General features: G+C 54.2%; 52 protein-coding genes, 1 pseudogene and 1 riboswitch (2 of these 54 only partly in view). Of the genes and pseudogenes, 11 read left to right on the top strand and 42 right to left on the bottom strand.

The genetic code is table 11. The annotated features are described in order from the left end of the window. On the top strand, nt 1–751 hold the 3' portion of the coding sequence (locus tag PJDR2_RS02020; RefSeq protein ID WP_012772374.1) for an alpha/beta fold hydrolase. It extends 83 nt beyond the left edge of the window; only the last 751 of its 834 coding nucleotides appear in the window; its start codon lies beyond the left edge, outside the window; its stop codon occupies nt 749–751. Nucleotides 752–991: 240 nt separating this feature from the next. Next, entirely contained in the window at nt 992–1,231 is a 240-nt protein-coding gene (locus tag PJDR2_RS02015; RefSeq protein ID WP_012772373.1) for a hypothetical protein, read from the top strand. A gap of 46 nt (nt 1,232–1,277) precedes the next feature. Here the strand turns inward: PJDR2_RS02015 and PJDR2_RS02010 are convergent, their stop codons facing one another. From PJDR2_RS02010 to PJDR2_RS01890, 25 genes and pseudogenes are all read right to left on the bottom strand, one after another. Further along, nucleotides 1,278–2,633: a DUF4179 domain-containing protein gene (locus PJDR2_RS02010; RefSeq protein WP_012772372.1), complete on the bottom strand. Its 1,356-nt coding sequence runs from the start codon at nt 2,631–2,633 to the stop codon at nt 1,278–1,280. Then, nucleotides 2,626–3,165 carry a sigma-70 family RNA polymerase sigma factor gene (locus PJDR2_RS02005; protein WP_012772371.1) on the bottom strand — a complete coding sequence of 180 codons (540 nt, stop codon included), beginning with the start codon at nt 3,163–3,165 and terminating at the stop codon, nt 2,626–2,628. The genes PJDR2_RS02010 and PJDR2_RS02005 overlap by 8 nt, the downstream gene beginning before the upstream one ends. Before the next feature lie 102 nt (nt 3,166–3,267). Beyond that, nucleotides 3,268–3,747: a hypothetical protein gene (locus tag PJDR2_RS02000; protein ID WP_012772370.1), complete on the bottom strand. Its 480-nt coding sequence runs from the start codon at nt 3,745–3,747 to the stop codon at nt 3,268–3,270. Between the two features lie 498 nt (nt 3,748–4,245). Beyond that, nucleotides 4,246–4,719: a GNAT family N-acetyltransferase gene (locus PJDR2_RS01995; RefSeq protein ID WP_012772369.1), complete on the bottom strand. Its 474-nt coding sequence runs from the start codon at nt 4,717–4,719 to the stop codon at nt 4,246–4,248. Between the two features lie 106 nt (nt 4,720–4,825). Further along, complete coding sequence (locus PJDR2_RS33035) at nt 4,826–5,779, bottom strand: hypothetical protein (RefSeq protein ID WP_012772368.1); 954 nt, start codon at nt 5,777–5,779, stop codon at nt 4,826–4,828. A gap of 175 nt (nt 5,780–5,954) precedes the next feature. Then, nucleotides 5,955–7,298 carry a UDP-glucose 6-dehydrogenase TuaD gene (gene tuaD / locus PJDR2_RS01985; protein ID WP_012772367.1) on the bottom strand — a complete coding sequence of 448 codons (1,344 nt, stop codon included), beginning with the start codon at nt 7,296–7,298 and terminating at the stop codon, nt 5,955–5,957. A gap of 1 nt (nt 7,299) precedes the next feature. Then, a complete protein-coding gene (galU, locus tag PJDR2_RS01980) occupies nt 7,300–8,196 on the bottom strand; it encodes a UTP--glucose-1-phosphate uridylyltransferase GalU (RefSeq protein WP_012772366.1) in 897 nt (298 codons plus the stop codon). Next, nucleotides 8,183–9,358 carry a DegT/DnrJ/EryC1/StrS family aminotransferase gene (locus PJDR2_RS01975; protein WP_012772365.1) on the bottom strand — a complete coding sequence of 392 codons (1,176 nt, stop codon included), beginning with the start codon at nt 9,356–9,358 and terminating at the stop codon, nt 8,183–8,185. Before PJDR2_RS01975 ends, galU begins: the two co-directional genes overlap by 14 nt. A 310-nt stretch (nt 9,359–9,668) precedes the next feature. Further along, the gene (locus PJDR2_RS01970; protein ID WP_012772364.1) at nt 9,669–10,337 is read right to left on the bottom strand and encodes an acetyltransferase; all 669 of its coding nucleotides are present in this window, start codon (nt 10,335–10,337) and stop codon (nt 9,669–9,671) included. A 29-nt stretch (nt 10,338–10,366) separates the two neighbouring features. Further along, entirely contained in the window at nt 10,367–10,987 is a 621-nt protein-coding gene (locus PJDR2_RS33375) for a sugar transferase (RefSeq protein ID WP_265525148.1), read from the bottom strand. 69 nt (nt 10,988–11,056) lie between these two features. Next, a pseudogene (locus PJDR2_RS33370) lies at nt 11,057–12,115 on the bottom strand (glycosyltransferase family 4 protein); the annotation flags it as partial. A 47-nt stretch (nt 12,116–12,162) separates the two neighbouring features. Beyond that, on the bottom strand, nt 12,163–13,209 hold the full coding sequence (locus tag PJDR2_RS01960) for an NAD-dependent epimerase (protein WP_012772362.1): 1,047 nt from the start codon (nt 13,207–13,209) through the stop codon (nt 12,163–12,165). Then, nucleotides 13,206–14,531 (bottom strand): glycosyltransferase family 4 protein, encoded by a 1,326-nt coding sequence (locus PJDR2_RS01955; RefSeq protein WP_012772361.1) that lies wholly within the window; start codon nt 14,529–14,531, stop codon nt 13,206–13,208. Before PJDR2_RS01955 ends, PJDR2_RS01960 begins: the two co-directional genes overlap by 4 nt. A 385-nt stretch (nt 14,532–14,916) precedes the next feature. After that, nucleotides 14,917–15,597, bottom strand: a complete 681-nt coding sequence (locus PJDR2_RS01950) for an acyltransferase (RefSeq protein ID WP_012772360.1) — start codon at nt 15,595–15,597, stop codon at nt 14,917–14,919. Further along, the gene (locus PJDR2_RS01945) at nt 15,590–16,936 is read right to left on the bottom strand and encodes a hypothetical protein (protein WP_012772359.1); all 1,347 of its coding nucleotides are present in this window, start codon (nt 16,934–16,936) and stop codon (nt 15,590–15,592) included. The genes PJDR2_RS01950 and PJDR2_RS01945 overlap by 8 nt, the downstream gene beginning before the upstream one ends. Further along, nucleotides 16,926–18,065, bottom strand: coding sequence for a glycosyltransferase family 1 protein (locus PJDR2_RS01940; RefSeq protein ID WP_012772358.1), 1,140 nt, complete (start codon nt 18,063–18,065; stop codon nt 16,926–16,928). The genes PJDR2_RS01945 and PJDR2_RS01940 overlap by 11 nt, the downstream gene beginning before the upstream one ends. Further along, nucleotides 18,062–19,303, bottom strand: a complete 1,242-nt coding sequence (locus tag PJDR2_RS01935; RefSeq protein WP_012772357.1) for a polysaccharide pyruvyl transferase family protein — start codon at nt 19,301–19,303, stop codon at nt 18,062–18,064. Before PJDR2_RS01935 ends, PJDR2_RS01940 begins: the two co-directional genes overlap by 4 nt. Then, a complete protein-coding gene (locus tag PJDR2_RS01930) occupies nt 19,300–20,706 on the bottom strand; it encodes an oligosaccharide flippase family protein (protein WP_012772356.1) in 1,407 nt (468 codons plus the stop codon). Before PJDR2_RS01930 ends, PJDR2_RS01935 begins: the two co-directional genes overlap by 4 nt. Nucleotides 20,707–20,740: 34 nt before the next feature. Continuing rightward, nucleotides 20,741–22,570, bottom strand: coding sequence for a polysaccharide biosynthesis protein (locus PJDR2_RS01925; protein ID WP_012772355.1), 1,830 nt, complete (start codon nt 22,568–22,570; stop codon nt 20,741–20,743). Between the two features lie 134 nt (nt 22,571–22,704). Then, complete coding sequence (locus PJDR2_RS01920) at nt 22,705–23,391, bottom strand: CpsD/CapB family tyrosine-protein kinase (RefSeq protein WP_012772354.1); 687 nt, start codon at nt 23,389–23,391, stop codon at nt 22,705–22,707. Further along, nucleotides 23,378–24,142, bottom strand: coding sequence for a YveK family protein (locus PJDR2_RS01915; protein WP_012772353.1), 765 nt, complete (start codon nt 24,140–24,142; stop codon nt 23,378–23,380). The genes PJDR2_RS01920 and PJDR2_RS01915 overlap by 14 nt, the downstream gene beginning before the upstream one ends. 924 nt (nt 24,143–25,066) lie before the next feature. Continuing rightward, a complete protein-coding gene (locus PJDR2_RS01905; RefSeq protein WP_012772352.1) occupies nt 25,067–26,503 on the bottom strand; it encodes an MFS transporter in 1,437 nt (478 codons plus the stop codon). Between the two features lie 211 nt (nt 26,504–26,714). Beyond that, nucleotides 26,715–27,260: a TetR/AcrR family transcriptional regulator gene (locus PJDR2_RS01900; RefSeq protein WP_012772351.1), complete on the bottom strand. Its 546-nt coding sequence runs from the start codon at nt 27,258–27,260 to the stop codon at nt 26,715–26,717. 1,043 nt (nt 27,261–28,303) lie between these two features. Beyond that, on the bottom strand, nt 28,304–29,239 hold the full coding sequence (locus PJDR2_RS01895; RefSeq protein WP_012772350.1) for an aminoglycoside phosphotransferase family protein: 936 nt from the start codon (nt 29,237–29,239) through the stop codon (nt 28,304–28,306). A 55-nt stretch (nt 29,240–29,294) separates the two neighbouring features. After that, entirely contained in the window at nt 29,295–30,365 is a 1,071-nt protein-coding gene (locus PJDR2_RS01890; protein WP_012772349.1) for a lactonase family protein, read from the bottom strand. A gap of 154 nt (nt 30,366–30,519) precedes the next feature. Here PJDR2_RS01890 and PJDR2_RS01885 point away from each other — a divergent pair, with 154 nt between their 5' ends. The 3 genes from PJDR2_RS01885 (at nt 30,520) to PJDR2_RS01875 (ending at nt 32,397) form a co-directional block, all read left to right on the top strand. Further along, complete coding sequence (locus PJDR2_RS01885; protein ID WP_012772348.1) at nt 30,520–30,735, top strand: hypothetical protein; 216 nt, start codon at nt 30,520–30,522, stop codon at nt 30,733–30,735. A gap of 160 nt (nt 30,736–30,895) precedes the next feature. Further along, nucleotides 30,896–31,558, top strand: coding sequence for a futalosine hydrolase (locus tag PJDR2_RS01880; RefSeq protein WP_012772347.1), 663 nt, complete (start codon nt 30,896–30,898; stop codon nt 31,556–31,558). Next, the gene (locus PJDR2_RS01875) at nt 31,555–32,397 is read left to right on the top strand and encodes a 1,4-dihydroxy-6-naphthoate synthase (protein ID WP_012772346.1); all 843 of its coding nucleotides are present in this window, start codon (nt 31,555–31,557) and stop codon (nt 32,395–32,397) included. Before PJDR2_RS01880 ends, PJDR2_RS01875 begins: the two co-directional genes overlap by 4 nt. A 337-nt stretch (nt 32,398–32,734) precedes the next feature. Here the strand turns inward: PJDR2_RS01875 and PJDR2_RS01870 are convergent, their stop codons facing one another. Further along, complete coding sequence (locus tag PJDR2_RS01870; protein WP_012772344.1) at nt 32,735–33,631, bottom strand: sugar phosphate isomerase/epimerase family protein; 897 nt, start codon at nt 33,629–33,631, stop codon at nt 32,735–32,737. A gap of 3 nt (nt 33,632–33,634) precedes the next feature. Continuing rightward, the gene (locus PJDR2_RS01865; RefSeq protein WP_012772343.1) at nt 33,635–34,741 is read right to left on the bottom strand and encodes a Gfo/Idh/MocA family protein; all 1,107 of its coding nucleotides are present in this window, start codon (nt 34,739–34,741) and stop codon (nt 33,635–33,637) included. Nucleotides 34,742–34,831: 90 nt separating this feature from the next. Here PJDR2_RS01865 and PJDR2_RS01860 point away from each other — a divergent pair, with 90 nt between their 5' ends. Beyond that, nucleotides 34,832–35,698: a helix-turn-helix domain-containing protein gene (locus tag PJDR2_RS01860; RefSeq protein WP_012772342.1), complete on the top strand. Its 867-nt coding sequence runs from the start codon at nt 34,832–34,834 to the stop codon at nt 35,696–35,698. A gap of 65 nt (nt 35,699–35,763) precedes the next feature. Here the strand turns inward: PJDR2_RS01860 and PJDR2_RS01855 are convergent, their stop codons facing one another. Continuing rightward, entirely contained in the window at nt 35,764–36,528 is a 765-nt protein-coding gene (locus tag PJDR2_RS01855) for a protein-glutamine gamma-glutamyltransferase (RefSeq protein WP_012772341.1), read from the bottom strand. A gap of 101 nt (nt 36,529–36,629) precedes the next feature. Next, nucleotides 36,630–37,928, bottom strand: a complete 1,299-nt coding sequence (locus PJDR2_RS01850; protein WP_012772340.1) for an NCS2 family permease — start codon at nt 37,926–37,928, stop codon at nt 36,630–36,632. Between the two features lie 122 nt (nt 37,929–38,050). Then, a riboswitch (purine riboswitch) is annotated at nt 38,051–38,149 on the bottom strand. 294 nt (nt 38,150–38,443) lie between these two features. Here PJDR2_RS01850 and PJDR2_RS32810 point away from each other — a divergent pair. After that, on the top strand, nt 38,444–39,436 hold the full coding sequence (locus PJDR2_RS32810; protein ID WP_012772339.1) for a MerR family transcriptional regulator: 993 nt from the start codon (nt 38,444–38,446) through the stop codon (nt 39,434–39,436). 92 nt (nt 39,437–39,528) lie between these two features. Here the strand turns inward: PJDR2_RS32810 and PJDR2_RS01840 are convergent, their stop codons facing one another. The 12 genes from PJDR2_RS01840 to PJDR2_RS01785 all read right to left on the bottom strand — a co-directional run bounded on the left by PJDR2_RS01840 (nt 39,529) and on the right by PJDR2_RS01785 (nt 50,210). After that, on the bottom strand, nt 39,529–39,948 hold the full coding sequence (locus PJDR2_RS01840; protein WP_012772338.1) for a hypothetical protein: 420 nt from the start codon (nt 39,946–39,948) through the stop codon (nt 39,529–39,531). A gap of 76 nt (nt 39,949–40,024) precedes the next feature. After that, a complete protein-coding gene (locus PJDR2_RS01835; RefSeq protein WP_012772337.1) occupies nt 40,025–40,954 on the bottom strand; it encodes an aldo/keto reductase in 930 nt (309 codons plus the stop codon). Between the two features lie 109 nt (nt 40,955–41,063). Beyond that, complete coding sequence (locus PJDR2_RS01830; RefSeq protein WP_012772336.1) at nt 41,064–41,912, bottom strand: SDR family oxidoreductase; 849 nt, start codon at nt 41,910–41,912, stop codon at nt 41,064–41,066. A 1-nt stretch (nt 41,913) separates the two neighbouring features. Further along, complete coding sequence (gene uxuA, locus PJDR2_RS01825; RefSeq protein WP_012772335.1) at nt 41,914–42,987, bottom strand: mannonate dehydratase; 1,074 nt, start codon at nt 42,985–42,987, stop codon at nt 41,914–41,916. 31 nt (nt 42,988–43,018) lie between these two features. Continuing rightward, entirely contained in the window at nt 43,019–43,720 is a 702-nt protein-coding gene (locus PJDR2_RS01820; RefSeq protein ID WP_012772334.1) for a GntR family transcriptional regulator, read from the bottom strand. A 282-nt stretch (nt 43,721–44,002) separates the two neighbouring features. Next, entirely contained in the window at nt 44,003–44,263 is a 261-nt protein-coding gene (locus tag PJDR2_RS01815) for a hypothetical protein (protein WP_012772333.1), read from the bottom strand. Nucleotides 44,264–44,489: 226 nt separating this feature from the next. Then, the gene (locus tag PJDR2_RS01810) at nt 44,490–44,981 is read right to left on the bottom strand and encodes a hypothetical protein (RefSeq protein ID WP_012772332.1); all 492 of its coding nucleotides are present in this window, start codon (nt 44,979–44,981) and stop codon (nt 44,490–44,492) included. A gap of 220 nt (nt 44,982–45,201) precedes the next feature. Continuing rightward, nucleotides 45,202–45,930, bottom strand: a complete 729-nt coding sequence (locus PJDR2_RS01805; RefSeq protein ID WP_012772331.1) for a polysaccharide deacetylase family protein — start codon at nt 45,928–45,930, stop codon at nt 45,202–45,204. Between the two features lie 66 nt (nt 45,931–45,996). Further along, entirely contained in the window at nt 45,997–46,944 is a 948-nt protein-coding gene (rbsK, locus tag PJDR2_RS01800; RefSeq protein WP_012772330.1) for a ribokinase, read from the bottom strand. Nucleotides 46,945–47,007: 63 nt separating this feature from the next. Beyond that, nucleotides 47,008–47,739 carry an HAD family hydrolase gene (locus PJDR2_RS01795; RefSeq protein WP_012772329.1) on the bottom strand — a complete coding sequence of 244 codons (732 nt, stop codon included), beginning with the start codon at nt 47,737–47,739 and terminating at the stop codon, nt 47,008–47,010. A 91-nt stretch (nt 47,740–47,830) separates the two neighbouring features. Then, nucleotides 47,831–49,615, bottom strand: coding sequence for an AAA family ATPase (locus PJDR2_RS01790; RefSeq protein ID WP_012772328.1), 1,785 nt, complete (start codon nt 49,613–49,615; stop codon nt 47,831–47,833). A gap of 112 nt (nt 49,616–49,727) precedes the next feature. Next, on the bottom strand, nt 49,728–50,210 hold the full coding sequence (locus PJDR2_RS01785; RefSeq protein ID WP_012772327.1) for a DUF6530 family protein: 483 nt from the start codon (nt 50,208–50,210) through the stop codon (nt 49,728–49,730). A gap of 277 nt (nt 50,211–50,487) precedes the next feature. On the opposite strand from PJDR2_RS01785, the gene PJDR2_RS01780 reads away from it, so the two are divergent. Then, nucleotides 50,488–54,243, top strand: coding sequence for a DUF11 domain-containing protein (locus PJDR2_RS01780; protein WP_012772326.1), 3,756 nt, complete (start codon nt 50,488–50,490; stop codon nt 54,241–54,243). A 47-nt stretch (nt 54,244–54,290) separates the two neighbouring features. Here PJDR2_RS01780 and PJDR2_RS01775 read toward each other — a convergent pair whose 3' ends face one another. Next, a complete protein-coding gene (locus tag PJDR2_RS01775) occupies nt 54,291–54,662 on the bottom strand; it encodes a winged helix-turn-helix transcriptional regulator (protein ID WP_085982402.1) in 372 nt (123 codons plus the stop codon). A 173-nt stretch (nt 54,663–54,835) separates the two neighbouring features. Here PJDR2_RS01775 and PJDR2_RS01770 point away from each other — a divergent pair, with 173 nt between their 5' ends. The 3 genes from PJDR2_RS01770 to PJDR2_RS01760 form a co-directional block, all read left to right on the top strand. Beyond that, a complete protein-coding gene (locus PJDR2_RS01770; protein WP_012772324.1) occupies nt 54,836–56,044 on the top strand; it encodes an MFS transporter in 1,209 nt (402 codons plus the stop codon). Nucleotides 56,045–56,161: 117 nt separating this feature from the next. Continuing rightward, on the top strand, nt 56,162–57,010 hold the full coding sequence (locus tag PJDR2_RS01765) for an aldo/keto reductase (protein ID WP_012772323.1): 849 nt from the start codon (nt 56,162–56,164) through the stop codon (nt 57,008–57,010). 224 nt (nt 57,011–57,234) lie between these two features. Beyond that, nucleotides 57,235–57,671, top strand: the 5' portion of a protein-coding gene (locus PJDR2_RS01760; RefSeq protein WP_012772322.1) for a TetR/AcrR family transcriptional regulator. The gene runs 223 nt beyond the window's last position; the window shows 437 of its 660 coding nt (coding positions 1–437); it begins with the start codon at nt 57,235–57,237; the stop codon falls past the right edge of the window.

Here is a 57,671-nt window from a genome sequence, read left to right as displayed (position 1 = left end):
TTTTCGAATCGATGGGGCAGCCGGCAAGCCGATACTGATGCTCGCTAACTCTATTGCTACTTCCATGAATATGTGGGACGGACAGATCGCTCGGTTTACCGAGCATTTCCGCGTGCTGCGCTACGACTATCGCGGACACGGCGACTCGGATACTCCAGCCGGACCTTATTCCATGGACCGAATGGGCAGAGATGTCATCGAGCTGCTCGACTCGCTTCAGATCGGCCGCGTCCATTTTCTCGGGCTGTCACTCGGCGGTGCCGTCGGACAATGGCTTGGGATTCATGCTCCCGAACGGATCAGCCGGCTGGTCTTGAGCAATACCTCGTCCTATCTGGGACCATCTGAGCAGTGGAATGGCTTAATTGACTCGGTTCTGCAGGCGGAGAACCTGAACGGATTCGCAGATATGTTTATCAACAATTGGTTTCCTTCGCCTATGATCGAGTCGGAGAGCGAGATTGTCGCAGCCTTTCGCCAAATGGTCCTCGCCACCCGCGCAGAAGGAATCGGAGGCAGCTGGGCCGCAATCCGCGACATGGACCTGCGCCGGACCGCTGCTCTTATCAGCAGCCCCACATTAGTCATTGCCGGTCAGCATGATACGGTAACGCTCCCCAGCCATGGCGAATTAATTGCCGAGACGGTGCCGCACGCAAAGCTTCTTATACTGCCTGCCGTCCATCTCCCCAATGTAGAGTTTCCTGATGCGTTCGAGAAAGCTGTAATCGATTTTCTGTTGTCGGAGTAAAGAAGTAAGCCTGCCGTTTGGATAACAGGCAAGGTATCATAAACCCCAAATCCCGTCCCGTCAAGAGATAATGTGCGAGTAAGCGACGTAGCCAGGGCTTCCCCCTTTCGCTTGGGAAATAAGAAGAAATTTGCGAGTCAGAAGCACGCTATCGCTTTTTCGTATTCGCCTTGTATCATGTAACCTATTCGTAGGCCAATTGTAAGATACGGTCATTACTTATATAAAAGGAGAAGTTACATGAACAGCGTGGATAAAATCAGATTTACGCTTCTTTACGGCGAATCACCGGAGGAACAATGCTTCGGATATATGGAACGAAACCGGAATGGCACCATGATTGCGCTCTATAACGGGTACGGCGAAGAAATCGATATGTACGGCGGACATGAATTTGTTATTCTTCGGACACTTGGCAAATTCGATGACGAAGACCGCGATCATTTTTATGACCTGTTAGAAAGTGATGGCGTAGGATGAACAAGGGCCGCCGAGATTCTTAGCGGCAGCCCTTGCGGTAGCATTTTTATTTGATTTTGATATCAATGTCCCCATGAATCCGGGTCGGGTAATCCTGAATGAAGAGCGTGAGCGGGCTTTGGTAGTTTTCTTTCGGGATGTAATACTCGTATTCAGCATCTGAACCGTTGCCGGAGGAACCTGTCATATGGGACTCGAAGGATTTACCGGAAGCGTCCTTGTACGTACTTTCGAATAAGCTGTACATCCGGTTCTGATCAAGCGTATCTTCATTTTTCATCTCAAAGATTAGAATGCTTTGGCCATCCTCGGCACTGGTACCGATATCTTTCAGAGTAAGCCGATCATCCGGGCTGGCAAGCAGTTTCTTATGGCTAAGATCAACCTCTACTTCCCGCTTATCCTTATCCAAGGCTCGGATACTGCTCGCCCGCAGATAGAGATGTTTGGGCTTACGGAAGTAATTGCTTTCGAGGTACAGGACTTGACTGTTCTCACTTAAGGTCGAACCGGATACGCCATTTGTGATGGAACCGAATTCTTCTCCCTTCTCATCCTCAAGCCTAAGGTCATCAAAGTAGAACAGCTTCTTCGTATTAGCCGGGTCATAACTCACTTCAATTCCTATCCTGGTCGGGTAAACGGTCATTTTCCCGAAGATGATCTTCTGACCTTCAACCAAGACGGTCTGATTGATATCGTAGGTTTCCTTCAACCCTTCAAACTTAGCCTTGTCGATTGGAATGGCAAAATGCCATGCCGTGCCGCTTGTTGCGGCTTCGCCAGTCTTCTTCAGCTCGAGGTCGACATTTAAGGTATCCGGAATCTGAACGCCTTCCACAAAATTAAAGTCAATGGTACCTTGCTTGGTATCCCAGTCCTCCCTGAAATCAGAAGATCCATGCGAGATGGAAGCTTCCAAATGCTCAGTAAGTTTCACGCCTTGAAGATTAACCACACTCTTCTGCCCATTCATATTCTCTAGCGAATAGAACGCTATGATTCTCGATTCATCGGCGATGATGCCGTCAATCGTCATTTTCATTCCGTCCCGCTCTTCCGAAAGGCCCACTGGCTGCATGAAATCATTGTCCATCGCCAGCTCAAGGCCTTTATCATAATGAATGAGCTCGACTAGCGGCTTAAGGCCCGGTATCTCCCCCACATAAGCGGCTACTTCAGGTGAGAAGCGGACGGAAACAACCGATACGAGAAGCAAGAGACAAGCGGTATAAGCTGCTACTCTGGAAAATACTTTGCGTCTTCTGCGCCGCCTGCCGGCCCTTATTCCGCTCCAAATTTTCGCGTCAATCTCGGACGGAATAGGCATGTCCTCCATATACTCCTTCATCGCTTCCAGCTCCGGAAGCTCGCGCGCCTGCTCATCCCGATATTCATCCATTCGGCTCCCCCTCCTTCCCCAGCCGCTGCCGTAACCCGCCTAGAGCTTTATGCAGCCATGTTTTTATCGTGCCTTCCGGCTTCTGCAGCGTTCTTGCAATCTCCGTAATGGTCAGATCATGATAATACTTCAGTTGAATCACTTTCTGATAGTTTGCATCCAGCTGCTCCACCGCCGACTCGAGCATAACCCGCTCCAGCAAGGCCGACTCGCCGCTTGTTGCATGCAGATCAAGCGCAGCGGCAGCTGCTTGCTGTCCGTCCGTTCTTCGCGCCTTCCGCTTCGCTTCATCCGCGCAATAATTCATCAGAATCCGGATCAGCCAGCTGCCGAAAAACTCCGGCTCCTTCAGCTTGTGAATCTGCATATATGCGCGGCAGGTCGCTTCCTGCACGGCTTCAAGAGCATCGGTTTCATTCTTCAAATAGGAATAGGCAATCCGGTACATCTTCTCTTTCTGCTGCGTAATGAGACTATAAAAGGCAGCATCATCGCCACGTTTCGCTGCGGCCACCAGTAATTCGTTCCCCACACGCTTCCTCCCCTGCCATTTTGCATCTAATTATTAGACTCCCGGGAGGATCAAACGGTTTTGGCAACAAGACAAATAAAATAAGCAGACGAATTCGCCTGCTTAATCAACCAGCTTCATAAAGGACTGTACATGTTTCTTTAGCTGCTCGAGTTCGTCACTGGACAATTGGTCCCCCCGGAAGTTCTCGGCGTCTTCGTCGGGTATCAGAATCGTTGACGGCTCATGAAGTTCCTCCGTGCGATCAAATCCATCCTTGCTATCCAATACATTCGACTTATAGCCCTGGCTGTGCGTGATTACCGTCTTAATGTATTTGCCTCCCGTATCGTAAAAGTCCTCTACCGTCTTCAGATCCACCCTCGTATAATTTTTGTCTGCTTTAGTCGTGGTGATGGCATTCACCTTCTTATAGCCGGTTGGTTCATATAGGCCTTCCGCATTCTGATCCAGGACCTCAATCCCGAAAGCTTCAACATGCTGAACCTCTTCAGCTTGGCTACCGCAAGCGTTTATCAGGAACAGGCTGCATAAGAACAGAAATAGTTTAATGAGCTTAGCTGCATGGTTTGCATTCCTCATTTCTCCACCTCCCCCATGTAAAGACGAAACTGGTTCCCAAAAGTTTCTATATTTATTGATGCTAACCGCGCTATTTACTTCTTGCTGCCTCCCTTCCCATGCGATAGTAGGGCTAGACTCACTATTTGTGAGGCTCAGCGCCGCCTCTAGGCGGACCTCCTCACTCCTGCACGGCAAACAGCCGGTTTGCACACCTCTACGGCGAATAGCCTCATTATTTAATGAGGCTAACCGCGCTATTTTACTCTTGCTACCTCTCTTCCCATGCGATAGTGAGGCTAGACTCACTATTTGTGAGGCTCTACGTCGCCTCTAGGCGGACCTCCTCACTCCTGCACGGCAAATAGCCCGTTTGCACACCTCTACGGCGAATAACCTCATTATTTAATGAGGCTGGTTCATTATTGGTATGGAGCTAGTTCAAGATAAAAGCTTGGCAACGTAGAAAGCAGTAGGCAGAAGGAAGTCCGTTCCTACTCTCGTAGCAATCAGCCTCAATTATTCCAAACCTTTAATATACCAGGCGTCGCACGCAAAATGCTCCGATCCGGCCAGCGGCGCAGCCAGCGACTCGAAGCCATGCTTGGCGTAGAAGCGGTTGGCAGCATGCATATTTTGCAGTGTTTCAAGATAGCACTGTTTATAATAAAGCCGGGCAAAGGCTAACGCCGTATCGAGCAGCTTTACCGCCATGCCTGTACCGCGTACTGCCGGGAAAAGATACATTTTCTGCAGCTCGCATACTTCCTCCGAGTCGGCAAACGGCGCAATCCCGCAGCCGCCAACAACTTCGCCATCCTGCTCGATGACCCAATAGGCCCGGCCTGCGCGATTATAATAGTCAGACAGATGGCTCAAGCTTTCGTCTGCCCATGCCAGTCCTTCCCGATTGCCTCCAAATTCGATCAGGCATTCTCTGATTACGCGTTCAATTGCTGCGTTGTCTTTCTCCTGAAGCTCTCTGATAATCATGATGACAACCTCCGTTTCCGTACCTATTATAATCCGAAAACAGGACAGAAAAAACCGCGCAACAGAGATTATCTCCATTGCGCGGTTCTTCTTTTTCAGCAAAAAATTATTTACCTACGATTGCGTTAAGCTGTGCACGGCCTGCGATGATCTCTTGTTGATAACGATCTTGCATCGGTTCAAGGATCGAAGGCTCGCCGCCAAGAGCAACGATTTGCGCGCTTGCATCGTTCATGACTGTTTTGTACTGAGCTGTGCAGCTGCTGAATGCGGCTGTACCGGTTTTGTACAATTCCGTCTTCTCATGCGTAGACGTTAACGTCGTGAACTCCACGGCAATGTCCGTCAGGCCGGCTTGGCACTGGTTGCGCAGCTGGAACAGCTTCGCGGAAGTGTCATTGTACACCTGTTGGATTTGTTTCTCGTTGTTGCCGTTGTTGCCATTGTTGCCGTTGTTGCCGTTGTTGCCGTTGTTGCCGTTGTTGCCGTTGTTGCCGTTGTTGCCGTTGTTGCCGTTGTTGCCGTTGTTGCCGTTGTTGCCGTTGTTGCCGTTGTTGCCGTTGTTGCCGTTGTTGCCGTTGTTGCCGTTGTTGCCGTTGTTGCCGTTATTGCCATTGCCATTACCGTTGTTACCGTTATTGCCATTGCCGTTGCCATTGTTGCCGTTGTTGCCATGGCCATTACCGTTGTTGCCGTTGTTGCCATTGTTGCCGTTGCCATTACCGTTATTGCCATTGTTGCCATGGCCATTGCCGTTGTTGCCGTTATTGCCATTGCCGTTACCATTGTTGCCTTTGCCGTTGTTACCTTTACCGTTCTGAACGCTCTCAACAGCCTTTTGCACTTCTTGTGCAAAGTTCTGAATCACCTTCTGAATGAACGTATTAGCAAGCGGTTGGAACGACGATTGCGAGAAAAAGCTCGACAATGACGATCCTGTTGTAACGGCAGCTGTTGCTGTTTTGGATGCGGCTGCTGTGCTGGACGCGTTAACGATAAGCGCCGGCACAAGCAAAGCCGTAGCAGCCAACGTTACCAGTGCCCGGAATTTCTTTTTCATACCTTCCTCCTCCTGCATTTCCTGCAATTTCGTTTTATAAGGTAAATCCGCACTTCACATCCGCCCGGCCGAAGCGGACCTTCTTTCAAGTGCTCACCCCCTTTCGAGATCAGGATTTGCAGTAACTTACTGAATCACCTTTGAGCTATTCTTATAAATTCGCCTTGGGCTCATCCTACAAATTCACGGATTTGCGCTCTGCCTCCGGACGATTCACCGGACGGCGTCCTACCGAGTAGTAGACAAAACCGTGCTGCTCCATCACCTTCGGATCAAAGCTGTTGCGTCCGTCAATCATGATCGGCTGCTTCATCCGGTCGCGGACTTTTGCCAGATCCATCGTCAATACTTCATTCCATTCGGTCAAAATCACGCAAGCATCGCAGCCAGCAGCCGCAAGCTCCGCCGACTCCAGATAAGCGACCTCCGCAGGCAGCTGTTTCTTAGCCGCTTCGGCTGCAATCGGATCAAACGCGCGAACAACCGCGCCTTGCTTCAGCAGCTCCGGAATAATGCTTAAGGACGGCGCCTCGCGCATATCGTCCGTGTTAGGCTTGAATGCCAGGCCCAGCACGGCAATCTGCTTGCCCGCAAGTCCGCCAAGCGTCTCGCGAAGCTTGTCCATGACGACGAAGCGCTGGCGATGGTTTGTTTTGATAACCGACTTCAGCAGTTCGAAATCATACCCCGACTTATCCGCGATATGCGCTAACGCGTAAGTATCTTTCGGGAAGCAAGAGCCGCCGTAGCCGATGCCGGCCTGGAGGAATTTTTCGCCGATCCGGCTGTCCATGCCCATGCCTTTGGCTACGTCTTCCACGTCGGCGCCGACTTTTTCGCAGATGTTGGCGATGGCGTTGATGAACGAGATCTTGGTCGCGAGGAACGTGTTCGCCGCGTATTTGATCATCTCCGCGCTTTCCAGATCCGTCTTGAAGATCCGCGTCTTAAAAGGCGCATGCAGCTGCGCGATCTGCTCCGCCGCCTCCGCGTTGTCCGAGCCGATAATGGCGCGATCCATGTTCATGCAGTCCGACAGCGCCGTACCTTCACGGAGGAATTCCGGATTGGACACGACGTCAAAGCTTGTCCAAGGGTACTTCTTATTCGCCTGAACAACCTCGCGCACAAGCTCGCCGGTGCCGACCGGCACGGTGCTCTTGTTCACGATGATTTTGTGACCGTTCAGATGCTCGCCGATCTTTTTCGCCGCCGACATGACGTAGCGCATATCCGCTTCGCCCGTTTCCGACATCGGCGTGCCAACCGCGATATAGACGATGTCCGAAGCTTCGATCGCTTCGCCTACTTCGGTCGTGAAGAGCAGGCGGCCTTCGCTCTTGTTGCGAAGTGCCATTTCTTCGAGACCCGGCTCATAGATCGGGATGACGCCGCTATTGAGCAGGTCGATTTTGCGCTGATCCACGTCGCAGCAGATAACCCGGTTGCCTACCTCGGCAAAGCAAGTACCCGAAACAAGACCGACATAACCCGTACCGATTACTGTAATTTTCCGCATGTTAGTTCGCCGCCTTCGTAATAAAATGCTTTTCGTATACTTGCTGCAGGTAGCCCAGTACATCCTTCTGCAGATCGTCGCGCTGCAGCGCGAAGTCGAGTTGTGCTTTGATAAAACCAAACTTATCGCCTACGTCGTAACGGACGCCTTCAAAGTTGTAAGCAAGCACGTTGCGCTGGTCGTTCAGCTTCTTGATCGCATCGGTCAGCTGAATTTCGTCTCCCGCGCCCGGGGATTGATGCTCGAGAATATCGAAAATCTCCGGCGACAGCACGTAACGGCCCATAATCGCGTAATTGGAAGGAGCGGCTTTTTTCGAAGGCTTCTCCACCAGGCCATCCAGGAAAAAGACCGACGGCTCGATCGACGATCCGCGAGGAGCGATTATCCCGTATTTGGATACATCCTCATCGGCTACGCGCTGCACGCCAACAACCGAAGACTGATAGCGGTCATAGACGCGGATCAGTTGGCTGAGGCATGGATCCTCGGACTGTACAATATCATCGCCAAGCAGTACGGCAAACGGCTCGTTACCCACAAAGCTGCGTGCGCACCAGATGGCGTGGCCAAGGCCTTTAGGCTCTTTTTGACGGGTGTAGTGAATGTTCGCCATCTCGGAGATGCCGCGGATTTGCTCAAGCTCCTTCGTCTTGCCTTTCTTGGCAAGCATGTCCTCAAGCTCGTACGACTTGTCAAAATGGTCCTCAATCGCCCGCTTGCCGCGGCCGCTGATGATCAGAATGTCCTCAATGCCGGAAGCAATCGCTTCTTCAATGATGTATTGGATAGTCGGCTTGTCCACGATCGGCAGCATTTCCTTCGGCTGAGCTTTTGTTGCAGGCAGGAATCGGGTGCCGAGACCGGCAGCTGGAATTATCGCTTTACGCACTTTCATGGGACATCCTCCTCGATTTCATTTGAATGGTTTGCTTGATGCAGGTGATCACGCGGTCTTGCTCTTCCCACGTGAGACTGGAACCCGACGGCAGGCAGATGCCTTGCTCGAACAGCGTGTCGGACACGCTGCTGCCCGGCTCATGCGGGAAGTACGGATAATATTGCAAAAGCGGCTGGCGGTGCATCGGCTTCCATACCGGGCGCGCTTCGATATTGGCTTCGGTGAGCCGCTCCAGCAGATCGGCCGGTGTGCAGCCGGTAATAATCGGATCGATCGTCATCGTTGTCAACCAGCGGGTAGCGTAGCCATATTCCGCTTCCGGCATCATGTTGATGCCTTCGATGTCGGCAAAAGCCCGCTTGTACCGGTCGAATACCGCACGTCTAGCGGCTACCCGGTCGTCCAGCAGTTCCAGTTGTCCGCGGCCGATTCCCGCGAGCACGTTGCTCAAGCGGTAGTTGTAGCCAAGCTCCGCATGCTCGTAATGAGGCTGCGGCTCGCGAGCTTGCGTCGCCCAGAAGCGCGCCTTCGACAGCGCCGCGGTATCGTCGGAGACCAGCATGCCGCCGCCGGAGGTGGTAATGATTTTGTTGCCGTTAAAGGAGTAGATCCCGAATTTGCCATGGGTTCCGCTGGATTGGCCTTTGTACATGGTGCCCAGGGATTCGGCGGCATCTTCAATGACCGGCACGCGGTATTTGGCACAGATCTCGTTAATAGCGTCCATGTCGGCGTTTTGCCCGTACAGGTGGACAACGATAACCGCTCTAGGCAGCTGCCTGTTGCGATGCGCCTCCTCGAATGCGCGCTCAAGCGCCTGCGGCGACATCGTCCAAGTCTCGGCGTCGCAGTCGATGAAGACCGGCACGCCGCCTTCGTACAGCACCGGATTCACGCTTGCGATAAAAGTAAGCGAGGAGACGAAAACGCGGTCGCCGCGTCCAACTCCCAGCAGCCTAAGCGCCATATGGATGGCCGCGGTGCCGGAGGACAGCGCAACTGCCCCCTTCGCTCCTACCTTCTCGGCCAGCTCGCGCTCGAACTGGTCGACATTGGGACCAAGCGGCGCGATCCAGTTCGTGCGGAAGGCTAACTCTACGTATTCGCGCTCCCGCGTTCCCAAATGCGGCGGGGATAAATAGATTCGACTGTTGTTCACGTCGCGATCAGCTCCTCTTGTGCTGCCCGCCTCTGTCAGGGCGGGCTATGTGGTACGCGCGGCTCGCGTTGGCAACGCCGCGCGCTTGGGTTTGGTTTACTGCGCCGCCAGCAGCGAAGGCTGCGGCGCGGGTTTTGACTTGCTGTAAGCGGCTTTTGGCGCTTACAGGGGCTGGTTTGCCGCGGCAGCGAGGGCCGTAAGCTCCTTTTGGAGCTTACGTAGCCCGGCGCTGCGCGCTTAATGGTGCTGAAAGGCGGGCTCCAGCAGTGTAAGGCGGGCTTCCGCCCTACACTGCCTCACTCGTACTGCCTTACAGCGCCTTCTCCACGCTAAGGCGTGGCGGCACGACCCGTGCCGGAACGCCCACGGCGGTCTTGCCGCCGGGGATGTCCCGGACGGCGACGCCGCCCGCGCCAAGCACGGACCAGCTGCCGACGCGGATGCGCGGGATGAGCACCGCGCCGCTGCCGATATGCGCGCCTTCCTCGGCGGAGGCGGCGCCGGCCATGGTCGCGTTCGGCGATACATGCGCGTACGGACCGACCAGCGCGTCATGCTCGACGACCGCGCCGGAATTGATAATGGCGTGCGCGCCAACTACGGCGCCCGGGCCAATGACCGCGCCGGGCATCACCACGGCGCCAAGCCCGATTCGCGCATCCTCCGCGACAACGGCCGCGGGGTGCACCAGTACTGCGTAAGAAGACTCGGGCAGAGAGAGCAATTCTACGATTGCCCGTCTCGTCCGGTTGTCGCCGATGCCGATTACCACATGCATGCCCGGCTCATCCGCGAGAAAATGCTTCAGCGTCGCGATTGGACCATACGGCAGGCCGCCCCGCAGCTCGACGCCGGAGAAGCGGTCGTCAAGAACTGCCGCCAATCGGTAAGTCTTCGATACGCGGGCGATGTCCATCAGCACCCGGCCATGTCCGCCCATACCCACTACGATTAGAGGGCGTCTTGCAGGCTCCTCCATTACCCGGTATTGCTCCGTATGACCGCTAATCATGATGCATTCCCCATTTCTCTGCTTCCCGTAAATTTTTGAACGGTGGCCTGACCCGCGCTCGAGATTCCGTCACGCTTCAGCACCTTTCCCACAGTCCGTACCAGTATGCGAAAATCAAACCAGATACTCCGCCGCTCCACATACAAGAGATCAAGCTTGAACTTGTCTTCCCAGGAAACGGCATTGCGTCCATTAACCTGCGCCCAGCCCGTAATGCCCGGACGGACATCGTGACGATGCGCCTGCTCTTCGGTATAAAGCGGGAGATATTCCATCAATAGAGGCCGTGGCCCCACCAAACTCATATCCCCGCGAATCACATTAAATAATTGCGGAAGCTCGTCCAGACTCAGCTTGCGCAGCAGCTTGCCGAAGGACGTCAGCCGCGCTTCGTCCGGCAGCGGTTGACCGAACCGGTCGTACGCGTCCCGCATCGTGCGGAACTTCAGCACATAGAACGGATTGCCGTACCTGCCCGGACGCTGCTGCTTGAACAAGACCGGCGAACCCAGCTTCAGCTTCACCAGCAGCGCAACGATCAACATCACCGGCGACAGCAGCAGCGCAGCAGGTACGCTGGCTACCAGATCGAACAGCCGCTTGCCAAAGGCATTCAGCCTGGCTCCTAGTCCGCGGCTCCGATTCACTTGAGCCTTCGTACTGCGATACAGCCGCATTAGACGCTCCACAACCCGGGCTTCCGTAAACGTTGCCTCAATCCGGCGGCGTCCCGCATCACCCATCCGCTTCCTGGCTTCCGGCGTATTCATCATCGCCGCAAGAGCTTCGCCCAGCTGCATGGAATCCCGGTAAGGGACGAGCAATCCGGTCTCGGCATGCGCCACCAGCTCTCTAGTGCCCAGCACTCTCGTGGCAACAACCGGCTTGCTGAGCGCCATCGCTTCCATCAGGGAGCGCGGGATGCCTTCTTTTTCCGAGGTCAGCGTTACGGCATCGGCCATAACCAGCCAAGGAATAATCGAGGACTGCTGTCCGACGAACAGTACATCGTCCTCGAGGCCGCTCATTTCCGCCTGAAGCTTAATTTCCGCCTCCAGCGGGCCTTGTCCGGCTAGTACCGTTACCCAATTCAAGGCACCAACCCGCTTGAGCTCCGATAAAGCATCGAGCAGCAGGCTATGATCCTTCACCGGTTCAAAGCGCGCCGCCATAAACAGCACCTTTTCCTCCTGATCGATCCCATGCTTCCTGCGAAGCGCCGCTGTCTGCTCCGGCGTTACCCTACCTGCCAGTTCGTCCAAATGCTTAAGGTCTACTCCGTTGCCTTCCACAAACACCGGCCGCCAAGGCGCCAGCTTGCGAAGCACGCCGGCATCCTCCTCGTTCTGCGAAGCTAGCGCATCGCAGCATACCGCGCCAAACTTCTCTAGCATTTTGTATAACCAATACGTCTTCTTCGACTGCCCTTCATAGAACGGCAACCCGTGGCTCGTATGAATAACCACCGGAACCCTCGCCAGCTTCGCCGCAATCCGTCCGATCAGACCGGCCTTGGCCGTGTGGGTATGCACGATGTCATACCGCTCGCGGCGGAACAGCTTGTACATCGCAAGGATCGAACGCAGGTCGGCAACCGGCTGAATGGACCGCGCCATCGGGAGCAGCTTCCATTCGAACGGGTAGGCTTTTTCCTTCATCAGCTCCGCATCTACACCCTCTGGAGAGGAGATGAAGGTTACCTGTACGCCTTCCTGCTGCTGAAGCAGCCGAAGCTTGTCGCCCATAATTTTGTGGCTGATGCCGGAGGTGCAGATATGGGCTATTTTTCGATTCATTGTCCCGCCGCCTTTACCGCCGTTTCCAGGTCGGAATGGGCGCCATAATAGGACTTATACCACTCGGCAAAACGTCCGATGCCTTCCTCAATCGTTGTCTCCGGACGGAAATCAACATCCGCCATCAATCCGTCGATGTCCGCGTAGGTCGCTGTTACATCGCCAGGCTGCATCGGTTTAAACTCCATAACCGCTTTGCGTCCCAGCTTGTCCTCAATCGTGTTGATGAACGCCATAAGCTCAACCGGCTTGTTGTTGCCGATGTTGTACACCTTGTAAGGCGCATAGCTTGTGCCCGGATCCGGATCGACGCGATCCCATTCCGCGTTCGGCTGCGGCGCCTGGTCAAGCAGACGGTAAATGCCTTCCACAATGTCATCGATATACGTAAAATCGCGCTGCATCTTGCCTTCGTTGAACACCTGAATCGGCTCTCCGGCCATAATTTTCTGCGTAAAGCTGAAGTACGCCATATCCGGGCGGCCCCATGGGCCGTATACGGTGAAGAACCGAAGTCCCGTCGTAGGCAGGTTATATAAATGGCTGTAGGCATGCGCCATCAGCTCGTTGGATTTCTTCGTTGCCGCGTACAAGCTTACCGGATGGTCGACATTGTCGCTGACCGAGAACGGCATGCTGACGTTGGCGCCATACACGGAGCTGGAGGAAGCGTAGACCAGATGCTTGATGCCTGCCTGACGCGAAGCTTCCAGCACATGGCCGAAGCCCTGCAGATTCGTCTCCAGATAAGCAAAAGGATTCGTGAGGCTGTAACGCACGCCCGCCTGAGCCGCCAAATGCACGATTGTCGTAACGCCTTCCTCCCGGATCAACGCCAGCAGACCTTCGTAATCCGCCAGATCCTGCTCGGCTCCCTTGAAGGACGGTGAAGCGACCAGCTGCGACCAGCGGTCCCGCTTCAGCTGCACATCGTAATAGTCGTTGAAGTTGTCCAGGCCAACGACACGCTTGCCTTCCTTCAGCAATCTCGCGCTCAAATGGAAGCCGATAAATCCGGCTGCACCCGTCACCAAAATCGTCATATAGCCCCCACCCTTTCTCTGCTCTCGCTTGTGCTTGTTGTTTCGCTGCCTGTATAGGCCTCGTCTTGACCTGTTTTGTCTGAAAGAATTTGTTCCCCTGCGGCTGCGGCTTCTGCTACCGAATCCTTCAGAGCCCCTTGTCTCACCATATCGCCAAAAGACTGCCAGAAAGCCTGACGCTTCGCATCCAGCCGCTGCTTCGTGAATTGCTTGGACTTGCCGAAATTCTGTTCCGCCTGCTCCTTCAGCCATTTGCGGTCAAACGTCGCTCGTTTGATCTGCTCGGCCAGTTGGCCGACTTGGCCCGGACGATGAAGGCAGCTCTCGTGGATCAGCTCCGGAATTCCGCCTGCCATAGAACCAAGCACTGGGCATCCCCGGCTCATCGCTTCAATCGTTGCCCGCGGCAGCCCTTCCTGATAGCTAGGCTGCAGATACAGATCAATACCGTCCAGCCATTCGAAGACGGCCCCGCCGCTAGGCAGCACGCCTTCGAAAGAGACCATGCTTCCGATGCCCAGCTTTTCGGCCATTGCCTGCCAGCGTGCCGGATCCCCGTCGCCAAGAACTCGGAACTTGGCAGATGGCAGCTGCTGCTTCGCCTTGGCAATTGCGCGAAGGGCAATGTCGATCCCTTTCGTGCGGCCGTTCAGCGACCCGATCAGCCCAATCGTCATCGGCGCATCCGGGCTCATCGCCTGCAGGCGCTCCAACCGGCGTGTCAACACTTCATCGCCCGGCTCCGGAATTTCCACATTGGAGCAGGATTCCGTCTTGCCGCCGATATTCGGATAACGCTGCTGCAGGAAACGCTCCGTTACATACAGCGCGTAGGGCGCATCCTTCACGATCGTCCGTGTCTGGTTGAGCGAGAACGGCGCGTACAGCTTGCCCTGCAGATTGCCGTAATTCCATAGTCCGTCCCAAGCGCAGGCCACGACTTCAACCGCATAAGGCTTGCCCATTTGGCGCGCAACCCGGATCGCTTCGGCACCGATTTCGCTTGGCACACGCGCGATAACGGCGTCAGCCTTGCCGATCGCCTCTTGCAGCAACTGCTCGATATAGCCCCGCTTCGTCATTTTATTGACCGGATTACTCAGTGACGGAAGCACAAGGAAATCCACATTTGGTCCACTCGACAACGTCTTGCCCGCCATATCTTCATCCGAGGATGCCTTCTTGCCCCGGGCTGCAACCGTAATCTGATCGAATACGCCTAGATACCGTTCCCACACTGCATAAGGCAGCTTGCCTCCGGAGAAAAATTTCCCCGATTCGTTAAAATAAAACGTATGGTCATGTGCCCACAGCACGTTCATGTCTTTCCCTCCTTCTGTTTCTATTGCCCGTAAGGCGGTTATTGCCGTCTCGGGCGTGTCCAACATTACCCTAAGGTCCCGTAAGGACCTTAAATACTCCATGACTGCCGCTTTCCGCCGACTTTTGCGCCTTCTCCCACGCCTAAGGTCCCTCAGGGACCTTAACGACCCTAACCAGCTGCTATTTCCGCAGCTTAAGATCCCTTAAGGACCTTAAATACTCCATGACTGCCGCTTTTCGCCGACTTTTGCGCCTTCTCTCACGCCCTAAGGTCCCTCAGGGACCTTAACGACCCTAACCAGCTGCTTTTTCCGCAGCTTAAGGTCCCTTAAGGACCTTAAATACTCCATGGCTGCCGTTTTCCGCCGACTTTTGCACATCTCCCTATGCGCCTTCCGGCGCGGGAGACGTTCCTGTCCCGATGCTCTTCACGGCGCGTGCCGGAACGCCGGCAGCCAGCGTGCCGGCGGCGACCGGCTTATTCACAACGGCGCCGGCAGCGATTACCGAACGGGCGCCAATCTCGACGCCGGCCAGGATACGAACGCCGCAGCCAACCCACACATCGCGGCCGATCCGGATAGCCGAACCCATGACCGGGTTATCTCGGATCGGAAGCGACGGATCGTTCCACGTATGCTGGAACGAGACAACCGAAGACTGATGCGCGATCGATACTTCGTCCTCAATGATCAGTCCGCCATAAGCATCGATGTAGCATTGCTTATGGATGCTTACATTCGAGCCAATGACCAGCCGTTCCGGATAACGGAGCTCTACCGAGCGTCCGATCAACACGTTATCGCCGCAGCGCTTGGCCATTCTTCTCAGCAGGACGTACCGCATTGCGACGCCCGGCAAATCCGGCAGCCAGTCGCTCAGCACCCACATCCACTGCAGCAGCGGTCTTGGCACCGGCTTCAGCGCGGCTTCCGCTACACGCAGCAAGCCGCGGAACCGGCCGAACTGGTCGCGGCCTCTTTTTTTCGTCTTATGGACCGCACTCCGTTCCAATCGATCTCCCGTCCATTCACCTGCCCTGCGTCGTTGTTCTTGTTCACCCATGTCCTTGCGCCCCCTTTCCGCCGGCAAGCCTTTCATGCCAAGCAGGTGCTGCCGCACCTCCAGCCGGCACGCGAGCAGCTTCAAGCTGCTTCGACTCGCGGTCTTGTTCAGCCTTCAAAGACTGAATTTTCCGATGTTTCAGAATAAAGATTCTGCGGCACCACATAATGGCGTAGGCAGCAATCGTATAGAGAACCGGCAGTACCGGCAGCTTTTTGCGAACCATGTTGTCCCCTATCGTCCCGACGCCATAGTCCAGTTCCCGGCCTGTAATCGTGACATAACCGACTAGTACCAGCGTGCAGGCGTAGGTGAAGATAAGCGCCGCTGCCATCAGATAAAACTTTCTTGTCTCCTTGTAGACGATCGCCTGATAGACCGAGATCATGAGGATAATGCCCATAAACACCGCTTCCAGTGTCCGAAGCAGCAGCTCCGGCTCCCAGTTGCTGAAGTTGATCGGATTCGGACTGATGAACAGGAAGATCGACAGCATCGTAGCGTTAATGATGCCAAGCGGCCCGATTTGCAGGAACAAGAGACCAGCCGCACCCGCCATGACGCACAGAGAAGTGCGGACCTTCTGGGTGTACAAGAAGTAAAAACTCAGCGTATAGATAATCGCGTAATCTCTCAGCCCCGTCGCGTAGAGGATGACAAGGATGAACAGCAGCCATCTCTTGCGAACGAGCAGCTGTGCCCCAAGCAGTCCCAGCCATACGCAGGTAATGTCTTTTGCGAACAAGGAGGACATGTACATCAGCGACGGACTAAGCATTAATCCAACCACCGAGACGATAATAAAAGGCTGCCTCGCGTTCTCCGGATCCGGAAGCTCGTACCCGAAGCGGCTTGCGTTCAGCTTATACGTGCTGTTGACGATCAGAATGAGCAGCACCGTATTGAACAAAATAATCGCCAGCGGATCGTCCAGCTCCAGCCATTTGAAGAATGGCATATACAGCAGGCCAAACACCGGGTACGCGGAGATGTTCATCCAGCTGGTCTGAATCTGCTCCATGGCATACGGCATAAATTGCGACAGCTTCTCGAAGGTTGTCACCTGCTCGTAATAGTGGATCTCGTCCGGCCCAGCCAGCGGATTAACGGTTGCCGCATAAATCGCTTTGCCCGCCAGCGTAGCCGTAAAGCTCACCATTAGCAGCACCGGCGCATTCGGCCAGCGCATGAGCACGAAGAACGGCAGCAGCAGCCCGCTGTAAAGTATAAGCGAGAGCCTTTCATCCGCGGCAAAAGCCCACTTCGCCGTCAGTATCAGCAGAACGGAATAACCGACCAGCATGATTTTCCGCGTATCGACTAAACGGTCAGCCTGCATACAGACGCTCCAGCTTTTCCGCGCTTACGCGGATATCGTAGCCGCGCTCGCCCAGCGCTGCCGCTCTTTCCTGCCATTCCCCGCCGCCCCGGGCTCTTCGCTCGCCGATGCTGGCCATTGCTTCCGCCCAGCGCTCCGGCGGGTCATTTAGCGCAAGTCGCTCGATTAAGCCGATTCGCAGATCCGCTTCTCTCGGTACCGTCTCGGAGATCAGGCACGGCACGCCAGCAGCCTGCGCTTCAATGAGCACGATGCCAAGTCCCTCATAGAGCGACGGCAAGACAAAGGCATCAAGCGCCCCTAGCAGCTCCGGTACATCCTTGCGGAGCCCAAGAAAGTTGACTTTGTCCGCTATCCCAAGCCCGCGCGCCTTCTCTTCCATCTCCGGCCGCAGCGGTCCGTCTCCGCAGAGCAGAAGACGGGACTTCGGATGCTGCTTCACCAGGCTTGCGAAGCTGTCCAGCAGCAGTGCGTGATTCTTCTGCTTGCTGAACCGGCCGATATGGCCAATCAGCAGTTCATCCTCTGCCGCGCCAAAGCGGCGGCGAAGCTCCTCGCGGTTCTCCTGTACAAGCGACTCGTAAGGAGCCAGCGTAATGGCATTCGGGAACACGTCCACGCGTCCGTCCTTCCAGCAGCCGTTTCCGAAGAGAGACTCGCATGCCGCCCGAGAGCAGCCCAGCATATTGGTCGAGTGGCGGCTGATCAGGCTGCGCATATAAGAGCGGTACAGATTGCGAACCAGCGATGTTGACTTGCTGTCGCTCGTGTTGTGACTGTGACTGATCCGCACCGGCACGCCAAGCTTGTCCGCCAGCTTAAGCACATAACCGCTGAAGCCGAATACATGACTGTGTACCGCGGCGTAAGGACCGTATTTGTTCATGTTAGCCGTCAGCTGCTTGCGGAAGGAACGGATTCCGTCCTTTGGCGGCGGCTGAACGAAGATGGTTCCCCCCAGCGCCCGAATCTCGTCATCGTAGAAGGAAGGCTCCGGCGACTGTACGGCAAAATGAAATTCATATTTGTCCCGGTCTATGTTCCGGTATACATTCATCAGCAGCGTTTCAATGCCGCCGGGATGCATGCGTCCAACGACATGCAGCACTTTGATTTTGGTATGGCTCATGGCAGTATTCTCCCGATATGTTCATAGAGCTGCAGCTTCTTAGCGTCAATGGCCGGTCCCGAGTCCGCCATCCGGCCGTCCACCGCCGCGGCAAGCTGCTGCCTGCTCTCGCGGAAGTCGATCAGTTGGCTCTTCATGCCCAGATCGGCGAAAATATTCTCAAGCTTCCGGTCCCAGATCAGACCGTACGTCGGCTTGCCCATTGCAAGCGAAGGAATGCAAGCATGAAGCCGCTGCGCAATAACGGTATCGCAGGCAGCAATCGTGCCGACCAGCTGTTCTACCGTTGTCGGATACGGAGTGAACTCGACGCCCTTCAGCCCAGCCAGACGCGGCTTCACAAACTCCTCGACAAACGCGTTATCCGATGCCGCGCCGTTGGTGAAGAAGCTAACGTTATGGCCCGCTCCAATTGCGACCTTTGCCGCCTGCAGCCACCAATCGGCGCAAGCCTCGCGCTCCCAGCGGAGCTCGCAGTGACGGTTCATCTCATGCGGATCCATTACGCCAAGGCCAACCTTTCGCCTCCCTGGCTTCTCCTGCCCCGCCGCTGCCTCCGTCAAGCCAAAGGCCTCCGGCGTGAACAGTGCGGGGTCGGCTAAAGTAACCGTCTTGACCGCAAGCTTCGGATCAAGATCAATCAGGAACCGCCGTGAATCTTCATCCCGCACCGCAATCGACGTGGCATAGCGGCAAGCCCCAAGCAGCCAGCGTTTGGCCTGGGTGCTCCAAGGCCCGCGCGCGCCAACAAGCAAAATATGAAGCGGCTTGCCTTGGCGCTTCGCCTCATCCGCTACGCGGCGGACAGCCAATGGGAACGTCCAGTACGTATCGATGAGCAGATGCCCGCCCCCGATAAATACTGCTTCCGACTCCTCAACAGCCTGCTGAAGCTCGCGGTTCAGCTTCTCGTTCTTGCTGCGATGAATCCAATACGCCTTCAGGCGCCGGAGCAAATCCGGCGTCATCTTCTTGCTTGAGCCGGCGCTGTTCAGCTTCACGGCCGGTGCCGAAGCATATTGCGCGGCCGCCGATGCCGGAGGGCCGGCTAACGCATAATGCAGCCCTCCCCGGGCCGAGTAGATCGGCATCGATTGATCGCAGCGGCCGTCGAGCAGATCGAAATGAATAACCTGATGTTTGCCGCGCATGGAGATAATCCGGTTTAACGTATAAGCGATGAGGCCATCGCCCAAATTCGGCGATTTCGGAACCCCCGCCAGCAATACTTTCTTCACGAGTAATTCCCCCTCTTTCTTGCGAATGACAGGCTTGGCGCCCAAGCCAGCGTCTGAACGCCCGGTTTGCGTCTGACCAGCAGCACGGCCGCCGAGTTCCAGACGATAATCGACAGCGTAGAGGCGAGAGCCCCGCCAAGCATACCCATTGTTGGAATCAGCAAAGCATTAAGCGCCGCATTCAAGATCGCAGCGGCTATTAACACTTTGGTGAGCGCGTTCTGGCGTCCGGTCATCGTAGCGACGGTGCCGTTCTGCCCGCAATAAGCGCTAAACAGCTGGCCGAAGGCCAGAATCAGCAGGGACGGATAAGCCTTCGTGAACTCCGGACCAAACAGTCCAAGCGTCCAATGGCCACGTACGACGAAATAGGCAAACACAACCGCTGCGAAAGCAAATCCGATCCGTCCCGTCCGGATGCATACCCGCTGGAGACCGGCCATGTCGCCTTTTGCATACTTTTCGGATACAAGCGGCGATGCCGTCATATTCACGGCGGTCAGCATAAACGACACCAGGACGGCCAGCCGGACCGCTGCCGAGAACAAGCCCGACTCGGTCTCTCCCCGCATAAAGCCCATCATTAACACGTTTAATTGTCCAAGAATCAAATACATGCCGGCATTAATCATTAACGACGATGATAATCGCAGCCAGCCTCGTGTCTCGTAGTTCGGCTTGATCGCAGCCGTCTGCGTGCCAATCCGCTTCTTCAGCACAATCGCGCCAATCACGTAGGTGACTGCCGTTGCTATCGCGAAGCATAGCAGCGCCATCGCGGCGCCAAGCTTCACGCCGGCAGCGCCAAGTGCCGCGACAAAACCAATCGTTAGCACCGGGCGGATAATCTTCTCCGGCATTTGAGCGAATAACGCATCCTTCATCGCCTGCAGCGCGCTTTGGCGCAAGGTAGCGAGAGTAAGTAGCGGAATCGCGGCAAAGCCGGCGATATAAGCAATCGACTTGGCGTGGGCTTCGCTTCCGCTTTGTCCGCCCCTGCCCCAGTCCATCAAGGCAACAACGGCAATGCCGATAAGCGCGGCAAGAACGGAGAGCGTGAAGCCAATCTGATTGCTCCGGCGAAGCAGCCCTTTGATCAGCGGCCAGTCCCCTTTCACCCGATAGGCGGAGACAAGCTTTACCGTTGCGGTATCAAAGCCAAGCTTCGCCGGGAAAACCATAAACGTTACGACCGTCGTTACAAAAGCATATATTCCGTAATCTTGAACGCCGAGCAGCCGGGCAAGCGCAATCTGAAGCAGCATTGCCAGCCCCATCCCAACGGAGTTGATCAGGAAGCTGGCGCCTCCTCCCCGGCTGAGCCGCGAAGTAATTAGCGTTCGAATGGAGCCCGCGCCCGTGCTTGCGCTTGAGGCGCTGCCCTCCTTACCGCCGAGTTTCATGCTGCACACTCCTCAAAAACATTAGTTAACTGGGTTAGCCGGCAGCCGTTGCGCTGCCATTGCGGTAGGTTGGTACCAGATGCTGCAGAACCGCGCGGATATCATCCGGATGCTGGCCGAGTACCTTTTCCATCTTGCGAATCTCGAAATCAAGCTCTTTACGGTTGAGCTGTACAGGTCTGCCGATAAAGATCCGGTTATGCTTCGTGGAAGAAAGACCTTCTTCATTCGTCAGCAGCTCTTCATACAGCTTCTCGCCCTCGCGCATGCCGGAGAACGTAATGTCGATATCGACATGCGGTTCGTAGCCCGACAAACGGATCAGGTCGACGGCCAGATCGTAAATCTTGACCGGCTTGCCCATATCGAGGATAAATACCTCGCCGCCCTTGGCGAACGAGCCCGCTTGAATAACGAGCTGAACGGCTTCCGGTATCGTCATGAAATACCGCACCATCTCCGGATGGGTAACCGTCACCGGACCGCCTTTGACAATCTGGTCCTTGAAGCGCGGAATAACGCTGCCGCGGCTGCCAAGCACGTTGCCGAAACGTACGGCTACAAACTTCGTATTGCTGTGCATGTCGAGGGATTGAATAAACATCTCGGCGATCCGCTTGGTTGTACCCATTACGCTTGTCGGGTTAACGGCTTTATCCGTCGAGATCAGCACGAAGCGTTCCGCTCCGTACGCGTCTGCGCATTCGGCGACGTTTTTTGTTCCGAATACGTTGTTCTTAATGGCTTCCGCCGGGTTGCGTTCCATCAGCGGCACATGCTTATGCGCTGCGGCATGGAAGACAACCTGCGGCTTGAATTTGGCAAACACTGCGTCAATCCGCGTGCGGTCCTGTACATCGGCGATAACCGTCTCGATAGCCAGTTGCGGGAATGCGCTGCGCATTTCCATTTCAATCGTGTAGATACTGTTCTCGCCATGGCCAAGAAGCAGCAGCTTGCTTGGTTTGAAAGGCGCGATCTGGCGGCAAAGCTCGGAGCCGATCGAACCGCCCGCTCCCGTTACTAGAACGACTTTTTCCTGTACGTATCCGGCAATGTGCTCGAGATCGGTACGAATCGGGTCCCGGCCAAGCAGGTCCTCTACGCTGACATCGCGCATGCGGCCTGCCGCGCCGCGGTTATCAATCATATCCTGAAGATCCGGAACGATCTTCAGCTTCGCTTTTGTTGTTTTGCAAAGGTTAACCAGCTCGGAGATTTGCGTCTTCGATACCGAAGGCATCGCGATAATAATCTCGTCGATATGATGCGATTCCACAACACAAGCAATCTCCTTGCGGTTGCCAAGAACCTGCAGCCCCAGGATATCCATCCGGTGCTTGTACGGGTCGTCATCAATAAATCCTACCGGCGTTACGCTAACGCCGTCGTTCTGCATCATTTCCTTCGCGATCAAGGTCCCGCAGCTTCCTGCTCCGATAATTAGCGCGCGGCGGCCGCCGGCCGGTTTTCTCACGCTGTATTTATCGCAAAAGATACGCCATGCAAGGCGCGGAGCGGTAAGCAGCAGGAAAGTGCCTGCCGCGTGATGCAGCATAAGCAGCGGATGAGCTTCTCCCTGCATCACCCACCAGGCAGCAAACGGAACAACAGCCGAGATCAGGGCAACCTGCAGCAGGCAAAGCATGTCCGAAATACCGGTATACTGCCAGATCCGGCGGTGAAGACGGAGCCGGTGGAGCCGCCAGAAGCCAACGACTGCCGCTAACGCTGCATAGGACAACCATGCAACGGCCCCGCCTTGAGGCACCGAAGGTTCAAGCGCGTACGCGATGGCGAAGCTGGCAAGCACGGCTGCCAGATCCCCCGCCACAATAACTTTTGTCCGATAATGAGCCCGCATTATTAATTCCTCCTAAAATGAATTACTGTACCAAAGGTAACAAAGCTACGTTTGTGGTAATTCATACTTCGTAAGCATCAGCTTTTCCCTTTGTGTTTATCTATATATGGTTCTGCTTTAGAGTCTGATTCGTCTCACGTCCGATCGACATATTCGTAATAAGGTCCCGCTTCGCGATGAGCGGTCTGGTTAAGCGCGATGCCAACGATTCTGGCCTGTACGAACTTCAGGGCATTTTTCGCTTTGATGGCATGCTGCTTTTTGCCGGTGCGCGCATTGACGACCAGCAGTACGCCGTCGCATTTGTTTGCGACAACCTGCGCATCCGCTACGGCCAGAACCGGCGGAGTATCGATCAGCACCATATCGTACTGCTCGCGAAGCTTTCCAAGCAGTTCTTCCATCCGGGAAGATCCCAGAAGCTCCGAAGGATTTGGCGGTACCGGCCCGGAAGGCAGCACATCCAGTCCCTTAATGCGGGTTTCCTTGATGACTTCACTGAGGTCGGCCTGCCCGGATAACACATGCGACAGTCCCGTCCGGTTGCTGAGTCCAAAGTTGTAATGAGACGTTGGCTTCCGAAGATCGGCATCCACCAGTATGGTGCGCCGCTCCATCTGCGCATAAGTAACGGCCAGATTCAAAATGGTTGTCGACTTGCCCTCTTCCGGACCCGCCGAGGTGACCATCAGAAGCTGCAGCGGACGGTCCGTCTCAGCGTATTGCAGGTTCGTACGCAAGGTACGGTAAGCCTCCGAGATCGGGGAGGTCGGGTTGGCATCGGCAACGACCGGGCGAAGCTTAAGATCACTGCGAGACATTGTTTTTCTCCCCCTCCTTTCCTATCGTGGTTTTGCCTATGGCCAGCGCCTTCGGCTTCAGATCGCCTTGCTTAATATTCGGTATGGCTGCCAGCGTAGGAAGGCCAAGATACCGTTCCACGTCGCTTTCCGTCCGTAATGTATCGTCAAAGTAATTAAGAGCCAGTACCAGCGTGATCGACAGCAGGAAGGCGGCGACAAATCCGATAGCAATGTTTAGCTTGGTCTCCGGCTTCACCTTCACCGGCTGATCGTTGGAGTCGGCGGTATGAAGGATATACACGTTGTCGACCTTCATGATGAGCGGAATCTGCTGCTGGAACACATAAGAAACGGTATTAACGACTTGCGCCGCTCTTTTGTAATCCGTGTCCAGATAAGAGATGGTAACCACCTGCGTACCATTCACCGAGCTGAACCGGATATTATGCATCAGCTGCTGCGTTGTCAGCCCAAGCTCAGGATGCTTCTTTACCACCAGGTCCATAATGGCCGGGGTCTTGATAATTTCCTTGTACGTATTAATTAAACTTAAATTCGTGTTGATCATATTCAGATCGAGTTTGAATGATCCCGCCTGACCCGCTGTCGAATTGACGATCAGCTTCGTATAGGCTTCATAGACGGGCTTCATCACCCAGGCGCTGTAGGCTCCCGCCGCAGACGCACCAAGTACAGTCACGAGAACGACCAGCCAAAGCTTCTTCCGAATGAGCCACACTATTTCCTTTAAATCCAGTTGGCTGCTCAAAACGACAATAACCTCCATCCCTTTCCATCAACATTCGACTTTGATTATGTCACAAGGGTTATGGGGACATAGAGGGAAGAAGGTAATATTTTCAAATAGGAGGCATTAATCATTTTTTGTCTATGCATTACATGCTGATTTTCCTAACGTTTCATATTTCTAATCAAGAATTAATCGTTAAACATAAAAATTTCCAGTAATTTTTATGTTTATCACATGCAAAAACGATGTTTATCCAGGTATTCCATGCACAACCTAAGGCACAGAAACAGGACGGCCGGGAAAATGGCGTTGCGCCGCATAGTAACAGGCTTTCGCGGGGATGGAAGGATAGGGGAATTGCTACAGACAGTCGCATTCAAAACCTTAGGCAAGGGACTTTCGCCATAAAGCTATCTAATAATCGGGATATTGCCCGGGAGGGTAAAAAGGATAAGAGGATTCTCATATTCCCTAACCCTCCCGATTTCCTGCCCGTTGACCTAGGTTTGCCGCTAATTCAGAGTCCATTGGCCCCTGAAAAGGCAAGTTCGGGCTTTATTTGAGTTGTCGGAAGAAGGCCTTTCCCCTATGAAACAGATAACCGACCGATAATTCCGACCGTTTTCATAGAAAATAACCTCTTTTCCGCTTCATTCCCGCCTTTGTCTATAAACCAATTGTAAAATAAGCTAGTCCAGCGGTAGGACGATGGGTAATGGACTCGACGGCCGAAGCGTTCCGAACTACGGTCCCGTAGTCCGCCAGGACTGATGTTCGCGACAAAATGTAACCGTTTCCAACAGGTGCTTAACATTCCGACATCACTCTGCGGTGTACTATCTTCCCCCTATCGATTGCGGTTTTACATATAAAATAAGCCCAGCCGGATCGTTGAACGACCCAACTGGACTTGTTTCTTCTATATAATAGATGAAGGAATTGTTAATTGCTTGTTTCGATTCGCGGTGTTGGACCAGATGCTTCGCTTGCGGCAGTCGTCGCAGGTTTGCCCCGGCGAACCAGGAACGTAACCGACAGGAAGCCGATCGCAAGCATAGCGGCAAGGACAAAGAGGGCTGGAACGATATGATCGCCAAAACCTTTAGGCGAAGTGATGGCACCGCCGCTTTCGAAGATCAGCCCGCTGATCGCTACGCCAAACACGCCGCCCAGTTCACGGGATGCATTGCTTAAACCGCTGGCTTCACCGGCCGCATGCTCGGGAACAGACGTCAGAATACCGTGGGACAGCGGCGTAAAGCTAAAGCCCATACCCGCGCCGGCAGCAACCATCGCCGGAGCGATATAGCCAAACGGGAAGATAGCGCCCTTGCCGATAATCATAAGGGCAAAATAGATCATAGCCGCTGTCTGGAGGAATAGACCAAAGAGCAGAATCTTTTTGGAGCCGTATTTGCCAACGAGCAGGCCCGCAAGCGGTGCGCAGATCATCGTGCAGACGGTCCAGACCATTTCTCTTACTCCTGCTCCTAGAGCCGAATAGCCTTGTGCTTGCTGCAGAAACAATGTAAGCAGGAAGATCGCTCCAAAGATACCCGCATTCATCCAAAAGCCCGCCGATAGGTAGGCGCTGTAAGTCCGGCTTTTGAAATATTCGAATTGAATAAACGGCTGCTTCCGGCTGCGCTCCCAGAAGTAGAAGCCAAGCAGCAGGACCACGCCGCCTGCAATAGCACCCCATACGTTAAAGGCATCCCAGCCTTCCGAGTTGCCGCGCATTAATCCAAACACGATGCCGAACAAAGATACTCCGAGAAGCACAATCCCCGGCAGGTCCAGAGGCTTGCGTTCTCCCTTCGACTCCGTCAGCCACAACGCGCCAAGGATAACGGCAATAATACCAACCGGTACGTTAATCCAGAAGACCATTTCCCAAGGCGCGCCATTAATAATAATTCCGCCGACCAACGGTCCAATCGATAGCCCTAGTCCGGAAATGCCGGACCATAGGCCGATAGCCGCGGCGCGTTTTTCGGGAGGGAAGGCCGCATTAACAAGCGTTAAGCTGAGCGGAATGATAGCCGCGCTGCCTATCCCCTGCAGCGCCCTCGAGAGCGACAGCTCGATCGAGCTGGTACTGAGGGCGGAAGCAAGCGAGCCAAGCGTGAACAACACGATACCGAGCAGGAATATTTTTTTTCGTCCAAAACGGTCGCCAATCGCGCTGAACGGAATAAGCAGCACCGCAAAAGCTAAGGTATACGCATTGAGGAACCATTGCAGATCGGACATGCTGGCGTGAAATTCCTCCTGGATCGATGGCAGCGCCACCCCGATAACCAGATTGTCGAGCATGGCCATAAACAAGGCGATACAGGTAACAACAAGCAGCCGAACACGAGAAGCGGTAGAAACCATGTTTAAATCTCTCCTTTTTTTGGTTTTTTATTTATTGATTAATAAATACAAGCATAAAAAAATATAGATTTAGATGGGATGGCGGATCAGATGCATGCTTGCTCCTCCTTCTGTTAATTATTTATTAATCAATAAATGAATAGCCTTTAAAAAAATCCGCTGTGAAGTAAACGGATTTTTTCACGCAGCCGGAATGGCTTGGGTTCGGATGTTACTCGGTGTGGCCCAGTTGTCCCAAATCGCCAAGTATGGGAAGCTCGAGAATCTCGGACATGGTAATGACCATCCCGCAGGCGATAAAGGTTGATGCTTGCTGGCTGGGATTCGAAATCCCTGCCCGCTCGAACCGTTCTGTGATCAGTTGATGCACCTCGGCGAATCTCTGTTTCACGATCACGCGGACGTTCGGCTCCGGTGTCGTATAAGACTGCATGCAGAGCAGCGTCTCATCGCGATGAGTGGCCATCAGCTCGTTGAAAGCTTCCCCCATATGATGGTGGAGCATTTCCGCTGGGGCTTCTACCTGGGAGAAAGCATGCAGCAATCGCTTCTGCGCTCTCTCGAGGACAGCGAGATATAATACTTCCTTCGATTTGAAGAAGTGAAACACGTAGGGCTGAGTGACCCCAACCTCTGCAGCAACCATAGCGGTTGTTGTCTTGTAGTACCCGTTATTCGCAAATAGCGAGGCAGCTGCATCTAATATCTGTTCTTTCCGATTCGTTACAGCGTGGAAGTCTTTTTCTCTTGGCGTCATAGGCAACCTCGTTTATTTATTTATCAATAAATTACTGTATAGGATTGGAAATGTCAATAGGCTCCATCGAGGAAAATTTCTTTGACATGTAAAAAGCCGACGTCCGTCGGCTTTTTTTGATGGTCGAACGGTAAGCTGGCCTCGGCGTGCAGGCGCTATAGCAGGGAATTTGCCTGCTATTTGGCTTGTTTGCCCAGCGTTCGGGCGTACAGACTGCTGCAAGACGGTTTTTCCGTCTTATTGGGCTACTTCTGTCCCATAATCGAGCGTCCGCTCGACCGTAACACGGTTTTTTCCTCTTATTCAGCCACTTCATTCTCGTGTTCGCGCGCACTCCCTGCTGCAAGACGGTTTTTCCGTCTTATTGAGCTGCTTCTGCTCCACATTCGTGCGTCCGCTCCACAGTAACACGGTTTTTTCCTCTTATTCAGCCACTTCATTCTCGTGTTCGCGCGTTCGTCCCGCTGTAAGACGGTTTTTCCGTCTTATTGGACTACTTCTGCCCCACACTCGAGCGTCTGCTCCACTGTAGCACGGTTTTTTCCTCTTATTCAGCCACTTCATTCTCGTGTTCGCGCGTTCGTCCCGCTGTAAGACGGTTTTTCCGTCTTATTGAGCTGCTTCTGCCCCACACTCGAGCGTCTGCTCCACTGTAGCACGGTTTTTTCCTCTTATTCAGCCACTTCGTTCTCGTGTTCGCGCGCACTCCCTGCTGCAAGACGGTTTTTCCGTCTTATTGAGCTGCTTCTGCTCCACATTCGTGCGTCCGCTCCACCGTAACATGGTTTTTTCCTCTTATTCAGCCACTTCATTCTCGTGTTCGCGCGCACTCCCTGCTGCAAGACGGTTTTTCCGACTTATTGAGCTGCTTCTGCTCCACATTCGTGCGTCCGCTCCACCGTAACATGGTTTTTTCCTCTTATTCAGCCACTTCATTCTCGTGTTCGCGTGTTCATCCCGCTGCAAGACGGTTTTTCCGTCTTATTGAGCTGCTTCTGCTCCACACTCGTGCGTCTGCTCCACCGTAACACGGTTTTTTCCTCTTATTGTCCTTGATGCAGTTCGTCGAGCAGCTCCTCGAACCAAGCTGCTCGCTCCAGCCCGGCGGGGATATCGCCGACGCCGTCTTCGTCGCACCATGCGGTGGACAGCACCGCATGAGCGAAACCCCACGCCAGTAACCTGGCGTGGTCCAAACCAAGGGCGCCGCATAACAGCTCCACGCGGCGCCGGATCACTTCCCGCTGCCCCTTCGGCGGCAGCTGGTTCAAGAGCAGCGGAATCGTTCCGTATTCCGCTTCCCCAACCACACCCTTCGGGTCAATGGCCAGCCATCCCGGCCCGCCATGACCCGAAGACAAAATATTCCCATGGTGCAAGTCACCATGGAGCAGCAATAACCCGCCGCCGCCCTCTCCGAGCAGGCGGCGAAAAACTTCCTCCGCGCGGCCGACCACGCGCTCCGGCAGCGGCCCCGTGCCGCCGCCATGCCGCTCGCGCAGCCGGGCGAGGCCTGCGGCCCAATCCGCTACGGACGGGAATTCTCCCCCGTCCGGCGCGGGAACCGCCAGCCGCCGCATCACCTCGGCGGCCGCCAGCACGGCATCGTCGTCGCCCAATCCCGACGACGACAGCATCACTCCCGGCTGGACGCGCTCAATCAATAGCGCGCCCCGCTCCTCATCCGCGGCAAGCACGCGCACCGCGCCGCGTCCGTCATATAGCCGCAAAGCCGCCAGCTCCGTGCGGAACTCCCGGCTTGGCACGCCAAGCTTCAGCACGGCAGGCGTTCCGTCCCGAAGCACGGCCGGGGCTACAAAGTTAAACGACAAAACAAAAGGAGACGGCAATTCCACCGTCATCCCCCATTTTTCCTCGCAGTCCTGCAGAAGCTTATCGAAGCCCGCCAGCCACTGCTCGCCTTTTTCGCCGTGAACCGATCTGATCGTCTGACACAAATGCTCTGGAATCTGCATCATTCACTCTCCCCCGGCATTCTTACTCTCGCCATTTCACCGCTAGCTCTCTATTCGCCTACAGCTGAACCGGAATGACGCATACCGGCTGGGAAATCTCGATCGAATAGCCCGTATACACCGGCATACCCGACTCGCTAATGCGGAATACCGCTACATTATTGGTATCCTTGTTCGCCGTGATCGCGAAATGACCGCCCGGTACCAAGGCAAAATGCCGCGGATGTTTTCCTTCCGTCGACACATGTCCAACCAGCGTCAGCTGGCCGCTCTCCGCGTCCACCGCAAAGACGGCAAGGCTGTCATGACCGCGGTTTGAGCCATAGAGGAACCGGCCATCCTCGGAGATCGCGATTTCCGCAGTGCCATTGGCTTCAGCGAACCCTTCAGGCAGAGTCGATACTGTCTGCACGGCCTCGAGCGCACCTTTTTCCGCATCGTAACGGAAGGAATTAATAGTCGAATCCAGCTCGTTAATCACAAAAGCAAACTGACCATTCGGATGGAACGTCATATGACGCGGACCTGCGCCAGGCTGCACCACGGTCTCGCCGTGACGGACCAGCTTGCGGTTTTCTTTATCCAGCGTGTAAGCTACGATCCGGTCGATTCCGAGATCCGGTACAAAAATATATTGGCCGTCCGGGCTGAAGTTCGTGCTGTGCGGATGCGGCGTTTTCTGGTTCGGGTGAGGACCGCTTCCTTCATGCTGCTGAATATCGAGAATCTCGCCGATCTCCCCGTTATCCGTGAGCGACACAAGGCTGATCCGGCCCCCATGGTAGCTGCACAGCAATACAAATTCACTGTCCGCATCACGCTGGATATGGCAGGACGGCGCCGTAATGGCAAGCTTACGGTTCAATTGCGCAAGACCGCTGCCTTCGAGCGATAAAGCAACCGCATCGCCAACCTTCGCTCCTTCCGCATCCGCGCCTTCGGCAATGGCATACAGTCTGCTCTTTGCCGCATCAACGTTAAGGAAGGTTGGATTTTTCAATCCGGATGCCTGTTCTTTGAGAGTCAGCGTCCCTTCTGCCGTATCAAATTCATAACGGTACACGCCGCTGTTCTCCGCTTCCGCGTAAGAGCCGATAAATACTGTTAATTTGTCATTATGTAAGGTCATGAATAATATCCTCCTGCTTTTATAGAATGTTCCTTATATTGTACCCTCTCATCCGGCATAAACCAAGCCTTTCGCTCCGCATGGACAACGGCCCGAAATAAGCCTACACTGTTTTTAACGAATCCGTTATTTTACGAAAGGGGCGAAAACAAAAGTGGCTATCAACCGTAGACTGACGACTGATCCAGACTTTGAAGAAGCCGTAAAGCGAAAATATCCGGTACGCGTATTCAAGGACGACTTTATTGTGAACAACGGCGGCACAGTCATTCGTTTTGACGACAATATCGTTGTCATTCAGTCCAGCGTAAGCGACCTCGTCTACTATACAAGGGCGGAATGCGAGTTTTTTGAAGTCCGGAAAAAATGACAGCCGCCTTTATTTAGCGTTATAATTATTTTAGTACTAAGATGAAACAACCTCGCCGTCCAATGACGGCTGAGCGCGTTACACTTCGGAAAATTCTAAGCCCTATTAATAGTCATTGCTATAAATGCTTAGAATTTAAAAGATTAAAGGAGTTTGCAGCATGAGCGAAAATGGTAAAATACTCGTCATGACCGCCGTTGCGGTTGAACGGGATGCCGTTCTGCGCGGCCTTAACGGCGACGACCGCTTCGAGGTGATGGAAGCCGGCGTTGGTCCGGTGGAAGCCGCCGTCAGCACGGCAACGGTCCTGGCTTTGGCTAGTCCCGATGCCTACCGCCTTGTCATTTCCGCAGGCATCGCGGGTGGATTTAAGGAACGTGCCGAGGTGGGTACGCTAGTTGTCTCGAATGCAATCATTGCCGCCGATCTTGGCGCCGAGACGCCGGAAGGCTTCCATAGCGTGGACAAGCTTGGGTTCGGTTCCGCTCATATCGATGTTGATGGAGAGCTCGCCGAGCGTCTGACTTCGGCGCTTCAGGCTGCTGGACTGCAGACCGCTCTTGGCCCTGTCCTTACCTTATCTACGGTTACTGGCTCTGCCGAGACTGCAGCCGGGCTGGCTGAACGGATTCCCGGCGCTGCCGCGGAAGCGATGGAAGGCTTTGGCGTTGCCGCTGCTGCCCGCCGTGCGGGTCTGCCCGTGCTGGAGCTGCGCGCGATTTCGAATCCGGTTGGCCCGCGTGACCGCAGCGCTTGGCGGATTAAGGATGCTCTGCAGTCTCTCGAAGCTGCAAGCTCCGTATTACGGGAGGTTATTGTATGAAAATCGCTTTTTCCCCGTGTCCGAACGACACGTTTGTATTCCATGCCCTGACGCATGGTTTGGTTCCCGGTGCGCCGGAATTTGATGTGATGTATGCCGATATCGACATTACGAACAATCTGGCGGCAAGCGGCGACAGTGATCTTGACGTGCTCAAGATTTCTTATGCTGCTCTGCCTTGGGTATTAAAAGACTACGCGCTTCTTCCATGCGGCGGCGCTCTTGGCCGGGGCTGCGGCCCGCTTGTTCTCACAAAAGACAAGCTGGAGGACGCGTCCTACCTCAGCGGCAAACGAGTGGCCGTTCCTAGCGAACGCTCGACTGCCTATCTGCTGTTCCGTCTATGGGCAGCGCAAAATGTTCCCGGCGGCGTAGGCGAAATTATCGTAATGCCGTTCCATGAGATCATGCCTGCCGTACGCGACGGCAAGATCGACGCTGGCCTTGTTATTCACGAAGCCCGCTTCACTTATCAGAATTACGGCCTCTCCATGCTGGTTGACCTTGGCAGCTGGTGGGAATCCGATACCGGCCTGCCGATACCCCTTGGCGCCATTATCGCCCGCCGCTCGCTCGACCTCGGCGCCCTATCCAGCTGGATCGAACAATCCGTCGAGTATGCATGGAAGCATCCTGAAGCATCGAAGGACTATGTCATGCAGCATGCGCAGGAAATGGATCCTTCCGTTGCCCAGCAGCACATTAGCTTGTACGTAAACGACTTCACGGGCAACCTGGGCAGCAGCGGTTATGCCGCGATCTCAACCCTGCTGAACCGCGCAGCCGACGAAGGCCTCGTACCTGCGATCGACCCGGCTCTTCTCGAGTTCCCGGGTTAAAATAAACGAAAAAGAGCTGCCCACAAATCGGGCAGCTCTCACCTATTTCCTTACGATCCGACTACACGTCGGAGTCGTCCCATTTTTTCGAATATGCTTTCTTTGTGACCCAAAGGGTCATCCAGGTGAGCAAAACAACGATGATGGCAGCAAAAATCCAAACCCCAACAGGAACATTCATCTGCAACTACCCCCTTCTCGCCTATTACTACTATATTAACGGACAATACGGGAGCATATACAGTCTAAATATTAACAATTTGCAACGGTTTACACCGGAATCTGTCATTTGGAGGCATTCCTCCTCCTGCATAAGGGCAGACTATCGCTAAATCCCTTACCGGAAAGCGCGAAGGAACTCCACCGCCTTGCGGATATCCTCCTCCGGACGCTGTCCGACTTCCCGCTCAATCGTCAAATATCCTTTGTATCCAATCTCCTGCAGCGCCTTCAAATAACGGTCAAACGGAACGCCGCCTTCCCCAAGCGGAACCTCGCGGAATAAAGCGCCGTCGCTGGCCATATCGGCAATAATGTCATGACTCATCCCCGCAAAGCCCAGGTAGCCGTATACGACACGAGGATCAATCTCGGCCGCCAGCTTAATTCCGTCCTTCGCATGCGTATGCACGATATAATCCTTCAGCAAATAAACGCCCTGAACCGGATCATCGCCAGTCACCATAACCATATTGGCCGGGTCGAAGTTAACCGATACGCCGTTTGTCGTAAGCGAATCAAGGAAAGTCTTCAATCGAGCAGCGGGCTCTGGACCCGTCTCAATCGCGAAATAAGCCCCCATGCTGCTTGCGTAGCTGCTTAACTCTTCGCAAGAAGACTGCATCGCAGCGTAGATTGGCGAATTCGTATCGTCCGGCACGATACCGATATGCGTCGTTACGATGTTGGTTCCCAAATCAAGCGCCAGTTCGAGAATCCGCTTGGACTTTTCGATTTTGGCCGGATTAGCCTCTGCGTCCTGGAAGCCATGTCCCCCAAGATCGCCGCATAAAGCCGATATCGTAAGTCCAAGCGACGCAATGCGGTCCTTCAGCTCGCGCCGAGCCGATGCGGACAGATTGGCAGGATCGGTCTCGCCGCTTACCGCGTAGATCTGAACGCCTTCCGCTCCAACCTCAACCGCCTTTTTTACCCCTTCGTTTAAGCCAATTCCAAAGCTCTCGACAATTACGCCAATCGGATTGTTAATCTTTGTGTTCGCCGGTTCCGTCATGAGTTAGACTCCTTCCTTCGCTGCAGCGGCGGTTGAAGCCGCAGCCTCCGTATTCAAGACCACTTCTGCCCCAAGCGCCGCCGATTCATAAATCGCTTGAAGCATCCGCATCAGCTCAACGCCATCCTCTACCGGGCTGATCGGCTCGGCTTTGCCGAAGCAGCACTCAACAAAGTGAGCAACCTCCAGATCAAAGCTGTCCTGGAACTGGAACGCCAGATGATCCAGCTGCGGCTCGATATTCACGATTTTATTGAACTGCTCGGTTACGATCACCAGCTTCGGATCAATCTCGGCTCCGCCTTTGGTTCCGTAAATTTTGCTGCTCATTTCGTTCTGCGCGGCATGCAGCGTGTAGCTGATATCAACATACAGCGAAGCGCCGTTCTCGAAGCGGATGAGCGCATTCGCCATATCCTCGACATCGTTAAGCGAAGCGTCGTAATCCGCCGCTTTATAGAAGCTTAAACCTTCAATATGCGACCGGTTGCCCAACTTCCGGTACGTATTTCCGCTGACCGAAACCGGCTTTGGCTTGCCCATCAGATACCAGCACAAATCAATCATATGTACGCCGACATCAATCAGTGGACCGCCGCCCGAGCGTTCGGAATCCGCAAACCATCCGCCCGGGTTGCCTAACCGCCGGATTGCCGATGCTTTGGCATAATAAATGTCTCCGAGTTGTCCGCTCTCCGCATACTGCTTCACAAGCTGCGCCTGGTCGGCATATCTGCGGACGAAGCCTACAAGCAGCTGTTTGCCGGAACGCTGGACAGCCTCCTGCACGGCTAGTGCCTGCTCAACCGTCTTGGCAAGCGGCTTCTCGCATAGCACATGCTTGCCGGCATCGAGCGCGGCCACGGCAATCTCGGCATGGCTGTTATTCCAGGTACAGATGCTTACCGCATCAATCTCCGGATTCGCCAGTAAATCTTTATAGTTATCGTAAACATGGGGGATGCCGTAAGCTTCGGCCTTCTCCCGCGCGCGTTCCCCGTTCAAATCAGCGATTGCTGCAAGCTCTACCTCCGGATGAACCGAATAGCCATGCAAATGCGAGCCCGATATCGACCCTGCCCCAATAACTCCAACCTTTAATTTCGTCATTGCCAGCATCTCCTCCATGTTTCCTATAATCAGTTGCAACCTGCTCTATGTTCAATTTATCATGAGTATAAAAAGAGAGGAATGAACAGCATGGCTCAAATCATGGATTATATGATCAGTTCGCAGCCCCTTCGCATGATCGATTTAACGGTGGATCCCGCCAAGCTATCCGTTCGTTCTCTCGTTATTAGGAACGTAGGCTATTTACCCGGCCGAACGCATTTCCGGCAGGGGGCGGTTTTTCAATATTGGGCAATCGTTTATATCGCGGGAGGCTCGGGAACTTACCGCGTCGACCACGGAGAGGCGCAGCGGGTGACGGCCGGCAGCCTGTTCTTGTTCCAGCCCGGCTTTCATTACGACTACGGTCCGGACCCAGGCGGCTATTGGGACGAGTATTACTTTACCATCGAGGGGACGCGGTACCGGGAGTGGCTGGAGCATTGGCCGATCCTCCCGAACACGGTCATGCACCCGGGTGAGGACGCTTCTTCGCAAAACCGGATTGACCGTATCTTTGCGCTGATGGACAGCGGTACACCGGCCGATGCCGACCGCGCCGCGCTGACGCTTGAATCCCTTCTCTACGACTGGGTGCAGAGCTGTCAGTCCTCGCCTGCCGCACAAGGCAAGACGGCCCGCCTTGCCCAGCTCCTCGAAGCTTTGTCCGGCACTTTGCATGAACCTTTCGATGCGGCGGCTTTTGCCGAGCGCCATCATTGGGCGTTATCGACGCTCCGCCGCACGGTCAGCGAGTATACAGGCTTCGCCCTGCACGAATACGTCCATCGGCTAAAAATGGCCGAAGCCAAAAACCGCCTGCTCAATACCGAGCAGACGGTCAAGGAAATCGCCGCGGCGCTTGGCTACGGCGACGTCTTTTATTTTTCGAGGCTGTTCAAGAAGATTACCGGCGAAGCGCCCCGGCTGTTCCGACGCAACATGCGCTCGAAATGAAATAAGACCCCGAGAGGGTCTTATTTCATCTATGAGCACCTGAGATGGCCCATCTCTAATTCATTTTACAGTCTTACCGCAAAGCGGCTGCCCCGAGCCGCGATCTGCTTCAAATGCTGGAAGTTCGGATGAACGACCAAATCGTCGAGATAAGCCGATTCCGTGCTGAACGGCTCGCGCATTCTATTTAATGCGCTGACGATCTGTTCACCCGTCTCAACACCGATGCCGTGGCCGAAGAACAGATTATCCGACAGCTTCACGACGTTCTCCCCTTGCCATTCCGGCGTCTCCCGGTCGAAATCGGGATTGCGGAAGTACATCACGTCGCCCGGGTACGATTCGTTCTTGTTATGTGTCGTAATAAACCACAAGTCGCTGTCATGGTTCCAGTCCCGCAGATACAGCGGATTAAACAGCTTGTTGAACGCTTGCTCCCCGATTGTATCCAGCACCGCTTTGTACAGCACGATTACAATCGCGGTCGCGCATTCGAACCCGTAATTCTCGCCATTCTGAAAAATATCGTTAATCGCATCCGAAGGCTGGACATCCGGATTCATCTGGAAGCCCCCGTTCTCCGTCCGCGTCCAATAACGCGGATTGCATCTGGAATTACGGAATACCGCGAAGTCCGCCCGGCTGTCCTGCAGCATTCTGGCCGCATTCACCGTACGGTCCCGAAGGCGCAGCTCGAACCGGAGCGAGTCCATTGAATCATATTGGTAGACAACGGGACTGTTCTGCTTGCCTTGCAGCACGTCCCGCTCGACCGGCGTTAACGCAAACGGGTTAATATCCCCGGCGTCAGTGCCCGAAATTTGAAGCATTCCCCTACCCCTCCCATGATCTTGCCATGGGTTATTGTACGTGTAAGGGCAGGGATTGGTGCTCTTCCCTAGGCAGCGAAATGGGTATTATAGGCGGATGGCTAATGGCTGAAGAAACCGATTTGGATAAAGAACAGAACCGCGAATACGTAGAAAATCGGATGAACCTCTTTGCCCTTGCCGCGGATCAGCTTCAGAATCGGATACACGATAAAGCCGATGCCAATCCCCGTTGCGATGCTGTACGTAAGCGGCATAAGAACAACGATCAGGAATGCCGGGAATGCTTCTTCAATGTCGCTCCAATCGATTTTGCGCAGGACGTTTATCATCAGGAAGCCCACGATAATAAGCGCCGGAGCCGTAATGGCCGGAATACCCGCGAGAACCGATACCGTCGGGGAGAAAAAGAGCGTAAGCGCCAGCAGCACGCTTACCGTAATGGCCGTCAGACCGGTTCTGCCGCCTACGGCTACCCCCGAGCTCGACTCGACATACGCGGAGGTTGGGCTTGTGCCAAGCAATGCGCCGGTAGTTGTGCCAATGGCATCGGCAAGCAGCGCGCCGCGCGAACGCGGGAACTTATTGTCCTTGAGCAAGCCGGCTTGCTCCGCAACGCCAAGCATCGTGCCGGTTGTATCAAATAGCGTAATAAGCAGGAAAGTGAAAATAACGGCATAAAGCCCATTTTGGAACACGCCGCCAATATCCAGCTGGAAAGCCGTCGCACTGAGACCTGTAGGCAGCGCAGCCCATTTTTCCGGCAGATGCATCTGCCCTGTGATGACCGCGATAATAGCCGTGATGATCATGCCGATAAACAGGAAGCCCTTCACCCGGTAAGCCATCAGAATAAGCGAGATAATAAGACCTACAATCGTAAGCAGCGTCATCGGCTGCGACAGATCCCCCATCGTAATCAGGGTCGCTGGCGAAGCAACGACGATTTTTGCATTTTGCAGACCGATAAACGTAATGAATAAGCCGATACCCGCCGTAATGGCATGCTTCAGGCTTGATGGAATGGCATCAAGCAGCATGTAGCGGAAGGAAGTCAGAGACAGCAGGATGAAGATAACCCCGGCGACAAAAACCGCGCCAAGCGCCGTCTGCCAAGATACGCCTTCTCCCCCTACGACAGAAAACGCGAAATAAGCGTTAAGCCCCATGCCGGGCGCCAGTGCAATCGGGTAATTCGAGAAAAGTCCCATAATGAGCGTTGCCACGATACTTGCGAGGACGGTTGCGATAAAGACGCCGTGGAAGTCCATTCCCGCTTCGCTTAATACGCCGGGGTTAACGATTACGATATAGACCATCGTAAGAAAGGTCGTAATTCCCGCGAGCAGCTCCGTTGTTAACGTAGTACCCCGCTCTTTCAGTTTAAACAGGCGATCCATTGCTTGTTCCCTCCAGGTTGTCCTTAATGTCCGGATTGCGTGTTACCTATTGTCCCCTTGAATGCGCCGGATTAGTAAATCTGGAAAACAAAAAAATCCTACGCCGCGAATAAGGGAAGATGGTACACGTATCCCTTATTCGTAGTTAGGATTTTTGGCTCCTTGTAGAGACCCTCACGCCATATTGATGAGGATATACGAATGATAGTGATGTTAGCTGTTCAATTAACCTTCATAAGGTTACTGGACAAACCTAGGCACTGTCAATCCTTTTTTCGCAAAAATACGTTCTATTCACGAACTATTTATCCTCTATGATATATAACGTTCGCTTTTTAAAGGAAGAGTTGTCTATCAGAATCCTTTGCTGAATACTGTCGAACGTCCCGGATTTTGCGAATCGAATCGGATGAACACTTCTTTTAGCGATATACCACTACCTTTGTCAGGCGGGCAGGGAGATCGTTTTCGAGGACGAATAAGTCTCGTAAGTGACAAATGAATGAGGTGATGAAATGACGTTGCTCAAAACGAAAGAGGCAGCCCATCAGCTGGCTGTCAGTGAAACAACCGTCAGGCGGTGGGTATCGACCTTCCCGGCTTCCTTCCGGAAAGATATGTTTGGACATTATATTTTTGACACCCCGGCCATGGATAAGCTTCGGAAAATCAAAGGCCAGTTGGATTCCGGAACAGCCCTATACGACATCCGGCTGCTGTCGCTGGCGGAAGAAGAGACATTGGCGGCGGTCGCCGCTGAGGTCATGGGAACGGCCGAAGCCGCTCCGTCTGTTGTGGCGGAACGCCCGGCAAGCAAGTCAGATGATTCCGGTAAGCTGGCAGTTGCCTCGAGGAATATTCCTGTATCAAATGAAGTGGTTGGTGCAGGCGTAGGCCGAGCTGGCGGCTTTGTGGACAATGCCGGCAACCTTCATACGGTTGGCGGCAACTCTTCTACGGGCGCAGCGGCTAATCCAATTGGCAGAAGCGGCGTTGGGGCGCTGGTGGTGGATAGCGCCGGTAACGTATACGCGGCAGGCGGCGAAGCCGAAGCCCAAGGAGCCGAGGCGTCGGCTGAGATTACAACCGGCCTTCAGCATGCTGCGGCAGCTATTGATGTGACGGCCGGTGATCGGGTGAGCCCAGCAGCTCAATCGCCGGTGGAATCCGCTTCCCAATCGTCTAAAGCTTCTCAAGTCATCGTCCCTTCTGCCCCTGTCCATCCTTCATCCTCCCTAATCGACGAACCAGATCCGATGCTCGAACGTCTAAATGCCATAGAAGCTGCCCTGTCCCAGAAGGCCGATGAAGTCGTAACCGTCCAATTGCTCCATCATCGCAAAGAGCTTGAGGAGCTCCGCAAATCGCTGACCGAGCTTTCCGCTACCATTGAAGCCCTTCGCACGCCTCAGCAAGAGCTGCTTGCTTTCGGAGAAAGCGCCAAAGCCGCCGCCGAGAATGAAGGCAAACGCAAAAAACGAGGACTGCGCTCGTTCTTTTTCTTCTAAACGTTGGCTTATCGCAGGGCCTAGCTTCCTTCACTCCCGCGTCCCCCGCATCAGAGTGAGGCCAGGTTAGGTCCTATTGGCGTTGATGCGTATCACCCACCCGTCCCGCCAATCGACAGCCTGTCTTTGTAGTCCATAGCGGCTTGCGCAATCTGCGGGAGATCATGGCCTTGCGCTAAAAGCTGCTGGTCATCGAACAAATAGTACGCGGGATACCCTCCGCTGCCTGCTCCGAGCTGCTCCACTGTTTTCTTTCCTTCTTCCGTATTCACATCGTAGATAACCGGCGTGAAGCGACCCGCCATTGCGGCCACCATATCGTTGACTGCCCGCGTTTCTTCCTGCACCTTATCCTTCGCCAATACAACGACAAGCAGCTCCCCGGCCTGTTCCGTGAGGAACGGCGCATAGTCCGGTATCGCGGCTGTATCCGGCACTATCTTCTGACTGCAGCCTGCCGCTATAACCAGCACCAGCGCAACAAACCCTGCTGCTACCCACTTTCTAAACACATCATCCAACCTCCTTCCCGTCCTTTAAATAAAAAAAGAGCCAGCCCCCTGAATGGGCCGGCCCTTCCATGCATTCCTATTCCTTCGAAAGCTTCACGTCCTGCGGATGAGGCTCGCTCGCAAGCTGCGCGGCAAGCGCATTGGATGCCACCTGCTCCGGATCCTTGCAGCCCGGAATTACAGCCGTTACGGCCGGGTGCTTGAGGCACCATGCGAGCGCCCAGCTGGCCATGTCCACGCCTTGCGGCACTTCCTCGCGCTGAATGCGCTCGACTTCCTTCAGCTTTTCCAATGTGCTTTCCGCATCATGACGATGACGCACATCCGTGCTGCTGAACACGGCTCCCGGCTTGTACTTGCCGCTGAGGTATCCGCTCGCCAGCGGTACGCGCGCAAGCACGCCGAGGTCCTGCCGCTGGCAGGACGGGAAGACCTGTTCCTCCGGCACGCGGTCCAGACGATTGTACACGACTTGGATCGCACGGGAGCCTACTTTCGTTGAAGCCTCCGTTTGATGAATATTGGCGTTGCTGCCGATCGAAGTGCCAAGGAAACGGATTTTGCCCGCCTGCACCTGCTTGTCCAGCGCCGTCCATAAGTCATCGTTATCAAACACTTGGTCAGGTCCGGAATGGAACTGATAAAGATCAATGTAGTCAACTTTTAACGCCTTTAAAGATGCATCCAGCTGTTCGATCACACCAGCCGGGTCAAAAGAATCCGTACGCGTGAACCGCTCATGGAAGTGATGGCCGAATTTCGTTGCGATAATCCAGTCCTCGCGATTGCGGCGGCTGATATAATCGCCAATAAGCGATTCCGACAGATGATCGCCGTAGCATTCAGCGGTATCAATCAGATTGATGCCAAGCTCATGTCCTTTGTCGAGAATCGCATCCGCCTCGCCTTGCGTATACTCGCGGCCCCATTCTCCTCCGAACTGCCACGTTCCGATCCCAATGACCGATACGTTAAGATCCGTACTTCCGAGTCTCCGGTATTTCACAATCGCCACTCCTTCCAATTTTCGCGAACTAAACTGCACCTTATATTACCACATTGTGCTTGCAAGTTTCGAGTTGCGGAAGGCCCAGCGGTTCTCTTCCCGCCTAGTACTACACGCCGGAGTAAGCCATAAAGCCGCCGTCGACCGGAACGGTAATGCCGGTTACGAAGCCGGACACGCTGTCATCCGCCAGCCATACGAGAGTCCCCAGCAGATCCTCCGGTTTGCCGAAGCGGCGCATCGGCGTATGGGTAATGATTTTATTCGAACGCTCGGTCAAGGAGCCGTCTTCGTTCGTTAGAAGCTTACGGTTCTGCTCCGTCAGGAAAAAGCCCGGCGCAATCGCATTTACGCGAATGCCGACATCCGCCATATGAACGGCCAGCCATTGCGTGAAGTTGTTGATCGCAGCCTTAGCCGCGCTATACGCAGGCACCTTCGTCATTGGACTCGGAGCGCTCATCGAGGACATATTGATCACCGTTGCACCCGGTTTGTTGATCATTTGCTTCGCGAAGACTTGCGTCGGAATAAGAGTGCCGAGAAGGTTCAGATCGAATACAAAACCAAAGCCTTCTTTTTTCAGATCGAAAAAGCTCGTCACGTCAGGGTTCTCCAGATCGTCCGGATGGAACGTCTCTTTCGTTGTAATGCCGTCCGGATGGTTGCCTCCTGCGCCATTGATCAGAATATCGCAGCTGCCAAGCTGCTCCAGCACAACCGCGCTAGCTTCCTTCACGCTCTCCGCATCCACCACATTGCACGCAACCGCGATCGCCACGCCGCCTGCTTCGCGGATTTCGCGCGCTACGGCCTCGCCTTTTTCCGCCGTGCGGTTCAGAATCGCTACCTTTACGCCTTGGCGGCCCAGCTCTCTTGCCATCTCGGCGCACAGCACGCCGCTTCCTCCGGTAATAACGGCAACCTTGCCTGCCAGATTCTCATGATTCGGTACCATCTTAAACATTCCCCTTTCGAATTCGCTCAAGTCCGTCCCAAACGCCCCACAGATACATAATGCCAAGCGCGCGGTCATACAGACCGTACCCCGGACGGCATTCCTCATCCCAAATATGGCGGCCGTGGTCAGGTCGCGCATATCCCGTAAACCCGCTCTCGTGGTACGCGCGAACAACCTCCGCAATATCTACCGTGCCATCGCTCGATTTGTGGGAAGTCTCAATAAAATCGCCATTCTCGTACACGCGCACGTTGCGGATATGGGCAAAAGGAATCCGGTCCGCGAACTCCCGCACCAACGCGGGAATATCGTTATCCGGGTTCGCGCCAAGCGAACCGCTGCACAGCGTCAGTCCGTTATACGGGCTGTCTACGAGTTTCAATAATCTGGCCAAATTATCGCGGCTGGTCACGATCCGCGGCAGGCCAAATACCGAGTATGGAGGGTCATCCGGATGGATGGCCATTTTAATGTCATGCTTTTCGCAAACCGGAATGATCTGCTCAAGGAAATACTTAAGGTTGTTAAAGAGATCCTCCTCCGTCACGTCCTTGTACGCTTCGAACAACGGAGCAAGACGCTTCAGGCGCTCCGGCTCCCAGCCCGGCATCGAGTAAGAGGAATTGCCCGCGATGTTGGATACCAGTTCTTCCGCGCTCATGCTTTGGATTTTGGCTTTGTCGAAGAACAGCGCGGTTGAGCCGTCTTCCATCTCTTTGAACAGATCGGTCCGCATCCAGTCGAATATCGGCATGAAGTTATAGCAGATGACTTTTACGCCTACCGTTGCCAGCTTCTCGATCGTCCGCTTGTAGTTCTCGATGTATTGGTCGCGCGATGGCAAGCCTAGCTTGATATCATCGTGCACGTTTACGCTTTCTACTACTTCCAGATGGAAGCCGTGCTCGTCGGCCAGACGCTTGTATTCCATGATTTTGTCCATCGGCCATTCTTCGCCCGCCGGAACGTCATGCAGCGCCCATACGAGGCCTTCTACCCCCGGAATTTGCTTGATCTGCTTCAGACTTACCGAATCATTGCCTTCTCCGTACCAACGAAAAGTCATTCTCATGATAGTTGTCCTCTCCCAAGGAAATTTGAATTTAATCTATGAAATAATCCGGATTCGCTTCTCGCAGCTGCGGAAGCTCCTGGTCCAGCTTGCGGATATGCTGCTCCAGCCGCGCCGCGACAAGCTGCTCATCCCCGCTGCGGATCGCCTCGAATAGCTGGCGGTGTTCTTCAATCACACGGTCCGTATGGCCGAATTGATCAATGGCCAGGTAACGGGCGCGGTTAAGATGCGCGCGCATGTAATAAATCATCTGCATCAGCGTTTCATTGCCGGCAATCTCCAGAACCGCGCGGTGAAAAGCCTCATCGAGCTGCATGAACAGCGCAATGTCTTTCGCTTCGGCTGCGGCACGCTGCTGCTCCAGGAGCGAATCGAATACGGCACTTTCAGCGGAGCGGTCACGCTCGCCCCATTTGACGGATGCCAGACGGAACGCCCCAAGCTCAAGCTGCTCGCGGATAAAACGGGCCTCGCTCACCTTGCGCGCCGAGATAAGGGCGATTCGCGTGCCCCGCTGCGGAAGCACCTCCAGCAGCTGCTCGCTGACGAGCAGCCGGATCGCTTCCCTTATTGGCGTACGGCTTACCTTCATGCTCTCAGCCAGCTCATTCTCGTAAATCATCGTACCCGGCGGCAGCTTGAACGAAACGATGCTCTCCCGGATCGAGTCATAGATCTGATCGCCCAGCGTCTTGCGCTGCTGTGGCTGCAGCGAAGAAATGATGTTCATCTGCACTCCTCCTTACACGTATGTCTCTTATCTTTACTTTACTTGTATTCTTGTATACAAGTAAAGTCCTATTTTTTTATTCGCGATTAAAAGGGATGAATGGCGCCCGCGGAGGGCAATTGTTTCCCTCCCACCGGCGGACGGCCTCTATGCTCTATTCGCCCTAGCCCGCCCCTGACGCTCGCTCTCATCGCATCGCACCCGCTTCCCGCGCATACAAAAAAGCCTTACCGATGCCATTCATCGTTAAGGCTTGTCCACTCATGCCCACATTCCTATCGCCTAGCTGAACTCCGTCAAAATCAGGATCAGCGTCAGCGCCGATATGCAAATAATGCCGCCGATAGCCGAGAACAGCATACTGGCCGTTCTTCCGCGCCTCGCGTCTTCGTAGCTTTGAATAAACAGGACAACGCCCAGCAAAATAACAACCAGGCTTGTCGATAAACGGCTCGGTATCATTCCCGTCACGCCTAGAACAATTAGTACCAGATAGGCCACAGTGGCCGCGTATTTCGTACTTCGCCATCGTTTCAGTCTCATCCCGCACTCAGATCCCCTTTTGCCCGGATTCCACATCGCCAGCTTGTACTAACGATTATACAGGATATGGAAGGGTTCGGCGACAAAAAAAGGACCAGCGGCCGGTCCGATTCAGACGTACCATAAGTACCCGCTGCCCCAGCAGGTCTTTACCTTGGGGTCTCTTCGCAGGCTGCTCTGTCCGTCGTAACCGAAACCTTCGCTGATCCTCTGATTTTGCAATACATTAGCCGTAATACGTAACATTTACCGTCGAACCGATCGGCATAAGTTCCTCGGCGTAGTGGCGGATTTTGCTCTTGGCCGTCTCTGTGAAGGGGGAATGGCTGTACGCGGCCAGATGGACCGTCCCGGTACGGACATCATACCGGTTGAAGGAGACAACAACTCCGGCAAACAAATTGTTCAACACCGCAAACACGGCCGACTGGTCCAGTCTGCCCCGCAGCGCCGTCTTCGCAAGCTCCTCGTCAGGCTTCGCGCATGATACCTGATCCGCAACCGCTTCATTGTACGGCTTCACCGATACGCAAATATCCGGTGACATCCATTCCATCGCATAACGGTGCAGCTTAGCTGCATCCGCTTCGGACAACTCAAGCTGGTCATCCCATGCATAGATCGTCGCCTTATGATGTCCACAGCTGCGAATGGTGACATATCGAATATGCGGAAAACGTTGTCTGACTGCCTGCTCCCACCAAAGACGAGTTCCCATCGCAATACCACCTTTTCGTGTAAATTGGCCTCCCAACACGTTGACAGCGCTTACAATATTGTATGGCTCCCCGTTCAAACTATTCCACCGCAAGCAGAATGGTTCAAGCAGAGCAGAGGAGAATGAGCGCACCTTTACCCGGGCCCCTCGAAAATGAGCGACCGCGTACATAGGTAAAGGGAAAGGTTCGACATCCGCCTCCCCTTTCCCTTCTGCTTTTTCAATACGGATTCAATACACTGTCGCGATTGTTGATCAGATCGGAGACCGTTACCATCTCGTAGCCTCTTCGCTGGAGCTCCGGCAGGATGATCTTCAGCGCTTCCACCGTCTGCACCGAACGCGGCACATAATCGTGAAGCAGAATAATGTCCCCGTTGCGGGCATTGTTCAGCACCTTGTTCACAATCTTTTGTACGCCGGGGCTGCGCCAGTCATTCGTATCCTGATGCCAGGACCACAAGACGGTGGTATAGCCGTTTTTCTTGGCGATTGCAAGCATCTGATCGTTATAAAAGCCGCCCGGCGGGCGGAACAATAAGGGCTTTTTGCCGGTCACCTTCTCTAAAGCCTGCTCCGTCTTCATGATCTCGTTCTGCACGGTTGCGTAGTTCTTTTTCTGCAGGAAGTAGTGGTTAAACGTATGGTTCGCAACCTCATGCCCTTCTGCAATTTCCCGTTTGATCGTTTCCGGGAAGTTCTCTACGCGGTTGCCCACAACAAAGAAAGTCGCCTTCGCATGATATTCCTTCAACAGGTCCAGGATCGGTTCCGTTGTGTCCGGATAGGGCCCGTCATCAAACGTTAACGCGATTCTCTTGTTCTCGCCCGGTACTTCCCAAATGATCTCGCCGCGCTTTTCATAGTAGGCTCTGTCCTTGGTTGCCACTGGTGCTGAAAAACCGCATAAAAGCGCTGTGACCGTTACACCTAATACGAATCGTTTCATACCTATGAAGTTACTCCTCCCTGGATGGCATCATAGGTATTATTCCGCAATTACCCCGCCATATCCCTAACCGGCGAATTCCTTCCCTTGATCCTTCGCAAACCTTGCCACTTCTTCTTCCGCAGGCATGCCCGTCTGCGCCCCGAATTTGGTAACCGCCAGCGCGGAAGCCATCGAGGCATAATCCACCGCGTCACGCAGGTCCCGTCCGGATGCAAGCGCCACGGCTAGTGCCGCATTATAGCAGTCTCCCGCTCCAGTCGTATCGACAACCGGCATCTTATAACCGTTGATCCGAACAAGCTTGCCCTCTTCATCCAAATAAGCCGAACCGCTGGCACCCAGCGTCGTCACCACATGAGCGGCTCCAAGCTCCATCATCCGGCGTATTGCCGGCTCCAGCGAATCGCCGTCCGCGCTCATATCCGCATAACCGCTGAGCTCCGTCCGGTTAGGCGTAAAATAGTCCACGAGCCCAAACAGCTCCTCAGGCAGCTGCTGCGCAGGCGCAGGGTTCAGAACGACCAGCTTGCCGAGCGCCTTTGCCTTGCGGGCGGCATACAGCACGGTCTCCACCGGAATCTCGAGCTGAAGCAGCACGAGATCCGCTTCCTTCAGCTTGTCCTCGCTGCGGTCGATATCCCCCGGGTCAACAAGACCGTTAGCCCCCGGAACTACAACAATGCTGTTGTCTCCTTCCGCGACATAGATGGAGGCAATTCCGGACGCCGTTCCTTCTATCCGCTTCACGCCGGCAATATCCACGCCGTCCTTCTGAAGGCTGCCCAGCAGCTCTTCGCCAAAGGCATCGTCGCCTACCGCGCCGATCATCACCGTATCGGCGCCAAGGCGCGCTCCGGCTACCGCCTGGTTAGCCCCTTTACCGCCAGGAATAAAGCGGACGCGCTGGCCGGTTATCGTTTCTCCTACCTGCGGGTACGCACTCGTCTCTACCACGATATCCATATTCAAGCTGCCGATAACGACAAGCTTTGGTCGACGTTGATTCATCATTGATTCCTTCCTTCGTCCGTAATTGCGGCATAAACCACAGCATTCTAATCCGGGTCTTCTTTGCTATAACAGCAGCTTGGCCAATTGCTCATAATTTACTGCCGTATGATTCGGCGTATGCTCGCGCGATTCCGGGCTTGCCTCCCTGTGGTTGAACCAGATCACCGCCCAGCCCGCTTCGAGTGCGCCAACGACGTCATTGCGCCACGAGTCGCCGATATAAATACTGTTCTCCGGCCTTGTCCCGGTTGCTTCATTCACATGATTGAATACCCGTATATCCGGCTTGTCCCAGCCAATCTTGCCAGAGACGAACTGCCGCGCCGGGGGAATGAGATGATCAAGCTCCATCGCCCGGATTTTCCGGAGCTGATGATTCTCGGCGCCATTCGTCAGTAGACCAACGACATAACCGGCTTTAACCAGCCGTTCAATCAGCTCCTTGGCACCTTCAAACATCGCAATGTTGAACTGGCAGCCGATATAAGCAGCCTGCATAGCCGACGCCTGCTCTTCGCCGAGCGCGATTCCAAACTCCGCAAGGGCCAGCTCGAACCGCCGCCGGCGCATCAGCTCCGTGCTCGAGCCGCTTTCCATTGCGCCTGCACCGCCCATCTCGAGCGACAGCATGTCGCTATAGTAACGCATCCGGTGATAAGCCTCTTCATAAGGAAAGCCTTCCCGGTCGCCAACAATGGCGATAACCGCCTGACGGAAAGGGGATAAATGATCGTACAGCGTATCGTCAACATCAAAAAAGACGCCTTTTTTCTCCAAACTTATCTCTTGTACCATGCTCTAAGAATACCGCTCCTCTCTTGCTATGCCTTTTATTGTACCACCGGAACGATAAAAGACCCAGCCATAACGGCCGGGCCTTCTAACTTCAGGATTCGGGTTCCCCCTGATCGGGATCGGATTCCGGTTCTTTATTATCTTCCCGTTCCGCCGCTTCTTCGATTGGTTCCGCCGCAGGCGGAGCCGGCTCCTTGGCCCTGGCCGGAGCAGTTGGCGTAACGGTCACCTTAACCTCGGAAGGCTCCGGACGAGGCCTGCCGTACAGATCCTGATAGATCTGCTCGATTTCTTCGCCGGTCAGATCGCCGTGCAGAAGCAGCTCTTCCGCAATCTTATGCACAAAGTCGGCGTGGTCGCAGACAAGCTTCTTGACCTGCTGCATCTGATCCTTCAGAAGCTCGTTAATCTGCGGACGCAGAGACTTCAGGGCATCCATTCTGGATCCGGCCGCCAAGAAGCTGTACAGCTCGTCGCCCATCCCGACCATGCCCAGATAAGCTCCTGCGCTTTCCGTTGCCTGGCGCAGGTCGGAGGTTACGCCGTTCAGCTTCTTGCCGAGGAACTCTTCCTCAACGGCGCGGGCAGCCAAGCAGACCTGGATATGGGCCAATATCTCGCTGTCGCTCCGGTTATACCGCTCATGCGTTGGCTTCGTAGCCGCTAGCCCAAGCGATCCGCCGCGCCGGATAATGGTCACCTTCCATACCCGTTCATGCGGCTTAAGCAGGAATTGCGCAACCGCGTGCCCTGCTTCGTGATACGCCACATTCCTCTTCTCGTCGTCCTTCATGGAACGTAAAGGCTGCTTGAGGCCCCATTCATACGTCTCCATCGCGGCGCGAAAGTCCTCGTATCCCGCTTCCTGCGCACCCCGCTGATGCGCAATAACGACGGCTTCGTTGACGATATGCTTGATTTGGGCCGGGCTGTATCCGATCGTATCCATTGCGGCCTTCTCCGGCGTAAGCGTCGAGTCGGTTTTTATCTTAAGGAGATAGTATCCGAACACGTCAACGCGACCGTCATAATCCGGCGAGTCCACCCATAGCTGGCGGTCGAAACGGCCCGGGCGGAGCAAAGCCTGGTCCAGCACATCCGGCAGGTTGGTTGCGGCAATGGTCAGCACGGGCGGGCGTTCCGCCTTCTTCCGCAGCAGGCCGAGCTGGCGCAGGAATTTCTTAAACCTCGAGCTGTCGAGGTTCGGAGGATCCATCTGCAGGAGCAGCTCGTTCAGAAGCCCGGTACCGCCGCCCATGCCGAACATGCCGCCACCGCCGCCGCCGCTTTGTCTCGACATGCCTATGGCATCTACTTCGTCGATGAAAATAATGCAGGCTCCATACATACGCGCCAGCTTGCGGGCTTTTTTGTAGATCCTCATCACCCTCAAATTGCCGACGCCAAAAAACATGTTCTGGAAGCTTGGAGCGGAGGCATACGCAAACGGTACTTGCGCTTCGTTGGCAATGACTTGGGCCAGATAGGACTTGCCCGTTCCCGGCGGTCCGCACAACAGCAGACCCCGTATGGCCTCGCCGCCCATCTTCTTGAAGTCCTTCACGCCTCTCAGCAGGCTGACGATCCGCTTGGCGTTCTCCACGATCTCCGGGTTGCCCCGGTAATCATCCCAAGTGGCGCCCGTCTCCCCAGGCAATACCCAGTATGTGCGCCCCCTGGACAGGAACCAGAACAAGGCGGCAAACTGAATAATCATGAATAAGACGGCGAACAGCAGCTGAAACAAATAGCTGGAAACAACAAGCGCAGCATTCCAAGCCGTTGGTCCTCCTGACCAGATAAGCGATACAAGGATGACGAGGACTACTAGCCTGAGGAGGAATCTACGCCACTTGATCCACTGATAACTCCTCATGGCTTCACTTCCTTTTAAGGTATGCCTTATTCTATGAAATGGCATACCGCCCCATGACTACCTTTGAGGGAAGGAAGATTAACGCTGGCTGTCAGAAGGACGAACACAACCCTTAATAGCCAAGCTCCTTCAAAATGCGGGATAACGTGCTCAGCCGTTCCCCGTTTAGTTCATCGTCGTCGCTTAACGCCTGGTTAAACAGCTTGATATCCTGATTAATCTTCTCGTTATCCGTACACACCTCGACTGTCATTGCATCTCCCTGCAGGCCGATGCGGTCAATGACCGGCTTCTCCGGATCATAAAGATTATCGTACCGGTAAGACTCCTCTCGGAAATGCTGCATCGACCGGGTGATCAGGATCGCTAAATCCAGCACGCGGTGAAGAGGCAGCTCTTCGGATTGGCGTGACCATTTCTCGCCGGTGTAACGCCATACCTTCGCCGAGATTTCAACCTTGCCTCTGTCATTCCATTGGGCAAGTCCAAGGGACAGCCCTTTGGCATCCGTATGCTCCGCGTAACGTCCGTCTACCTGCTCGTAATTTTCAGAGACGATCACCGGTTTATGCTTTAACGTTGTAGGGATTTTCATGGGAAGTTCCTCCGCTTTCGAAAAAGTTATTTATGTCATTTTTATTTACTAAATTACTAAATTAGTAGTCTAATTATACTGCACCCCTCTCTCCAGCGTCAAACTTATGTCGCCTCCTTATCACTCAACAATTCTATTTAATGGAAGAAGAGCAGTATAAGTGGCATCCCGCCTTTCCTTTACAGAAAACGTACAACCCTGGGCAAGCCTCCACTAGTCTATTTGGCCTAAATGATCATAATTATCAGTATTTGCGTTCAAAGGAGGCTAATAACTCATGCCTTTTGTCAATCGCTTTTTTCTAAACCGGACTGGCGGCGCTACCTTTACCGGCAATACGCTAGGCTTAAGCAGGTCGGAAACAGTCGGCGTGCCCGGAACGGTAGATAGTATCGGAGGGTTTACGACGACCAATACTGCCCTTACCTTCGGAACATATCCCGCAGGGACAACCGGTAATTTCGCGCTGAACAGCTCTTCAGCCGTGCTCGTTCTTCCCGCGGGAGCAACCGTGCTCTATGCCGAGCTGATATGGGGCGGTACTTATCTGAACAACGGGGTAGATCTTAGCGCGTTCATTAATAACGCGGTCAGCTTCACGACCCCGGCCGGAACGTTCTCGATCAGCCCCGATCCGGCTACGGCGCAGCAAGTAGTCCTTAGCTCCGGAACCAATGCCTATGTCCGCTCTGCCGCAGTCACTTCGCTTGTCACGGCCGGCGGCGCAGGTACGTATACGACCGGCGGCGTAGTCGGAACCATCGTCATTCCCGACCCAACCTCCAACCATGCCGGATGGACGCTGGCCGTCTTCTACGAAGATGTTACTCAACCGCTCCGGAATCTGTCCTTGCGGGTTGGAGCGACCGTCATCCAAGCCTCGCAAGGTCCTGTCGATACGGTCATTACAGGGTTCGCAACCCCCTTTGCCGGCGCGCTGAACGGCAGAGCTTTGGTCGGGGCGCAGGAGGGCGACGCGAACAAAACGGGCGATCGGATGCTGTTCGGGCAAACTGCGGGCAGCCTGACGGCATTGTCAGGGCCAAATAACTTTGCCACCAACTTTTTCGCCTCGCAAATCAACAAAAACGACGGAACGCTTGATACAAGCGGAACGTTCGGAACGCGCAACCAGGTAAACGGCACCCCAGGCTCCAATATTATAGGCGGGCGGCAAGGCTGGGACATTACGAATGTAAGCGTGTCCTCTACACTAGCGAATGCTCAGACAGCCGCGGTATTCCGGTTAACGACCAACGGAGACGGCTATCTCGTCGACTCCGTCGGCCTTCAGATCGATATCCAGCAGCCTCAGCTAACCATCGTCAAGTCAGCAGACTCCTCAGCTACCGTTATTGGCGATACGGTGGAATATACCGTCGTCATCACGAACGTCGGGATGGTGGATACGACTTCGGTCGTTATGTTCGATTCCGCGATTGGCAATACGACACTCGTGCCGGGAAGCGTAACCTTGAACGGAGTGATGGTCGACGAAGATCCCGTGCTTGGGGTTCCGATCGGTACCCTTACCCCAGGACAGATCGCAACCGTCAAGTTCAGGGTAACTGTCGATTCCCTGCCGAATCCGCCTTTTCTGAAGGATCAGGCAACCGCGGCTTATACCTTCAAGGCGACGCCGGATGCTCCGCCGATCTCGACGGTTGTCCCTTCCAACATCGTTGAGATACCTGTATTTCTGCCTGCGCTAGTGCTGGAAAAAGAAGCCGATCTCGCATCCGCTGTGGTCGGCGACATTATTACGTACACGCTGACGGTTACTAATATCGGAAATATCGCTTTTGCCGGTGTCGTAAACGACCCGCTGCCCGCCGGCACCAGCTTTGTTGCTGGCAGCGTTTATGTAAACGGATTGAATCAGCCGGGGGATAATCCTAACGTAGGTATCGATATCGGCGTTCTGGATTTTGTTCAAACGACTACGATTCAATATCAGCTTCTTGTTGAATCGGTTCCGCCGAATAACATTATTCACAACTTGTTTAATACGGCCTATGTCGTCACTCTGCCTGACGGACGCATCATTCGGGGGACGCAGCCATCGAATCCCGTAAATATCCCGGTTGACTCCCCTATGCTGACGACGGTTAAATCGGCAAATCTGCCGAGCGCCGTTGTGGGCGAAATCATTACGTATACGGTTGTTGCGACCAACAATAACGCCACGCCATTAACAAATGTCATTCTAAGGGACAATATCCCTGTAGGCAGCTCCTTTATTCCGGGAAGCGTCACGATTGACGGCGTTTCTTTTCCGACAGCCAGCCCGATTGACGGCATTCCTGTAGCCGTCCTGCCGGCGAACACGAGCATCACCCAGACCTTCCAGGTGAGGGTTGATTTCCTGCCCAATCCTCCCGAACTTGTCAATCAAGCCGTAGAAACCTTTACTTCAGGCTCCTTCACGGGCACCTCGTTTTCCAATGAGGTCACAGAGCCGGTCGTTCAACCGGGAATTCAATTAGTCAAGCGAGCCGGCGTCACGGAAGCGAACGTCGGGGATATCGTTAATTACTCGGTTACCGTAACAAACACGGGCAATATCAATATCGTTCCGGTCCTGTTCGATCCGCTTAACGCGTACAGCTCCTTCGTAGCCGGAACGGTACGGATCAACGGTACGCTGAATGCTATCGCAAGTCCGATTACAGGTATCCCGGTTGGAACCGTTGCTCCCGGCGAGGCTGTTGTCGTGTCTTACGATGTCATTACGACAGCCGTGCCGCCATCCCAATTCTATGTCAACCAAGCGAATGCGACTTACACTTATACGCCGCCTGGCCGGACACCTCTCACGGGAACCGGGGTATCGAACGAAGTGCTTGTCAGAAATCCGATATATACCCTGGATGTTGTGAAATCGGCCAGCGTAGCAACCGCCGTTGTTGGGGAAAGGATCCTGTACACCATTGAAATCACGAATAACGGTGCCATTCCGGCTACCGATGTCATTGTCTCGGACGTCGTTAACGCCGGCACTTCCGTCATTCCGGGATCGATACAGGTAAACGGCGTCCCTGCCATCGGCGATCTTACGGCTGGCTTAAATATCGGCACGCTCGCCTCGGGAGCGACTTCCACCGTAACCTTCCAGTCCATTGTCACTTCGATCCCGGAGTCTTTCCCGAGAATCGACGATTTCGCGGTAGTCCGGTTCAATGAAGATGAGGTCGACCGCACTCCCGCGGTGTCCAACACGGTTTCCATCAGGGTTACGCAGCCTACGATTACGGCGACCAAAAGAGCGCTCCAGTCCACTGCTTTTGTCGGAGAGTTTATTAATTATGTCGTCGAAGTGGAGAACTCCGGCTCCTACAATGCCTTGGCTACCTGGTTCGATAATTTGCCGGAAGGCTCTTCCTTTGTCGCAAACAGCTTAACGGTGAACGGATTCCCGGTACCCGGCGCCGATCATTATAAAGGGCTGTTCCTCGGTACGATGATCGCCGGAATTACAAACGTCGTTACGTTTATCCTCCAGGTCGTTTCTTATCCGCCAAACGGCTTGCTTGTGAATCAAGGCGATATTTTGTTCCAATTCATTCTGCCAAACGGCCAGCTTGTGGATCAAAGAGTTCGCACCAATCCGGTGACCGTCACGGTGCTGAGACCGCCAACCGTCACGAAGTCGGTCAACGTCAGCGAGGTGTTCCTAGGCGACTCCGTCATCTATACGGTTGTGGTCAACAATCCGGAGTCGACAACGCTTGATAACGCGGTTCTCCAGGATATCGTTCCTGCCGGCCTGTCGTTTATCCCGGGCAGCGTCTCGATTAATGGCATAAGTTCGCCTTCCGTTAATCCTGCGGCAGGTATTCTGCTCGGCGTAATCGGGGCTTTCCAGACGATCCGCGTTACCTTCGCCGCCCAGGCCGTGTTTGAACCGGAGAACCCGCTGACGGAGAACACCGCAAGCCTTGCATTCAATTATGTGACGTCCGGAGGCCAGCGAATTCCGGGCAAGGTTCAATCCGATCCCGCGTTGGTGCAGATCCTGGACAACGAAGAATAAAAGAAGCAATAAGCCCATCCGCCATGTTGGCCGGATGGGCTTATTTTTTAATCATGCAAATTATTAAGGATGTTATCTTCAAGCACCGCTGCTTTGCTGCCGTATTCCTTGATAATATGCTGTTCCCCCCAATTGCATAAGGAATCAAGGATCGGGCGCAGACTATCACCGTATGGCGTAAGCTCGTATTCGACCTTTGGAGGCACCTGGTTGTAGACAATCCGGTTCACGATTCCGTCGTCCTCCAGCTCCCTTAACTGCTGGGTCAGCATCTTTTGCGTGATAGAAGGCATAAGCCGCTTGAAGTCGCTTGTTCTTTTCTTGCCATGCGTCAGATGGCATAAAATCACGCATTTCCACTTGCCCCCGATTACTTCAAGCGTTGCTTCCACGGAGATGTTGTATTTCTTCGGCGGTATGATTGTTGTTTCCATTGCTGCTCCTCCTGTTCCATAGGTACTTTTTAGTGCCTATATTACTTTTTAGTATCTATATTACAAAATAGTGCGTACTAGTCACATCGACTGATTGCCTCCATAATAGCACTTACCGGCCGAACAATACAACATTACGAAACGGAGAGTGCAACGATATGGTTACCAAACAGAGCCGCTCGGCGCTGGCGCTGCTCGCGCTTGCCATCAGCTCTTTTGCCATCGGAACGACGGAGTTCATCAGTGTTGGACTCCTGCCTTTAATCTCGGAAGATCTGGACATATCCGTTACGACTGCGGGTTTATCCGTTACTTTATATGCAGTTGGCGTTACCGTAGGGGCTCCGCTGCTTACCGCCCTGACCTCCAGGGTGCCGCGCAAAACGTTGCTGATCGCGATTATGATCATCTTTATTCTCGGCAACAGCCTCGCGGCCAGCGCGGGCAGTATCGCGATGCTGCTCATCGCCCGCGTGATCTCATCCTTCTCGCATGGCGTGTTTATGTCGATCGGCTCTACGATCGCCGCGGATCTTGTTCCTGAAGACCGCCGGGCCAGCGCCATTGCGATGATGTTCTCGGGTCTGACGGTCGCTACCGTGACCGGCGTGCCGCTTGGCACGCTGCTTGGGCAGCATATGGGCTGGCGCACCGCTTTTATCGCTATTGCAGTGATTGGCGTCATTGCGCTTATTTCCAACCTGCTGCTTATCCCTAATACCCTGCGCAAGGGTAACCGGACGAAGCTGAGCGAGCCTTTCAAGGTACTGAAGAACGGCCGGCTGCTTCTCGCTTTTGCCATCACGATGCTTGGGTACGGCGGTACGTTTGTCGTCTTCACCTACCTGTCGCCGCTGCTTCATGATATCACCGGGTTTAAAGAGAGTACGATTGCGGGCATTCTGGTTCTGTACGGTGTCGCGATTGCGGCAGGCAATCTAATCGGGGGCAAAGCGGCTAACAAAAAGCCTTTGTCCGCTCTGCTTGTGATGTTTATCCTGCAGGCGGTTATCCTGCTGGTACTGACGTTCACGGCACCTTATGCGGTCGCTGCATTAGTGACGATTACCTTGATGGGCCTGCTGGCCTTCATGAACGTCCCTGGTCTTCAAATGTATGTCGTTCTGCTTGCGGAGCGGTATATGCCAAAATCCATTGATGTCGTCTCTGCCTTGAACATCTCGGCCTTTAACGCCGGTATCGCCATTGGCGCTTACGTCGGCGGTATTATTACCGACGAGCTTGGCTTGATTCATACCCCTTGGATTGGCGCGATTATGGTGCTTGGCGCCGTTGCCCTAACGGCATGGAGCCGCTCGCTGGAAAACAAAGATACAAAAAGCAAAGAACTGAAAGCTTCGGCTTAAACGAGAACTTATCCGTGTGACCAAACATTAGGTCCATGCTTTCGAAGCATGAATCATCACAAATGGCCTTTATTTAAGGCCATTTGGGTGATAATTCATTTTAGGAGGATTCCCAACATGACAACAGCAAAACATTTAAACGATAAAGTAATTCTGCAAAACGGCGTAGCTATGCCTTGGCTTGGCCTTGGCGTATTCAAAGTGGAGGACGGCAGCGTCGTGATTCAATCCGTGAAAGACGCGATCAAAAACGGCTACCGCAGCATCGATACGGCGGCCATCTACGATAATGAAGCCGGCGTTGGCCAAGCTGTCCGCGAATCGATGGCCCAGCATGGCATTGAAAGAGAAGATCTGTTTATTACTTCGAAGGTATGGAACGCCGACCTCGGTTACGAGTCGACGCTTGCGGCTTTCGAGACAAGCCTGAACAAGCTTGGCCTGGACTACCTGGATCTGTACCTGATCCACTGGCCTGTTGAAGGCAAATACAAAGACGCATGGCGCGCTCTCGAGACACTCTACAAGCAAGGCCGCGTGAAGGCGATTGGCGTGAGCAACTTCCACGTGCATCATCTGCAAGACTTAATGAAGGATGCCGAGGTTATGCCGATGGTTGACCAAGTCGAATACCATCCCATGCTTGCCCAGAATGAACTGCGTGCCTTCACCCGCGAGCACAACATTCAACTGGAAGCATGGTCCCCGCTGATGCAAGGCCATCTGCTTGATCATCCGGTACTGGGCGAAATCGCAGCCAAACACGGCAAGTCGGTAGCTCAAGTCATTCTGCGCTGGGATCTGCAGAACGGCGTCGTAACGATTCCGAAATCGATCAAGGAATCCCGCATCATCGAGAACGCGCACGTGTTTGATTTCGAGCTGTCCTCCGACGATATGGCCGCAATCGACGCTCTGAACGAAGACCGGCGCGTTGGTCCGGACCCGGACAACTTCGATTTCTAATTTGTAAAATATAGCACTAGCAAGGGATGTCCCGCAGCCAATCGGCCGCGGGACATCCCTTTTTCCGTTATCCGCGCATCCGTAAATAAGGCAGATCGATGACATCGGCTCGGATTGGCTTGCTTTTTAATTTATCGATTGATAAAATCTTCTCAGCCACTAAATTTATCACATGATAAATTAGTTATTAAACTATCGCTATTCAGACAGAAGGGATACGAATTATGGGACGCAGAAAAAAACAGCCGCTTGACGAAGCCACCCGCGCCATGATTATCAAGACCGCGCATGACCTGTTCATGGAGCACGGCTACCGATCCGTCACAACAAGGCAAATCGCGGAGGCCTGCGAATTAACGCAGCCGGCGATGTACCATTATTTTGCGGATAAAGAGGCGCTCTATACCGAAGTGCTGCGGACGGTCACCGAAGAGACCAAGACCGCCATGCACGACATTGTTGACAGCCCGGGGACGGTACGGGAAAGGCTGATTCAGGTCGTCGCTTATATCCTGCTGAATATGCCCGATGACCTCAGCCAGATGGAACGGGATATCCGGCATGAGCTGCGCCCGGAGAACCGGCAGCTGATTACGCAGTGGTGGCGGGATTGCTACCTGCTGCCGATTGCAGCCCTGTTCCAAGAAGGACAGCAAACCGG

This window comes from Paenibacillus sp. JDR-2 (assembly GCF_000023585.1).
Lineage (GTDB): Bacteria > Bacillota > Bacilli > Paenibacillales > Paenibacillaceae > Pristimantibacillus.
The sequence above is the reverse complement of the archived record's forward strand: the minus strand, read 5'-3'. Positions and strand labels throughout refer to the sequence as shown.

What these genes read in the sequence shown, in the direction of transcription:
- PJDR2_RS02015 (WP_012772373.1), top strand. Translation starts at nt 992, where the DNA reads ATGAACAGCGTGGATAAAATCAGATTTACGCTTCTTTACGGCGAATCA.
- PJDR2_RS02010 (WP_012772372.1), bottom strand. Translation starts at nt 2,633, where the DNA reads ATGGATGAATATCGGGATGAGCAGGCGCGCGAGCTTCCGGAGCTGGAA.
- PJDR2_RS02000 (WP_012772370.1), bottom strand. Translation starts at nt 3,747, where the DNA reads ATGAGGAATGCAAACCATGCAGCTAAGCTCATTAAACTATTTCTGTTC.
- PJDR2_RS01995 (WP_012772369.1), bottom strand. Translation starts at nt 4,719, where the DNA reads ATGATTATCAGAGAGCTTCAGGAGAAAGACAACGCAGCAATTGAACGC.
- PJDR2_RS33035 (WP_012772368.1), bottom strand. Translation starts at nt 5,779, where the DNA reads ATGAAAAAGAAATTCCGGGCACTGGTAACGTTGGCTGCTACGGCTTTG.
- tuaD (WP_012772367.1), bottom strand. Translation starts at nt 7,298, where the DNA reads ATGCGGAAAATTACAGTAATCGGTACGGGTTATGTCGGTCTTGTTTCG.
- galU (WP_012772366.1), bottom strand. Translation starts at nt 8,196, where the DNA reads ATGAAAGTGCGTAAAGCGATAATTCCAGCTGCCGGTCTCGGCACCCGA.
- PJDR2_RS01970 (WP_012772364.1), bottom strand. Translation starts at nt 10,337, where the DNA reads ATGGAGGAGCCTGCAAGACGCCCTCTAATCGTAGTGGGTATGGGCGGA.
- PJDR2_RS01960 (WP_012772362.1), bottom strand. Translation starts at nt 13,209, where the DNA reads ATGACGATTTTGGTGACGGGTGCAGCCGGATTTATCGGCTTCCATTTG.
- PJDR2_RS01955 (WP_012772361.1), bottom strand. Translation starts at nt 14,531, where the DNA reads ATGAACGTGCTGTGGGCACATGACCATACGTTTTATTTTAACGAATCG.
- PJDR2_RS01950 (WP_012772360.1), bottom strand. Translation starts at nt 15,597, where the DNA reads ATGGGTGAACAAGAACAACGACGCAGGGCAGGTGAATGGACGGGAGAT.
- PJDR2_RS01945 (WP_012772359.1), bottom strand. Translation starts at nt 16,936, where the DNA reads ATGCAGGCTGACCGTTTAGTCGATACGCGGAAAATCATGCTGGTCGGT.
- PJDR2_RS01940 (WP_012772358.1), bottom strand. Translation starts at nt 18,065, where the DNA reads ATGAGCCATACCAAAATCAAAGTGCTGCATGTCGTTGGACGCATGCAT.
- PJDR2_RS01930 (WP_012772356.1), bottom strand. Translation starts at nt 20,706, where the DNA reads ATGAAACTCGGCGGTAAGGAGGGCAGCGCCTCAAGCGCAAGCACGGGC.
- PJDR2_RS01925 (WP_012772355.1), bottom strand. Translation starts at nt 22,570, where the DNA reads ATGCGGGCTCATTATCGGACAAAAGTTATTGTGGCGGGGGATCTGGCA.
- PJDR2_RS01920 (WP_012772354.1), bottom strand. Translation starts at nt 23,391, where the DNA reads ATGTCTCGCAGTGATCTTAAGCTTCGCCCGGTCGTTGCCGATGCCAAC.
- PJDR2_RS01905 (WP_012772352.1), bottom strand. Translation starts at nt 26,503, where the DNA reads ATGGTTTCTACCGCTTCTCGTGTTCGGCTGCTTGTTGTTACCTGTATC.
- PJDR2_RS01900 (WP_012772351.1), bottom strand. Translation starts at nt 27,260, where the DNA reads ATGACGCCAAGAGAAAAAGACTTCCACGCTGTAACGAATCGGAAAGAA.
- PJDR2_RS01895 (WP_012772350.1), bottom strand. Translation starts at nt 29,239, where the DNA reads ATGATGCAGATTCCAGAGCATTTGTGTCAGACGATCAGATCGGTTCAC.
- PJDR2_RS01890 (WP_012772349.1), bottom strand. Translation starts at nt 30,365, where the DNA reads ATGACCTTACATAATGACAAATTAACAGTATTTATCGGCTCTTACGCG.
- PJDR2_RS01880 (WP_012772347.1), top strand. Translation starts at nt 30,896, where the DNA reads ATGAGCGAAAATGGTAAAATACTCGTCATGACCGCCGTTGCGGTTGAA.
- PJDR2_RS01875 (WP_012772346.1), top strand. Translation starts at nt 31,555, where the DNA reads ATGAAAATCGCTTTTTCCCCGTGTCCGAACGACACGTTTGTATTCCAT.
- PJDR2_RS01870 (WP_012772344.1), bottom strand. Translation starts at nt 33,631, where the DNA reads ATGACGGAACCGGCGAACACAAAGATTAACAATCCGATTGGCGTAATT.
- PJDR2_RS01865 (WP_012772343.1), bottom strand. Translation starts at nt 34,741, where the DNA reads ATGACGAAATTAAAGGTTGGAGTTATTGGGGCAGGGTCGATATCGGGC.
- PJDR2_RS01860 (WP_012772342.1), top strand. Translation starts at nt 34,832, where the DNA reads ATGGCTCAAATCATGGATTATATGATCAGTTCGCAGCCCCTTCGCATG.
- PJDR2_RS01855 (WP_012772341.1), bottom strand. Translation starts at nt 36,528, where the DNA reads ATGCTTCAAATTTCGGGCACTGACGCCGGGGATATTAACCCGTTTGCG.
- PJDR2_RS01850 (WP_012772340.1), bottom strand. Translation starts at nt 37,928, where the DNA reads ATGGATCGCCTGTTTAAACTGAAAGAGCGGGGTACTACGTTAACAACG.
- PJDR2_RS32810 (WP_012772339.1), top strand. Translation starts at nt 38,444, where the DNA reads ATGACGTTGCTCAAAACGAAAGAGGCAGCCCATCAGCTGGCTGTCAGT.
- PJDR2_RS01830 (WP_012772336.1), bottom strand. Translation starts at nt 41,912, where the DNA reads ATGGTACCGAATCATGAGAATCTGGCAGGCAAGGTTGCCGTTATTACC.
- uxuA (WP_012772335.1), bottom strand. Translation starts at nt 42,987, where the DNA reads ATGAGAATGACTTTTCGTTGGTACGGAGAAGGCAATGATTCGGTAAGT.
- PJDR2_RS01820 (WP_012772334.1), bottom strand. Translation starts at nt 43,720, where the DNA reads ATGAACATCATTTCTTCGCTGCAGCCACAGCAGCGCAAGACGCTGGGC.
- PJDR2_RS01815 (WP_012772333.1), bottom strand. Translation starts at nt 44,263, where the DNA reads ATGAGACTGAAACGATGGCGAAGTACGAAATACGCGGCCACTGTGGCC.
- PJDR2_RS01810 (WP_012772332.1), bottom strand. Translation starts at nt 44,981, where the DNA reads ATGGGAACTCGTCTTTGGTGGGAGCAGGCAGTCAGACAACGTTTTCCG.
- PJDR2_RS01805 (WP_012772331.1), bottom strand. Translation starts at nt 45,930, where the DNA reads ATGAAACGATTCGTATTAGGTGTAACGGTCACAGCGCTTTTATGCGGT.
- rbsK (WP_012772330.1), bottom strand. Translation starts at nt 46,944, where the DNA reads ATGATGAATCAACGTCGACCAAAGCTTGTCGTTATCGGCAGCTTGAAT.
- PJDR2_RS01795 (WP_012772329.1), bottom strand. Translation starts at nt 47,739, where the DNA reads ATGGTACAAGAGATAAGTTTGGAGAAAAAAGGCGTCTTTTTTGATGTT.
- PJDR2_RS01790 (WP_012772328.1), bottom strand. Translation starts at nt 49,615, where the DNA reads ATGAGGAGTTATCAGTGGATCAAGTGGCGTAGATTCCTCCTCAGGCTA.
- PJDR2_RS01785 (WP_012772327.1), bottom strand. Translation starts at nt 50,210, where the DNA reads ATGAAAATCCCTACAACGTTAAAGCATAAACCGGTGATCGTCTCTGAA.
- PJDR2_RS01780 (WP_012772326.1), top strand. Translation starts at nt 50,488, where the DNA reads ATGCCTTTTGTCAATCGCTTTTTTCTAAACCGGACTGGCGGCGCTACC.
- PJDR2_RS01770 (WP_012772324.1), top strand. Translation starts at nt 54,836, where the DNA reads ATGGTTACCAAACAGAGCCGCTCGGCGCTGGCGCTGCTCGCGCTTGCC.
- PJDR2_RS01765 (WP_012772323.1), top strand. Translation starts at nt 56,162, where the DNA reads ATGACAACAGCAAAACATTTAAACGATAAAGTAATTCTGCAAAACGGC.